The 56,695-nt window shown below is 61.7% G+C and carries 54 protein-coding genes, 1 tRNA gene and 2 pseudogenes (2 of these 57 cut by a window edge); 23 read left to right on the forward strand and 34 right to left on the reverse strand.

Going from position 1 to position 56,695, the window contains the following annotated elements; all coding sequences use genetic code 11:
• From WI754_RS19120 to WI754_RS19190, 15 genes and pseudogenes are all read left to right on the forward strand, one after another.
• On the forward strand, positions 1-801 hold the 3' portion of the coding sequence (locus WI754_RS19120; RefSeq protein ID WP_349435017.1) for an ABC transporter substrate-binding protein. The gene continues 432 nt to the left of window position 1, outside the view; the window shows 801 of its 1,233 coding nt (coding positions 433-1,233); the start codon falls outside the window, past its left edge; it ends in the stop codon at positions 799-801.
• A 102-nt stretch (positions 802-903) separates the two neighbouring features.
• A complete protein-coding gene (locus WI754_RS19125; RefSeq protein WP_349435018.1) occupies positions 904-1,791 on the forward strand; it encodes a sugar ABC transporter permease in 888 nt (295 codons plus the stop codon).
• Positions 1,791-2,675, forward strand: a complete 885-nt coding sequence (locus WI754_RS19130) for a carbohydrate ABC transporter permease (RefSeq protein WP_349435019.1) — start codon at positions 1,791-1,793, stop codon at positions 2,673-2,675. Before WI754_RS19125 ends, WI754_RS19130 begins: the two co-directional genes overlap by 1 nt.
• A gap of 7 nt (positions 2,676-2,682) precedes the next feature.
• Entirely contained in the window at positions 2,683-3,765 is a 1,083-nt protein-coding gene (locus WI754_RS19135; protein WP_349435020.1) for an ATP-binding cassette domain-containing protein, read from the forward strand.
• An 84-nt stretch (positions 3,766-3,849) separates the two neighbouring features.
• The gene (locus tag WI754_RS19140) at positions 3,850-5,502 is read left to right on the forward strand and encodes a GMC family oxidoreductase (RefSeq protein WP_349435021.1); all 1,653 of its coding nucleotides are present in this window, start codon (positions 3,850-3,852) and stop codon (positions 5,500-5,502) included.
• A gap of 290 nt (positions 5,503-5,792) precedes the next feature.
• Entirely contained in the window at positions 5,793-6,062 is a 270-nt protein-coding gene (locus WI754_RS19145; RefSeq protein ID WP_349435022.1) for an acylphosphatase, read from the forward strand.
• Between the two features lie 167 nt (positions 6,063-6,229).
• The gene (locus WI754_RS19150; RefSeq protein WP_349435023.1) at positions 6,230-6,883 is read left to right on the forward strand and encodes a Rieske 2Fe-2S domain-containing protein; all 654 of its coding nucleotides are present in this window, start codon (positions 6,230-6,232) and stop codon (positions 6,881-6,883) included.
• Positions 6,880-7,719, forward strand: a complete 840-nt coding sequence (locus WI754_RS19155; protein WP_349435024.1) for an aromatic ring-hydroxylating dioxygenase subunit alpha — start codon at positions 6,880-6,882, stop codon at positions 7,717-7,719. The genes WI754_RS19150 and WI754_RS19155 overlap by 4 nt, the downstream gene beginning before the upstream one ends.
• A complete protein-coding gene (locus WI754_RS19160) occupies positions 7,716-8,375 on the forward strand; it encodes a glutathione S-transferase family protein (protein WP_349435025.1) in 660 nt (219 codons plus the stop codon). Before WI754_RS19155 ends, WI754_RS19160 begins: the two co-directional genes overlap by 4 nt.
• A gap of 1 nt (position 8,376) precedes the next feature.
• Positions 8,377-9,756, forward strand: a complete 1,380-nt coding sequence (locus tag WI754_RS19165) for an amidohydrolase (RefSeq protein ID WP_349435026.1) — start codon at positions 8,377-8,379, stop codon at positions 9,754-9,756.
• Between the two features lie 25 nt (positions 9,757-9,781).
• Positions 9,782-10,879, forward strand: a complete 1,098-nt coding sequence (locus tag WI754_RS19170; RefSeq protein ID WP_349435027.1) for a BMP family ABC transporter substrate-binding protein — start codon at positions 9,782-9,784, stop codon at positions 10,877-10,879.
• Positions 10,880-10,882: 3 nt separating this feature from the next.
• On the forward strand, positions 10,883-12,406 hold the full coding sequence (locus WI754_RS19175; protein WP_349435028.1) for an ABC transporter ATP-binding protein: 1,524 nt from the start codon (positions 10,883-10,885) through the stop codon (positions 12,404-12,406).
• On the forward strand, positions 12,403-13,503 hold the full coding sequence (locus WI754_RS19180; RefSeq protein WP_349435029.1) for an ABC transporter permease: 1,101 nt from the start codon (positions 12,403-12,405) through the stop codon (positions 13,501-13,503). The genes WI754_RS19175 and WI754_RS19180 overlap by 4 nt, the downstream gene beginning before the upstream one ends.
• On the forward strand, positions 13,500-14,411 hold the full coding sequence (locus tag WI754_RS19185) for an ABC transporter permease (RefSeq protein ID WP_349435030.1): 912 nt from the start codon (positions 13,500-13,502) through the stop codon (positions 14,409-14,411). The genes WI754_RS19180 and WI754_RS19185 overlap by 4 nt, the downstream gene beginning before the upstream one ends.
• Before the next feature lie 155 nt (positions 14,412-14,566).
• Positions 14,567-14,816 (forward strand): annotated as a pseudogene (locus WI754_RS19190) (DoxX family protein); the annotation flags it as partial.
• A gap of 135 nt (positions 14,817-14,951) precedes the next feature.
• Here WI754_RS19190 and WI754_RS19195 read toward each other — a convergent pair.
• From WI754_RS19195 to WI754_RS19210, 4 genes and pseudogenes are all read right to left on the reverse strand, one after another.
• Positions 14,952-15,977 carry an ABC transporter permease gene (locus WI754_RS19195; protein ID WP_349435031.1) on the reverse strand — a complete coding sequence of 342 codons (1,026 nt, stop codon included), beginning with the start codon at positions 15,975-15,977 and terminating at the stop codon, positions 14,952-14,954.
• Between the two features lie 36 nt (positions 15,978-16,013).
• Positions 16,014-17,555 (reverse strand): sugar ABC transporter ATP-binding protein, encoded by a 1,542-nt coding sequence (locus tag WI754_RS19200; RefSeq protein WP_349435032.1) that lies wholly within the window; start codon positions 17,553-17,555, stop codon positions 16,014-16,016.
• Between the two features lie 986 nt (positions 17,556-18,541).
• Positions 18,542-19,068: pseudogene (locus WI754_RS19205) on the reverse strand (transposase); the annotation flags it as partial.
• 72 nt (positions 19,069-19,140) lie between these two features.
• Positions 19,141-20,085 (reverse strand): sugar ABC transporter substrate-binding protein, encoded by a 945-nt coding sequence (locus tag WI754_RS19210; protein WP_349435033.1) that lies wholly within the window; start codon positions 20,083-20,085, stop codon positions 19,141-19,143.
• A 337-nt stretch (positions 20,086-20,422) separates the two neighbouring features.
• On the opposite strand from WI754_RS19210, the gene WI754_RS19215 reads away from it, so the two are divergent.
• Positions 20,423-21,457 (forward strand): LacI family DNA-binding transcriptional regulator, encoded by a 1,035-nt coding sequence (locus tag WI754_RS19215; RefSeq protein WP_349435034.1) that lies wholly within the window; start codon positions 20,423-20,425, stop codon positions 21,455-21,457.
• 251 nt (positions 21,458-21,708) lie between these two features.
• Here WI754_RS19215 and WI754_RS19220 read toward each other — a convergent pair whose 3' ends face one another.
• The 4 genes from WI754_RS19220 to WI754_RS19235 all read right to left on the reverse strand — a co-directional run bounded on the left by WI754_RS19220 (position 21,709) and on the right by WI754_RS19235 (position 26,164).
• Complete coding sequence (locus WI754_RS19220) at positions 21,709-23,583, reverse strand: diguanylate cyclase (protein ID WP_349435035.1); 1,875 nt, start codon at positions 23,581-23,583, stop codon at positions 21,709-21,711.
• Positions 23,584-24,209: 626 nt separating this feature from the next.
• Positions 24,210-25,124 (reverse strand): nucleotidyl transferase AbiEii/AbiGii toxin family protein, encoded by a 915-nt coding sequence (locus WI754_RS19225; protein WP_349435036.1) that lies wholly within the window; start codon positions 25,122-25,124, stop codon positions 24,210-24,212.
• A complete protein-coding gene (locus tag WI754_RS19230; protein ID WP_349435037.1) occupies positions 25,111-25,908 on the reverse strand; it encodes a type IV toxin-antitoxin system AbiEi family antitoxin domain-containing protein in 798 nt (265 codons plus the stop codon). Before WI754_RS19230 ends, WI754_RS19225 begins: the two co-directional genes overlap by 14 nt.
• A gap of 180 nt (positions 25,909-26,088) precedes the next feature.
• Positions 26,089-26,164 (reverse strand) — tRNA-Ile (locus WI754_RS19235).
• A 158-nt stretch (positions 26,165-26,322) separates the two neighbouring features.
• Between WI754_RS19235 and WI754_RS19240 the strand changes: the two genes are divergently transcribed.
• Positions 26,323-27,066, forward strand: coding sequence for an SIMPL domain-containing protein (locus tag WI754_RS19240; protein WP_349435038.1), 744 nt, complete (start codon positions 26,323-26,325; stop codon positions 27,064-27,066).
• A gap of 359 nt (positions 27,067-27,425) precedes the next feature.
• On the opposite strand, the gene WI754_RS19245 is transcribed toward WI754_RS19240, so the two are convergent.
• The 9 genes from WI754_RS19245 to WI754_RS19285 all read right to left on the reverse strand — a co-directional run bounded on the left by WI754_RS19245 (position 27,426) and on the right by WI754_RS19285 (position 33,673).
• A complete protein-coding gene (locus tag WI754_RS19245) occupies positions 27,426-27,824 on the reverse strand; it encodes a hypothetical protein (RefSeq protein ID WP_349435039.1) in 399 nt (132 codons plus the stop codon).
• Between the two features lie 347 nt (positions 27,825-28,171).
• Complete coding sequence (locus tag WI754_RS19250; protein WP_349435040.1) at positions 28,172-28,576, reverse strand: ketosteroid isomerase-related protein; 405 nt, start codon at positions 28,574-28,576, stop codon at positions 28,172-28,174.
• 155 nt (positions 28,577-28,731) lie between these two features.
• Positions 28,732-29,151, reverse strand: coding sequence for a secondary thiamine-phosphate synthase enzyme YjbQ (locus tag WI754_RS19255; protein ID WP_349435041.1), 420 nt, complete (start codon positions 29,149-29,151; stop codon positions 28,732-28,734).
• 69 nt (positions 29,152-29,220) lie between these two features.
• Positions 29,221-29,574 (reverse strand): DUF1428 family protein, encoded by a 354-nt coding sequence (locus WI754_RS19260; protein WP_349435042.1) that lies wholly within the window; start codon positions 29,572-29,574, stop codon positions 29,221-29,223.
• Between the two features lie 57 nt (positions 29,575-29,631).
• Positions 29,632-30,090: a hypothetical protein gene (locus WI754_RS19265; RefSeq protein WP_349435043.1), complete on the reverse strand. Its 459-nt coding sequence runs from the start codon at positions 30,088-30,090 to the stop codon at positions 29,632-29,634.
• 529 nt (positions 30,091-30,619) lie between these two features.
• The gene (locus WI754_RS19270) at positions 30,620-31,063 is read right to left on the reverse strand and encodes a DUF1801 domain-containing protein (protein WP_349435044.1); all 444 of its coding nucleotides are present in this window, start codon (positions 31,061-31,063) and stop codon (positions 30,620-30,622) included.
• Between the two features lie 44 nt (positions 31,064-31,107).
• A complete protein-coding gene (locus WI754_RS19275) occupies positions 31,108-31,566 on the reverse strand; it encodes a DUF1801 domain-containing protein (RefSeq protein ID WP_349435045.1) in 459 nt (152 codons plus the stop codon).
• 620 nt (positions 31,567-32,186) lie between these two features.
• Positions 32,187-33,002: a siderophore-interacting protein gene (locus WI754_RS19280; RefSeq protein ID WP_349435046.1), complete on the reverse strand. Its 816-nt coding sequence runs from the start codon at positions 33,000-33,002 to the stop codon at positions 32,187-32,189.
• A 26-nt stretch (positions 33,003-33,028) separates the two neighbouring features.
• Positions 33,029-33,673 (reverse strand): PadR family transcriptional regulator, encoded by a 645-nt coding sequence (locus tag WI754_RS19285; protein WP_349435047.1) that lies wholly within the window; start codon positions 33,671-33,673, stop codon positions 33,029-33,031.
• Between the two features lie 195 nt (positions 33,674-33,868).
• Between WI754_RS19285 and WI754_RS19290 the strand changes: the two genes are divergently transcribed.
• Positions 33,869-34,324: a VOC family protein gene (locus WI754_RS19290; protein WP_349435048.1), complete on the forward strand. Its 456-nt coding sequence runs from the start codon at positions 33,869-33,871 to the stop codon at positions 34,322-34,324.
• A gap of 6 nt (positions 34,325-34,330) precedes the next feature.
• Here the strand turns inward: WI754_RS19290 and WI754_RS19295 are convergent, their stop codons facing one another.
• Positions 34,331-34,654 carry a metalloregulator ArsR/SmtB family transcription factor gene (locus WI754_RS19295; RefSeq protein WP_349435049.1) on the reverse strand — a complete coding sequence of 108 codons (324 nt, stop codon included), beginning with the start codon at positions 34,652-34,654 and terminating at the stop codon, positions 34,331-34,333.
• A gap of 68 nt (positions 34,655-34,722) precedes the next feature.
• On the opposite strand from WI754_RS19295, the gene WI754_RS19300 reads away from it, so the two are divergent.
• On the forward strand, positions 34,723-35,196 hold the full coding sequence (locus WI754_RS19300) for an SRPBCC domain-containing protein (protein WP_349435050.1): 474 nt from the start codon (positions 34,723-34,725) through the stop codon (positions 35,194-35,196).
• 21 nt (positions 35,197-35,217) lie between these two features.
• Here WI754_RS19300 and WI754_RS19305 read toward each other — a convergent pair whose 3' ends face one another.
• The 7 genes from WI754_RS19305 to WI754_RS19335 all read right to left on the reverse strand — a co-directional run bounded on the left by WI754_RS19305 (position 35,218) and on the right by WI754_RS19335 (position 42,828).
• Positions 35,218-36,345 (reverse strand): DUF930 domain-containing protein, encoded by a 1,128-nt coding sequence (locus WI754_RS19305; protein ID WP_349435051.1) that lies wholly within the window; start codon positions 36,343-36,345, stop codon positions 35,218-35,220.
• A gap of 164 nt (positions 36,346-36,509) precedes the next feature.
• Positions 36,510-36,887, reverse strand: coding sequence for a DUF427 domain-containing protein (locus WI754_RS19310; protein ID WP_349435052.1), 378 nt, complete (start codon positions 36,885-36,887; stop codon positions 36,510-36,512).
• A gap of 67 nt (positions 36,888-36,954) precedes the next feature.
• On the reverse strand, positions 36,955-37,248 hold the full coding sequence (locus tag WI754_RS19315) for a GYD domain-containing protein (protein WP_349435053.1): 294 nt from the start codon (positions 37,246-37,248) through the stop codon (positions 36,955-36,957).
• A 394-nt stretch (positions 37,249-37,642) separates the two neighbouring features.
• The gene (rpoD, locus tag WI754_RS19320) at positions 37,643-39,694 is read right to left on the reverse strand and encodes an RNA polymerase sigma factor RpoD (RefSeq protein ID WP_349435054.1); all 2,052 of its coding nucleotides are present in this window, start codon (positions 39,692-39,694) and stop codon (positions 37,643-37,645) included.
• Positions 39,695-40,154: 460 nt separating this feature from the next.
• A complete protein-coding gene (locus WI754_RS19325) occupies positions 40,155-40,499 on the reverse strand; it encodes a GFA family protein (protein WP_349435055.1) in 345 nt (114 codons plus the stop codon).
• A gap of 59 nt (positions 40,500-40,558) precedes the next feature.
• Positions 40,559-41,593 (reverse strand): L-threonine 3-dehydrogenase, encoded by a 1,035-nt coding sequence (gene tdh, locus WI754_RS19330; RefSeq protein WP_113004218.1) that lies wholly within the window; start codon positions 41,591-41,593, stop codon positions 40,559-40,561.
• Between the two features lie 47 nt (positions 41,594-41,640).
• Entirely contained in the window at positions 41,641-42,828 is a 1,188-nt protein-coding gene (locus tag WI754_RS19335; protein WP_349435056.1) for a glycine C-acetyltransferase, read from the reverse strand.
• 244 nt (positions 42,829-43,072) lie between these two features.
• On the opposite strand from WI754_RS19335, the gene WI754_RS19340 reads away from it, so the two are divergent.
• The gene (locus tag WI754_RS19340) at positions 43,073-43,843 is read left to right on the forward strand and encodes an SDR family oxidoreductase (protein ID WP_349435057.1); all 771 of its coding nucleotides are present in this window, start codon (positions 43,073-43,075) and stop codon (positions 43,841-43,843) included.
• 8 nt (positions 43,844-43,851) lie between these two features.
• Here WI754_RS19340 and recQ read toward each other — a convergent pair whose 3' ends face one another.
• The 4 genes from recQ to dnaG all read right to left on the reverse strand — a co-directional run bounded on the left by recQ (position 43,852) and on the right by dnaG (position 49,124).
• Positions 43,852-45,711, reverse strand: a complete 1,860-nt coding sequence (gene recQ / locus WI754_RS19345; RefSeq protein WP_349435058.1) for a DNA helicase RecQ — start codon at positions 45,709-45,711, stop codon at positions 43,852-43,854.
• 92 nt (positions 45,712-45,803) lie between these two features.
• The gene (locus WI754_RS19350; protein ID WP_349435059.1) at positions 45,804-46,439 is read right to left on the reverse strand and encodes a LysE family translocator; all 636 of its coding nucleotides are present in this window, start codon (positions 46,437-46,439) and stop codon (positions 45,804-45,806) included.
• A 131-nt stretch (positions 46,440-46,570) separates the two neighbouring features.
• Positions 46,571-47,086 carry an AAA family ATPase gene (locus WI754_RS19355; RefSeq protein ID WP_349435060.1) on the reverse strand — a complete coding sequence of 172 codons (516 nt, stop codon included), beginning with the start codon at positions 47,084-47,086 and terminating at the stop codon, positions 46,571-46,573.
• A 40-nt stretch (positions 47,087-47,126) separates the two neighbouring features.
• Positions 47,127-49,124 (reverse strand): DNA primase, encoded by a 1,998-nt coding sequence (dnaG, locus tag WI754_RS19360; RefSeq protein ID WP_349435061.1) that lies wholly within the window; start codon positions 49,122-49,124, stop codon positions 47,127-47,129.
• 190 nt (positions 49,125-49,314) lie between these two features.
• Here dnaG and WI754_RS19365 point away from each other — a divergent pair, with 190 nt between their 5' ends.
• The gene (locus tag WI754_RS19365; RefSeq protein ID WP_349435062.1) at positions 49,315-50,202 is read left to right on the forward strand and encodes a hypothetical protein; all 888 of its coding nucleotides are present in this window, start codon (positions 49,315-49,317) and stop codon (positions 50,200-50,202) included.
• Here the strand turns inward: WI754_RS19365 and WI754_RS19370 are convergent.
• A complete protein-coding gene (locus tag WI754_RS19370) occupies positions 50,177-50,635 on the reverse strand; it encodes a GatB/YqeY domain-containing protein (RefSeq protein ID WP_349435063.1) in 459 nt (152 codons plus the stop codon). The two genes, WI754_RS19365 and WI754_RS19370, sit on opposite strands and share 26 nt — an antisense overlap.
• A gap of 281 nt (positions 50,636-50,916) precedes the next feature.
• Here WI754_RS19370 and carA point away from each other — a divergent pair, with 281 nt between their 5' ends.
• The gene (gene carA / locus WI754_RS19375) at positions 50,917-52,122 is read left to right on the forward strand and encodes a glutamine-hydrolyzing carbamoyl-phosphate synthase small subunit (RefSeq protein ID WP_349435064.1); all 1,206 of its coding nucleotides are present in this window, start codon (positions 50,917-50,919) and stop codon (positions 52,120-52,122) included.
• Positions 52,123-52,191: 69 nt separating this feature from the next.
• Here carA and WI754_RS19380 read toward each other — a convergent pair whose 3' ends face one another.
• The 4 genes from WI754_RS19380 to WI754_RS19395 all read right to left on the reverse strand — a co-directional run bounded on the left by WI754_RS19380 (position 52,192) and on the right by WI754_RS19395 (position 56,567).
• Positions 52,192-52,575, reverse strand: coding sequence for a VOC family protein (locus WI754_RS19380; protein WP_349435065.1), 384 nt, complete (start codon positions 52,573-52,575; stop codon positions 52,192-52,194).
• Positions 52,576-52,674: 99 nt separating this feature from the next.
• Positions 52,675-54,081, reverse strand: a complete 1,407-nt coding sequence (locus WI754_RS19385; RefSeq protein WP_349437877.1) for an MATE family efflux transporter — start codon at positions 54,079-54,081, stop codon at positions 52,675-52,677.
• 169 nt (positions 54,082-54,250) lie between these two features.
• Positions 54,251-55,507 carry a TCR/Tet family MFS transporter gene (locus WI754_RS19390; RefSeq protein WP_349435066.1) on the reverse strand — a complete coding sequence of 419 codons (1,257 nt, stop codon included), beginning with the start codon at positions 55,505-55,507 and terminating at the stop codon, positions 54,251-54,253.
• A gap of 160 nt (positions 55,508-55,667) precedes the next feature.
• Positions 55,668-56,567, reverse strand: coding sequence for a LysR substrate-binding domain-containing protein (locus WI754_RS19395; protein WP_349435067.1), 900 nt, complete (start codon positions 56,565-56,567; stop codon positions 55,668-55,670).
• A gap of 117 nt (positions 56,568-56,684) precedes the next feature.
• Here WI754_RS19395 and WI754_RS19400 point away from each other — a divergent pair, with 117 nt between their 5' ends.
• Positions 56,685-56,695 carry the 5' end (the start) of an aldo/keto reductase gene (locus WI754_RS19400; protein WP_349435068.1) on the forward strand. Its footprint extends 985 nt past the window's final position, so only the first 11 of its 996 coding nucleotides appear in the window; its start codon is at positions 56,685-56,687; its stop codon lies off the right edge, out of view.

A 56,695-nucleotide genomic window follows, 5' to 3' on the forward strand; every position in this document is an offset into this window, starting at 1 on the left:
TGGGTGTTCTATTCGAAGGAAGCCTTCGAAAAGGCCGGTATCGCAGAGGAGCCAAAGACCTGGGACGAATTCTTCTCCGGCCTCGACAAGCTGAAGGCCGCCGGTATCGTCCCCGTCGCCTGGGGCGGCCAGCCCTGGCAGCAGACCAAGGTCTTCAACATGATCCTTCTCTCCCAGGTCGGGATCGACGGCTTCCTGAAGATCTATGTCGACAAGGACAAGAGCGAGGCCTCCATCGAAGGCGTCAAGAAGGCCCTAGATATCCTTGGCAAGCTGCGCGGCTATGTCGATGACGGCGCGGCCGGCCGCAACTGGAACGACGCGACCGCCATGCTGATCACCGCCAAGGCCGGCGTGCAGTTCATGGGCGACTGGGCGAAGGGCGAATTCACGGTCGCCGGCAAGGAAGCGGGCAAGGACTATGGCTGCATGATCGTTCCGGAATCGCCGGGCATGGTCTATATCGCAGACTCCCTCTGGTTCCCCAAGACCGGCAACGCCGGGACCAACAAGGCCCAGAAGCTACTGGCCGAAGTCGTCATGGACCCGGCTGTCCAGGTCGAGTTCTCTCTCAGGAAGGGCTCGGTTCCGATGCGCGCCGACGTCGACAAGTCGAAGCTGGACGTCTGCGCCCAGAAGGGCCTCGAGCTGATGAGCGCCGGCAATATCGTACCGGATCAGGCGATCGTGCTGACGCCCCAACAGGTCGGCCTGCTCGATGACTTCGTCGACGAATACTGGAGCGGCGGCTCGAACGAGACGGCCTCCGCGGCCGAAAACTTCTTCGCCATCTTCGAGTAAGATTGCGCCCGTGGCGCTGGCCTGATCGCTACGCCACGGCTGCCGGCCGCCGCCTTGCGCGGCGGCACGCGCTCCGCTTTCCATCCGTCAAAGAGCTGGCCGATGCCAATGAAACGAAAACCCCACCTTTCCGCGACCTTCGCTCTGCTGCCGACATGGTTCGTCGCGGTCGTGGTCTTCATCGGCACCATGGGCTGGTCGATCCGCCTGTCCTTCACCAATTCAACGCTGTTCCCATCGTCGACCTATGTCGGCTTCGCCCAATATGCGAAGCTCTTCTCCTCCGCCAAATGGCTCGCTTCGTTGCAAAATGTGCTGATCTTCGGCGTCCTTTACGTCGGCGGCTGCCTGCTGCTCGGTTTCCTGCTGGCGGCGGCCCTCGACCGCAAGATCCGCTTCGAAAGCGCCTTCAGGACCATCTTCCTCTATCCCTATGCCATGTCCTTCGTGGTGACGGGCCTGATCTGGCAGTGGATGCTCAATCCGACGCTCGGCATCCAGGCGAGCGTGCGGTCGCTCGGCTGGGAAACCTTCGTCCTCGACTGGGTGGTCAATCGGGACATGGCGATCTATGCGCTGGTGCTGGCAGGCGTATGGCAGGGCGCCGGTCTCGTCATGGTCATTGCACTCGCCGGCATGCGCGGCATCGAGGCCGAGCAGTGGAAGGCGGCGCGAATAGACGGCATCCCTGTCTGGCGGATCTATGTCTCGATCATTCTGCCGCAGCTTGGGCCGGCGCTCGCCGCTGCCGGCATGCTGCTCGCCATGGGCGTGATCAAGACCTACGACATCGTCGTTGCCATGACCAATGGCGGCCCCGGCAATGCGACAGAGGTGCCTGCGAAATTCATCATGGACAACCTGTTCGGGCGCCAGAACCTCGGCCTCGCCACGGCCGGCGCCACGGTGCTCGTCCTCGGCGTGATCATTGCAGTCGCTCCGTTCCGTTACGCGATGCACGTGCGCAGCAAAGCCAAGGGAGCTCGTTGATGGCCCGACCCCACCCAAGTGGCCCGAAGCCGACACAGATCACCGCTGGCCGCATCGGCCTCTATGCCTTCCTTTTCGTCGCGGCGCTCTTCTTCCTGCTGCCGCTCTACACCATGGTCGTCACCTCCCTGAAAACGATGGACGAAATCCGGCTCGGGCGCATCTTCGCCCTGCCAGAAACGCTTGACCTCTCCGCGTGGATCACCGCCTGGTCAGGGGCCTGCATGGGAACCACCTGCGTCGGTATCCGCACCGGCTTCTGGAATTCGGTGGCGATCACCGTTCCCTCGGTCGCGCTCTCGGTCTTCGTCGGCGCCGTCAACGGCTACGCGTTGTCGCTCTGGCGGCCGCGCGGGGCAAACGTGCTCTTCGGTCTGCTGATGGCCGGAGGCCTCATCCCCTACCAGATCTTCCTTTATCCGATGGTCCGGGCGATGGCGAATGTCGGCCTCTACAATTCACTCGCCGGTATCATTCTCGTCCATGTCATCTTCGGCCTGCCGCTGGTGACGCTGCTCTTCCGCAACTACTTCGTCAGCGTGCCGGAAGAGCTATGCAAGGCTGCGCGCGTCGATGGCGCCGGCTTCTGGCGCATCTTTTTCGAGATCATGCTGCCGATTGCCGTGCCGATGGTCGTCGTGGTCTCCATGCTCCAGTTCACCGGCATCTGGAACGATTTTCTGCTCGGTCTCGTCTTCGCCGGGCGCGACAACCTGCCGATGACCGTTCAGCTCAACAACATCGTCAACACCACCATGGGCGAGCGCAATTACAACGTGAACATGGCGGCGACGATCCTGACCGCCATCGTTCCGCTCGCCATCTATTTCCTGTCCGGCCGCTGGTTCGTGCGCGGCATCGCCGCCGGCGCAGTCAAGGGGTAACGCTTCCATGCAATCCGCCGTTTCCATCAAGGATCTGAAAATCGCCTATGGCAATCATTCGGTGATCGAGAAGATGTCGATCGACATCGCGCCCCGGGAATTCCTGGTCCTGCTCGGCCCGTCCGGCTGCGGCAAGTCCACACTTCTGAACGCTATCGCCGGCCTTCAGGACATCACCGCCGGCGAGATCTGGATCTCCGGCAAGAACGTCAGCTGGGAGGAGCCGAAGGACCGCGGCATCGGCATGGTCTTCCAGTCCTACGCGCTCTATCCGCGCATGTCGGTCCGCAAGAACCTCTCCTTCGGTCTCCGCGTCGCGGGCCTGCCGAAGGCCGAGATCGAGGCGCGTGTCGCGCGCACAGCCGCCCTTCTCCACCTCGATAAGCTGCTCAACCGGCGGCCTGCAGAACTGTCGGGCGGCCAGCGCCAGCGCGTCGCCATCGGCCGGGCGCTGGTTCGCGAAGTGGACGTCTTCCTCTTCGACGAGCCGCTGTCTAACCTCGACGCCAAGCTACGCAACGAATTGCGCGTCGAGATTAAGAAGCTGCACCAGAGCCTCGGCAACACCATGATCTACGTGACCCACGATCAGGTCGAGGCCCTGACGCTCGCCGACCGCATCGCCATCATGCGCGATGGCGTGATCCAGCAGCTTGCCTCGCCAGCAGAGATCTATCATCGCCCGGCCAATCTGTTCGTCGCAGGCTTCATCGGTGCTCCGTCCATGAATTTCGTCGAGGGCCGGATTGAGCGTGGCAACGGGTCGCCTGTCTTCCTGAGCAACGGACTTGCGGTCGATCTCTCCGGCTATTCCTTCCAGGCGGCAGCGTCGGATGGACCGGCAACGCTCGGTTTCCGCCCGGACCACCTGGTGCTCGACGGCGAGGCAAGTCGCCTCCCCACCCTTCCTGGTCGCGTCTCCGTTGTCGAACCGATGGGGTCGGAGGCAGTCCTCTGGTTCGACTGGGCCGGCCAAAGTCTCTCGCTCCGGCTTATGGGCGAGGTCACCCTGCAGCCCGGCGACGCCACGGCTCCCGGGATCGATATTGCCAAGGCGTCGCTCTTCGGCGCCGACGGATCGCGGCTGTGATGCACGATCCCTTTGTTTTCTCGCAGTTCCGGACGCGCTTCGCGCGTCTTTGAGGAATAGCTCCAGAACAGGAATTGGAAAGACATGTCTCAGATCGTCTATGATGCGCTGGTGATCGGCTCCGGCGCGGCGGGTTCCTTCGCGGTAAAGGAACTGACGGCGCAAGGCCTGTCGGTGCTGCTTCTCGAGGCCGGTCCCGCCGTCGGGCCGAAGGATTTCGATCCCGCCCGCAAGAAGGCGCCTGCAAGCAGCATCAATATCTGGGAGCGCGCACGAGCCACCGTCAAAGGCCAGCCTATCCAGGCGCGTGCGGCCTTTTTCACCGAGCGTTTCAGCCACTTCTTTGTCAATGACCGCAAGAACCCCTACACGGCACCGAAGGACGCGCCTTTCCTTTGGATCCGTGGCCGTCAGGGCGGCGGGCGCCTCCACAGTTTCGGCCGGGTGCTGCTGCGCTGGACCGACGAGGACTTCAAGATCCGCTCGCGAACCGGCAAAGGCGTGGACTGGCCAATCTCCTATGACGAGCTCGCGCCTCTCTACGACGAGGTGGAGGCCTACCTGGGACTCTACGGAAACAAGGACAATGTGCCGACCCTGCCGGACGGCGTCTATGCAAGGCCCGCGAGCCTAACGCCCGCGGAACAAGTCTTCAAGGAGGCGGTCGAAAGCCGTTGGCCGGACAGGCACGTGGTGTCCTGGCGCTATATTTCCCCGGACGCCGAACGCGTGCCGCGGCCGCTCAGGGAGGCTCAGGCCAGCGGCCGGCTAACAGTCCAGTATGACGCAGTCGTTCGCCGCATCACCACGGACGATAAAACCGGCCACGCTACCGGCGCGGAATTCCTTGACCGCAACACGGGCAAGGTGTCGACAGTCCGCGCCGCGACAGTGGTGCTTTGCGCCTCTCCGATCGAAAGCGTGCGGCTCCTTTTGAACTCGGCGTCGACGAACCATCCGGGCGGGCTCGGCAACAGGTCCGGCGCGCTGGGGCGCTATTTCATGGACCAGCTTCCGTGCCTTGCCTTCGGTTCCTTCTCGAAAGCAAAAGGCTGGGCGCTCGATGAATCCGCACCAACGGACCCGTTCTACAACCCGTCGGGCGGGATTTTTATTCCCCGTTTCGGAGAGGACGATGCCGCTCGCGGTGACTTCGACTACCAGGGCAGCGTCGGCCGCGCCCCCGTGCCCGACGGCACCGACGCGCGCCTGGCCTTCTTCGGCTTCGGTCGCATGCTGCCCTACGCTGACAACCGCATCACGCTTGATTCCCGGCGCAAGGATGCCTGGAGCATTCCCGTGCCGCATATCCGCTGCGTCATGCATGAGGAGGAGCTTGCGCTGCTCCGCAGGCAGGAGGAAACCCTGATCGGAATGATCAAGGAAATCGGCGGCGACCTGGAGTTCATCGGCTCGCCCACCGGCCTTAAGGAGATGGGCAAGGGCGCCTTCCCCGAAGCCGACGTCTTCAGCCGGTTTATGTTCCGAAAATGGTTCCGCAAGACCATGTGCATGGGCGCGGCGATCCATGAGACAGGTGGTGCGCGGATGGGTGAAACCCCGAAGGCTTCGGTGCTCAATCCCTATAACCAGGTGTGGGACGCGCCGAATCTCATCGTCACAGACGCCAGCGCCTTCCCGGGCAGCGGCGTAGCCGGCACGACGCTCACCGTCATGGCCCTGACGATCCGCGCCTGCCGGAACCTCGTCGACCAGTATCGAGCGGGACAGCTGTAAGCACGTTTCGATGGCTCCAAAGACCCGACATCAAGCATAGTCAACGCGCGCTTGTTACTACAGATGGCACCAAAACCGCACAGCCTTTTTATCGCGTAGTCTGCTCGTTCGGGCAAATGCACTGTCTGCTGCCAAATGCCCCTTCCTACAACGGCGGGCTCCGCGGAGTGACGAACAAAGAAAAAACCTACGGCCGCGCACGGCGCGACATCCTCGCTTTGACAATCCCCCTTCCGCAAGTTCATTCAGGCGCTATGCTGTGTACCGAGAAACCAAGCGTGAGATCTTTCATGACGGAGCAACATCAGAGCCACTTCCGCGAACGGATGACAATTCTCGGCGATCTTGATGCTGCCTCCTTCGTCCCCTGGATCCAGCGCCATGCCGCCAAGCTCGGGCTCTCCCAGGCCATATCCCACACCAGCCCCGCCCGGATCGAACTCGAAATCGCGGGACCGGAAGAACTGATCGACATGATGGAGATGGGGTGTTCTCTGGGGCCCATCGACGTCTGGGTGGAGACGATAGAACGCACGCCGATCGACGACCAAACCGACTAGGGCCACGATGGCTCTTTTCGCCGCCCGTACATCTTTTGCCCCTTATTTAACCAATATTGCCATTGCGAAATAATTATGCAAACGTGAGGGCGCTGGGCTGCAGACCATCGGTGACGACTTCGGAGCCATAGCCAGCAAGACACTGATATTATGCAGAAAGTTGAGTCATGCTATCCGATACGACCGGCTCCTGGACGCCAGTCGCCCTTTCCGCGGATTTGCCGGCGGGAACCGTGATGCCGGCACGGACGCCAGCCGGATCAATTGCCCTCTGGCGAAGCGATTCGGGGCGCACTGCGGCATCGGCGGATCGCTGTCCCCATCGCGGGATGCGCTTGTCTCACGGCTTCGTGCGCGGCGAAGCGCTTTCCTGCATCTATCACGGCTGGAGTTATGCCCGGGCAGGAAACTGTCTGCGCATTCCAGCCCATCCGGGGCTGACGCCGCCAGAAACGATACGGGTGGCAACGCAGCAGGTCGAAGAGTCCGACGGGCTCATCTGGGTTGCCGTTGGAGAACCCGCAGCCCAGCCCCCGCGGTTTGAAGGCCTCGTCCCCCTGCGCTCCCTGCTGGCACATGCCAGCGTTGCGGCGCTCGAAGCTGCGGCCGGCGCGAAGGCCGGCCCCGAGGGTATTGTCTGGAAGGTACAGGCTTCGCAGACGATCCAGTTGCTGCTCGCCCCGCAGGAGGACGATCAGACGCTGATCCATGTTCTACTGAGCGACAACAGCAATCCGGCCCAGCGCATCGCCGCGTCACGTGCCGCCGAGACCCTGCGGCGAGCGGCCGAAGCTCTCCAGGCCAAAGGGATCGCGCCATGACGCACAATGCGATGATCGACGAGTGGTATCCGGTCGGCCTTTTCAGCGACCTCGACGCCGCGGGACGCAGGACGGCCCTGATGGGCGAGCCGATCGACGTCGCGCGCGACGCCGAAGGCAATGCGAAAGTGACGGGCGGAAATGGACGCCCCTTACCCGTATGCGTCCGCTACGGCCACGTCTGGTCGTCCATCGGCACCCCGCAGAAGGCGCTTTTCGCGATCCCCGAGGCTGACCAGGCCGGCCGCCGGTTTGTCGATGTCGGCGTGGTTCGCGTGCGCTGCTCGCCGCTGCGTGCGGTGGAGAACTTTCTCGACATTGCGCATTTTCCCTTCGTGCACACCGACATCCTGGGTGCGGAGCCACACACGGAGGTCCAGAACTACAAGGTCGAAATCCGGGAAGACGAGGTCTGGGCTACGCAGGTGAAATTCTACCAGCCGCAGGCTGCCAAATCGGCAAGCGGCGGCATTACGACGGAGTATATGTACCGCGTGCCAGCGCCGACCTGCGCCGTTCTCTACAAGACCTGCCCGCCGCGCCCGAGCGAATGGGACGTCATCACGCTTTTCGTCCAACCGCTTGCCGAGGATCTGTGCGACGTCTGGCCGTGGATGGCACTCTTCGACGATGTCACACCGATGACCGATCTGATCCACTTTCAGCAGACGATCTTCCTGCAAGACCGGTCGATCCTCGAAAACCAGATCCCCCGGCTCCTGCCGCTCGATCCGGGCATGGAAATTCCGACGCGGGCCGACCTGACCTCGGTCGCCTACAGACGCTGGCTGAAACGCCACGACTACACATACGGCGCACAGCTGGTGGCGCAATGAAGCTCTACGATTACATCCTCTCGCCCAGCTGCTACAAAGTGCGCCTGATGGCGGCGCTGACCGGCGTGAAACTCGATATCCGCCCGGTGGATTTCCACCCCGGCGCCGAGCATCGCGGCCCGGAACTCATGGCGCTCAATCCGGCAGGCTCGATCCCGATCCTCGAGGACGGAGACCTGATCTTGACCGAATCCTCGGCCATGCTCGTCTACCTTGCCGCAAGGGCGGCACCCGATTGGCTGGGCAGCGCTGCCGCGGAGGAAACGGCGCGCGTCCAGCAGTGGCTCTCCTTCTCCAACCGGCTGACCGCGAGCCTCGGAGGCGCGCGGCTTCATGAAATGCTCCTGCGTCCGGGTGACATCACAGCACTCCAGGCTCAGGGCATCGCGGCGCTCCGCGAGCTGGAAGCAGGCCTGGTCGAGCAGGGTCTTCGCGGCATGCGGTTCCTCGCATCGGATCGGCCGACGGTCGCCGATATTGCCTGCTTCCCTTACGTGGCGCTCGCGCCGGACGGCGGCGTCTCGCTTGACCCCTACCCGGCGATCCGCCTCTGGTCCCGCTCGCTGCGCAGCCTTGAAAACTTCATCGAGATGCCAGGCATCCACCGGCTGCATGAATTGAAGCCCGACCCCCATATCGAACCGGGCGAGGCGTGACATGGCAGGCCTCCTTCTGAAGAATTGCGCGGCAGTCATTGTCGACGAGGGCAAGGGTCCGACCGTCCATCGCAACGTCGATCTCCTGACGAACGGCCCGGCGATCCAGGCAATTGGCGAAAATCTCGGGGCAGATGAGCTGCCCGCCGGCACGATCACGCAGGACGCCACCGGCTGGTTCGTCTATCCCGGGCTCGTCAATACGCACCACCATTTCTTCCAGTGCTTCGTGCGTAACCGCGCAGACCTCGACTGGACGAAGCTGTCGGTCATCGAATGGCTAGACCGCATCTATCCGATCTTTTCGCAACTCAACGAGGAATGCTTTTACCACTCCTCGGTCACGGCCATGGCCGAGATGATCAAGCATGGCTGCACAACGGCCTTTGACCACCAGTATAATTTTCCCCGGCATGCCGGAAAGCGGCTGATCGACCGCCAGTTCGAGGCGGCCGATCTCTTCGGCATGCGCTTCCATGCTGGACGCGGCGGCAACACGCTGCCGAAGTCGGAAGGCTCCACTATCCCGGACGCCATGCTGGAGACGACCGACGAGTTCATTGCCGATTGTGCCCGCCTCATCGACACCTATCACGACAAGAGCCCCTTCAGCATGCGGCAGGTCGTCGTCGCGCCCTGCCAGCCGGTCAACTGCTACCGCGAGACCTTCGTGGAATCGGTGGCGCTGGCGCGTGACCGCGGCGTGCAGATGCACACGCACGTGGGCGAAGGTGAAAGCCCGGTCATTCAGGCCCGTCATGGCATGCGCACGGTGGACTACTGCGAGGAGCTCGGCTTTGCCGGCCCCGATGCCTTCTACGCCCATTGCTGGGAGCTGACCCATGACGAGCTGCGGACGATGGCTGCAAGCGGCACCGGTGTCTCCCACTGCCCGGAGCCGGTCTATCTGGTCGGCGCCGAGGTCACGGATATTCCGGCGATGTCGGCCTTCGGCCTGCGCGTCGGTCTCGGCTGCGACGGAGCGGCGTCGAACGACAATTCGAACCTGATGCACTGCATCCACTCCGCCTACATGCTGCAGTGCCTGACCGCATCGTCGCGCGCTCATCCCGTCCCGCCCCCGGTCGACTTCCTGAGCTATGCCACGACCGGCGGCGCAAGCCTTCTCGGCCGCCGCGACATCGGCCGGCTCGCCCCCGGCATGGCCGCCGACTTTTTTGCGATCGACACGCAGCGCATGGACTACGTCGGCACGCGACATGATCCGCTGAGCCTGATTGCCAAGGTGGGCATCGGCATGCCGACCGACATGACCATGATCAATGGCCGCATCGTCTGGCAGAAGGGCGAGTTCGTCGGGCTCGACGAGGCCAAGCTGTTTGCCGATGCCGAGGCTGCACTCGCCACCGTGGAATTTTAAAAAACCAAAAGAGGGAACTGACATCATGACCAAACTGACCCGCAGAAACCTGATGAAGGCTGCTGCCGCCACCGGCCTCGCCGGCACACTCGGCAGCCGCCTTGCCCTCGCGGCCGATGAGCCGCTCGGCATCACGCTCGTGCTTCCGTCGCCCGTCGGCGACGTCGGCTGGGGCCACGCGCTTGCCGCCGGCCTCGAACCGGTCAAGGCCGCTTACGGCGACAAGGTGAAGGTGACCGTTCTGGAGAACATCGCGGAAGGTCCGGATGCCGACCGCATCATGAACAAGACGATCGCCGACGGGAGCAAGTTCCTGATCGCCGGTTCCTTCGGCTACCAGAACGGCGCCCTGCAGATCGCCCGCCGCGATCCGAGCGTCACTGTGTTGCATGCCTCCGGCTTCCAGGTGGCTCCGAACTTCTCGCCCTTCGCAGCCAAGTATTTCCAGGGCACCTACCTGCTCGGCATGGCTGCCGCCGCGCTCTCCAAGACCGGCAAGCTCGGCTCGGTCTCCGCCTTCGCGATTCCCGAGCTGATCACCTCCATCAACGCCTTTACGCTGGGCGCGCAGACGGTAAAGCCCGACATCGAGGTGTCGGTCGTCTGGGTGAACTCCTGGTTCGACCCGGCCAAGGAGCAGGAAGCCGCGAAGGCCCTGATCGCCCAGAACTGCGACGTGATCTTCTCCAACGCGCAGGACACGCCGTCTGTCATCGCGGCCTGCGAGGAAGCGGGCGTCTATGCCTTCAACCTCAACTCGTCGATGAAGAAATACGCCCCGAAAACCTATCTCGGCTGCGTCGCGACGGACTGGTCGCCCTTCTTCAAGGCGTCGGTCGACGCCCATTTCGCCGGCTCGTTCAAGGGCGCCAATACCTTCCTCGGTGTCACCGACAAGGTCGTCGAAGTGGTTGACTGGAACCCGGACATTCCGGCTGACATGATGACGAAGATCAAGCAGATCGAGGCGAAGATCGCAGATGGCAGCTTCTCGCCGTTCACCGGGCCGATCACCAAGGCCGACGGCAGCGAAGGGGTGGCCGCCGGTGCGACGCTCGCCGATGGCGAGATCGTCGCGATGGATTGGCACGTCAAGGGCGTCGCCACGCCGCTGCCGAAGTAATCCATGACCAACCCGCTCCTGTCGCTCCGCGGCATTTCGAAAAGCTACGGCCAGATCCATGCCAATCAGGGTATTGACCTGGACGTGGCCCCGCAGTCGATCCATGCGATCCTCGGAGAAAACGGGGCGGGCAAGTCGACCTTGATGAAGCTGATCTACGGCGTCGAGCAGCCCGACGACGGAACCGCCATCTGGGAAGGCGAGCCTCTCAGCCTTGCCTCCCCCGCGGAGGCAAGGCGCAAGGGGATCGGCATGGTCTTCCAGCACTTCTCGCTTTTCGAGACCCTGACGGTCGTGGAGAACATTCACCTGGTCGTCAAAGGCGGCAAAGCCGACCTCACCGAACGCATCCGCACGCTTGGTCGCGACTTCGGCCTCGAAGTCGATCCGCTCGCCCATGTACACGCCCTTTCCGTCGGCGAGAGGCAGCGGGTGGAGATCATCCGATGCCTGATGACCAATCCAAAGTTGCTGATCCTTGACGAACCGACCTCGGTGCTGCCACCGCAATCGGTGGACAAGCTCTTCGACACCTTGCGCCGCCTGCGCGACGGTGGAGTTGCCATCCTGTTCATCTCCCACAAGCTGGAGGAAATTCGGGCGATCTGCGATCACGCGACGATCCTGCGCGGCGGGCGCGTCACCGGCAATGTGGACCCGCGCGACCACGATGCCCACGACCTTGCCCGCATGATGATCGGCCGCGACATGCCGGAGCCCATGCCGGCGCTTCCCCTGTCTGGCGGTGAAAAGCGGCTCGAGATCATCGGCCTCGACCATCAGCCCGCTGATCCCTTTGCCGTCCCGCTCTCCAACATCAGCCTGGCTGTGCGCGCCGGCGAAATCCTCGGGATCGCCGGGATTTCGGGCAACGGGCAAAGCGAGCTTGCCTCTCTGATCTCCGGCGAGGCGGTGCTGCCGCGAGAGCAGCGCGACCGGATCTATATGATGGGAAAGGACGTGGGCACGCTCGATGCCGCTGCCCGCCGGCAGCTTGGCTTTGCCTTCGTTCCCGAAGACCGGCTCGGACGCGGCGCGGTCCCCGAAATGTCGCTTGTCCTCAACAGCTTGCTGACGGCGCACCAGCTCAACCTTCTACGGCACGGTCTTGTCGACAGGGCAAGTGCGCGGGCGTTCGCCAATGAGTGCATCCGCCAATACGATGTCCGCACGCCCGGCCCCGACGCGGAAGCCGGCGCGCTCTCCGGCGGCAATTTGCAGAAGTTCATCGTCGGCCGTGAGATCATGCTGTCTCCAAAACTTCTGTTCGCGGCGCAGCCGACCTGGGGCGTGGATATCGGCGCCGCAACCGCCATTCGCAGGCGCCTGATCACGCTGCGCAATGAAGGCATGGCCATCCTCGTGATTTCCGAGGAGCTCGAGGAACTTTTCGAACTCTGCGATTCCATCCAGGTGCTGCACCACGGCAGGCTGAGCCCGCCACTCGCCACGCGCGACACGCGACCCGAGGAGATCGGCCGGTATATGATCGGCGCACATTCGTCCCCCGAAAAGGCTCTCGCATGAGCGCTTTGCCCGCGACCTTCCTTCCCACCCTTGTCCGCCGAGAGCGCGCCTCGCTGGCTGCAACCCTGCTTGCGCCGCCCGTCGCGCTGGCGGTGGCCACTATTCTCAATCTCGGGCTTTACGTGCTGATGGGCCGCGATCCGGTCGCCGTCGTCTACGCGATGCTTCTCGAGCCCTTCCTTTCCTGGGCGTCGTTCTCGGAGGTGCTGCTGAAGGCCGGTCCTCTCCTCCTCATCGCGCAGGGCCTGGCGATCGGCTTTCGCGCCAAGGTCTTCAACATCGGTGCCGAGGGCCAGTTCATTCTCGGCGCAATATTCGCCTCCGCCATCCCGGTATGGTTTCCGCAGGCAACGGGCCAGTGGATCTGGCCCCTGATGCTGCTGCTTGGCGCCATCGGTGGCGCCCTGTGGGCTTCGCTGACCGCCTTCTGGCGCGTCAGGCTCAATGCGAACGAAATCCTCGTTTCCCTGATGCTGAGCCTCGTTGCCGCACAGCTCCTCAACTACCTGCTGCTCGGTCCCTGGAAGGACCCGAACGGCTTCAACTTTCCCCAATCCGTGATGTTCCAATATGACGCGATGGTGCCTATCCTGATCTCCGGCACTCGTGTCAATGTCTCGCTGCCCCTGACGCTCGCCCTGTCGATGGCGGCGTGGGTCTTCATGCAGAAGAGCTTCATCGGCTACAAGCTGCAGGTCGGTGGGCTTGCGCCGCGCGCTGCCGGCTATGCCGGTTTCAACGAAGCGTGGGCGATCTGGCTTTCCCTCCTCATCGGCGGCTGCGCGGCCGGCCTGGCCGGCGCAGCCGAGGTTGCCGGTCCCCTCGGCCAATTGCAGCGCTCGATTTCAACCGGTTACGGCTATGCCGCGATCATCGTCGCCTATCTCGGTGGCCTGCACCCGATCGGCATCGTTTTCTCGGCACTGTTCATGGCCATCCTCTACATTGGGGGGGACAATGCCATGGTATCGGCAAACTTGCCGATCGCCGCGGTCCGCGTCTTCCAGGGCAGCCTCCTGCTTGCCTACCTCATCGCCGCGGCCTTCGTGCGGTATCGTCTCGAATGGCCCCGTGCCGCCTACCGGAGCCAACCATGAACGCCATCGAGTTCATTCTTGCCGGCATGCTCGCGGCGGCGACGCCATTTCTCCTTGCGGCCCTCGGCGAACTGGTGGCCGAGCGCGCCGGAGTTCTCAACCTCGGGGTGGAGGGATTGATGGCGTTTGGCGCAGTGCTCGCCTTCATCATCGTCTATCACGGCGGGGGGCACTTTCTGGGTTTCCTCGCTGCGGGCCTCGGCAGCGCCGCCCTTTCGCTGATTTTCGCCATTGTGGCGTTGGGATTTCGGGCGAACCAGGTGGCGACAGGCCTTGCGATCGGCATCCTCGGCCAGGGTCTCTCGGCGCTTTTCGGCAAGACCTATGAAAGCCTGACGGTCAAGGGGCTTCCAAAGCTTGCAATTCCAGGGCTTTCCGAAATCCCGGTCGTCGGCGGCCTCTTCGTCCAGGATATCGTCGTGTGGCTTTCCCTCGTCGCGACCTTGGCAATCTGGACAATGTTTGCCTACACGAAGGTTGGTCTCGTCGTCCGGGCCGTCGGCGAGAACCCCAAGGCTGCGCACGCCATCGGCTATTCGGTCATCTCAGTCCGCGTCTTAGCCATCGCATTCGGCGGAGCGATGGCCGGTTTTGCCGGCGCCTATGCAGCAGTAGTCTACACACCGCTCTGGGCCGACGGGATGATCGCCGGGCGTGGCTGGATCGCCATCGCACTCGTCGTCTTCGGCACATGGCTTACCGGCCGGATCTTCCTCGGGGCCTGCCTCTTCGGCGCCGTCTCCCTGATGGGGCTTGCAGCCCAGGCGACCGGGCTGGACGTTCCCTCACAACTGCTTTCTAGCCTGCCCTATCTCGTCACCATCATTGTGCTCGGCATCATTTCTGCCGACCGCCGCCTGCTCAAGCTGAACGGTGTCGCCTCGCTCGGTGAACCCTTCGAACGCTAGGTGGGATGATCGCAACGAGATCCAATGGAAAACCCTGTCAGTGACGGCGGCCCGTCGTAGCAGTCTCCTGGAGACCATCGCTTGTCCGCCGATATCTGCGCCAATAGGCTGACGGCAAACACGCGCATTTATCGCCTCACTGTCATATCTGCGTCATCCGTCTCATGGACGTTACAGACATTGCGGGCGGGCTCGGTGTGTTGTTGCCCCGCCCTGACCCGTATTCAGCCGCGGCTGATCGTCCTCGCCGCGCTCGGCTGCGTGCTACTGCAAATCGCTGCGATGATCTTTCATCTGTCACGCGGTGAAGCTCCAGCCGTACCGCTCAACATCATCCTGCTTGCTCTTTCTGTGTTCATCCTGTGGGGCCGCGGCAAGAGGGCGCCCATCTCGCCGCGCGGATAAAGGGCGCTCCCCGTGCGGGAGCATTCTCCCGTTCAATGCATGATCGCAACTATTCCTCGGTATTTCCGAAAACGAAAAAACCGGGGTGGATTTTAAACACCCCGGCCAACTCACTTCTGGGTTTTTCGTTCGTTCTTAGGTCTTCTTGCGCCCCTTCTGTCGATAGACGTCGACGACGACGGCGGCGATGATGATGAGGCCCTTGACGATTTCCTGGTAGTAGGCGTCGACGCGCAGGAAGGTGAAGCCGGAGGTCATGACGCCGAGGATCACCGTTCCGATCACCGTGCCGGTGATGCGGCCGACGCCGCCGGTCAGCGAGGTGCCGCCGATGACGGTGGCGGCGATCGCATCGAGTTCGTACATCACGCCCATGCCGGCCTGCGCCGTCTGGGCGCGGGCCGCCGTCACGACGCCGGCCAGCCCCGCCAGCATGCCGGCGATCGCATAGACCTTGATCAGATGCGCCTCGACATTGATGCCCGAGACCCGGGCCGCCTGGACGTTGGCGCCGATCGCATAGGTGAACTTGCCGTAGCGGGTATAGCGCAGGGCGATGTGGAAGATCAGCGCGACGACAAGGAAGACGACGACCGGCCAGATACCGGTGCCGATGAAGTTGAACTGGTCGGTGAGGCCCGACACCGGCTGGCCCTTGGTGTACCACTTCGACAGGCCGCGGGCCGAGACCATCATACCGAGCGTGGCGATGAAGGGCGGGATCTTGGTGCGGGCGATCAACTGGCCATTGATGACGCCGGCCAACAGGCCGATGCCGAGGCCAAGGCCGATCGGCACGATCGCCGGCAGGTCGGTCAGCGACGGATACAGCGCCCGCGGCCAGGTCGAGGCCTGCGCGACGCTGGCGGCGATCATCGCCGTCATGCCGACCACCGAGCCGGAGGACAGATCGATGCCGCCGGTGATGATCACCTGGGTGACGCCGACGGCGATGATGCCGATCACCGCCACCTGCAGGATCATGATCGTCAGGCGCTGTGGGTTCATCAGGAAGCTCTGGCCGACGAAGATCCAGCCGAGCACCTCGTAGACCAGCGCGATGCCGATCAGCACCAGGAAAATGTTGAATTCCGGCGGGATGCGCCGTCTGGATTTGGCAAGCGGCGGGCTCGTGCCCTGTGCGGCGACATTGGTATCCATTAGTCTTTCCTCCCTGTGGTTGACGTTTCGTGGCCTTCAGCGTGCGGCGAGTTCCATCACCTTGATCTGGCTGGCTTCGGCCCGATTAAGGAACCCGGTGACCCGGCCTTCGTGCATGACCATGATGCGGTCGCTCATGCCGAGCACCTCGGGCATTTCCGACGAGATCATGATGACGGCGACGCCGTCGCGGGCCAGCTCCGTCACCAGCCGGTGGATTTCCGCCTTGGCGCCGACGTCGATGCCGCGGGTCGGCTCGTCAAGGATCAGGATGCGCGGATTGGTCAGCAGCCAGCGGCCGATCAGCGCCTTCTGCTGGTTGCCGCCGGAGAGGTTCTCGATGCGCTCCTCAAGGTTCGGCGTCTTCACCCGCAGCTTGCGGGCCATCTCCTCGCATTGCGCCGAGACGCCCTTCTCGTCGACAAAGCCCATCGTCACGAACTTGTCCTGCAGCACGGCGATCTGCATGTTTTCCAGAATGTTGAGGATCAAAAGGCAGCCGGTGTCCTTGCGGTCCTCGGTCAGGAACGCCATGCGGTGTTTGATCGCTTGCGTCGGCGAGGCGATCGCCACCGGCTTGCCGTTGATCCGGACCGAGCCGGAGGTGGCCGGCGTCACGCCGAACAGCGTTTCGGCGACATTCGAGCGGCCGGAACCGACCAGACCGGCAACACCGAGGATTTCGCCGGCGCGCACCTCGAACGAGACATCGTGGAAGACATCCTTCAGGCACAGGTCCTTGACCGACAAGACGACGTCGCCGATCGGCACCTCCTCCTTCGGGAACATCTGGGTGATCTCGCGGCCGACCATCATGCGGATGATGTCGTCGCGCGTCACATCGCTCGAGGCATGCGTGCCGATATACTTGCCGTCGCGGAACACCGAGAACTCGTCGGCGATCTCGAACAGCTCGTTCATCTTGTGGGTGATGTAGACGATGCCGATGCCCTGGCTGCGCAGGTCGCGGATGATCTCAAACAGATGCGCGACCTCGCGCTCGGTCAGCGCCGAGGTCGGCTCGTCCATGATCAGAACGTCGGACTCGTACGACACCGCCTTGGCGATCTCGACCATCTGGCGGTTGGCGATCGACAGGTCGCGCACCTCGGACTGCGGATCGAGCGCGATGTTCAGCCGCGTAAACAGCGCCGCCGTCATCCGGTTCATCTCGCGGTGATCGACGAAGCCGAGACGGGTCAACGGTTCGCGGCGGATCCAGATGTTTTCCGCGACCGTCATGAACGGCATCAGGTTGAGCTCCTGATGGATCATCGCGATGCCGTTTTCCAGCGCATCCAGCGGCGATTTCAGCTGGATGTCGACGCCCTTGAACCTCACCTCGCCCCGGTCGGGCGTGTAGATGCCGGCGAGAATCTTCATCAGCGTCGATTTGCCGGCGCCATTCTCGCCCATCAGCGCATGCACCGTGCCGCGCTTCAGCCGGAACGACACATCGTCGAGCGCCACCACGCCCGGAAACTCCTTGCGCACGCCTTCAACGGCAAGCAGATATTCCGCATTCGGCACCGCCCCACTCGCACGCACCGCCGCCATCGTTGTCGGACTGACTGTCATTTTATTGCCTCCCTATGTTGTGATAAGGGCCGACCCCGCACTCGCGATCGGCAAACGTGGCTTTCTCCGCCATTCAGCAGAAGCGGAATCTGGAGCTGCGGCACTTGCTCCTCGACAATTGCCTGCGAACTCCTCTTCGCATTCCATCAATGCTCAACGCTATTGTATTGATTGCGTTTTAATGATCGGCGCCCTCCCCCCGTTTATCAGCAGACCATTCACTCTCTTCCCGACAAGCAAACAGCCGGGACGTAAGCGGTCCGCACTTTCGCAGCGGCCGCCTCCCGCTTCGCTGGGCGCCCCGGATGGCAACGACGATGCGCTCCGAGTGGAGGCTATGCTGGGAAATCTATCGAGCCGATGTTCATCTAAGCCGAAGTCGGCGACCTTCGACGAAACCGAGACGCCTCCCTCAATCACTCTTAGCGAGTGCAGCCTGTTCCTGCGGTCGGGGACGGGCTTCTCCTCGGGAGCGAGCCAGAAGAGAAAGAGTACCGCACCAAAATATCCGATCTGGAGCAGTATTGCGGAAATCAGAGATGCAACGAGCGTGGCCCGGATGGAGTGTGTGGCCAGATACGTTCCAACCGAAACGATGCACAAGACGAGTGTCATCCTGCAAAGCAGTATTCGAAATTTTTGCATACAGGCCTCCTCCCCGCCGCCCTGCTAGCAGTTACGCTAATGGCCGACTCAATGGAATGTACGTTCCAGTCTACAGATTTATGGAATGGATTACACTAAAATACTGATTGTTTTCAATCACTTACGGCTTTTTCGTGCGCTGAGTGGTACGAAAATTCCAATTACGGGAATGACGGAATGAATATTAGGCGAGCTTACATGTTCCCGCGAGTGTAGATCCTGAAGGGTAAGCTGGTCTTGAGTTGCAAGCTTGACCACGACCCCTCCACCCCCAAGCGCTCAAGAACGATCTTAAACGCGAGCCGAGCCTGATTTTCAGGATCTTGGTCGATGGCGAGTGCAGTATGTACAATGATATCGCCACTGCCTGTATCGAGTGCCAGATGCAGCTTTCGCCATCCCCTGCGGGACTTGGCGCCCTTGTCGTCAAGGTATCGGACCGCGCCATTGATCTTCAGGCCGGTACTGTTGACCACCACATGAAGTGGACCGCCCGACACAGGCTGACGATCATCATTATGTCCGCAGACGGTTTCCAGGTCCGTGCCCGTCGCTCAGTGTCGTGTGATCGGGCGCGGGCAGATCCAATCCCATCAGCGCAAGCACCGAACCGAGCAATCCTTCGGTCTGGCGCAGCCGCAGTCCGAACCTCATGCCGAGGGTCGGCGCAGTCTCAATTGCCAACTCGGAGTAACGTGGCTGGCCGCCTGGTGTCTTTCTCCGCAGGGCCTGCCATCCGACCAGCGCCTCCGGCGAGATCCACAGGGCAAGGCTGCCGCGCTGGCGAAGACCCGCCTCGCCAGCTCGTCACCTTGAACTTCGTCTTGCCTCTGCGATGTCGGCGACTGGCATTATGTTTGTGCGGCATGCTCGAGATCACAATATGGTTGCGGTCTCAAATGCTTACGTCCAACCATTGAATGATCCGTGCACCAACGCCTCAGTTGGCGCCTTTGTACTGAGTGATATTCGCGTGCGTTACGAGTTCAAACGGTACGTAGACTTTCTTCTCCACGGTTTCTCCGCGACGCAGTTTCAAGGCGGCATCCACCGAGCCCTGGCCTTGTGCAGCAGCGTTTTGGAACACTGTCACGTCCAGATCGCCCGCTTCCATTGCCGCAAGCGCGTCAGCAGTAGCGTCAATGCCGGCGACCACGACTTTCGACTTGTCAATGCCCACAGCTTTCATAGCCTGGATCGCACCGATGGCCATTTCGTCATTGTTCGCAATGACCGCATCGAACTCAACACCAGCAGAAAGCCAATTCGCCATAAGGTCTACGGCCTGGGTGCGTTGCCAATTTGCCGACTGCTCTTCGACGATAGACATGAATTTGCAGCCGTCGGTAGCAATGACATCTTTTATGTCTTTTGTCCGAATGCGCGCAGCCTGATGCTGTAGCTCACCCATAATCACGAGGACTTTTGCGCCGTCACCCTTGCCCATCTCTTTGAGCTGCCGACATGTGTCCTGCGTTTGCAACGTACCTGATTCTACTTCGTTCGACGCGACGAACGCCTGCTTGTCCGGAAGGTTATCGACGTTGGCCGGTTCGTAATTCACATACACCAGCGGAACTCCTGCTTTGGAAGCAGCTTCCGACATGGCGATGGTGGCATCGGTATCGACCGCATTCACGATGATCGCGTCCGCGCCAGATGCGATAAAGTTCTGAACTTGACTGAGCTGTCGCGACATATCTCCTTGAGCATCCTCAATCTGAAGCGTCACTCCGTCGAGACCGACCGCATATTTGGTCATCCCCTCGCGCAAGACCGTCAGGAAGTTGTCGTCAAACTTCGAGATGGATACGCCGATGGTTTCAGCGTGTACCGTAGCGGCCATCAGAGCCATGACGGCAGCTGTCAATCCAATTCTTTTCATCTCTGCTCCTCCATTTTAGCGGTGTCCGATCACACCGAACAATCCCAACTCTCCACAGGCCGGCCCGCGTGGGCTGCACCGGAAAATTCAAAAAATAATCTGAGATGAAATCACTCACGGCATAATACAAATTAGATCACGTGATATGCCGTTAATGACAGCCAGAATGTCAGCCTTTTGGCTCCACTCGGGTGGTTACCTCCCAAACACCTTGGTCCTCCTCGGGACATCCGCGTCATACCAAGCTTACAATCAAGCGAGAAGTTTTAACTTCAGCCGTGGAACAAAATGTGTCACATTGCGTCATATCACCGTGACACAAATGTTAGGATTTTCTGTGCGTCGCGCAACCATCGCCGATCTTTCAAAAGTCTCCGGAGTCAGTACATCGACCATCAATCGGCTTCTGGGCGGCAGGGCGAAAGTCCGCCCTGAGACAATCCAGCGGGTAAGGAACGCAGCCGAAGAGATCGGTTTCTATGGGCTGGGAACACTGCTCGAACGGGAGAAAGACGCTCTGCCGCATTATCGGCTCGGGGTCTTGCTCCAGCAATCCAATCGACAAATCTATCAGCTTTTCGGGTCGAGCATCGTCGACGCAGCGCGCATGCGGAAGGATGCCCGGATCGAGACCACGGTCAATTTCGTCGATGAATTATCACCGGACTCGATTTCTAAGGCACTCTTCCGCCTAGGCGAGCGCGTCAATGCGATTGCTGTCGTTTGTGCTGATCATCCGCAGATAAGCCAGACGATCAATGTGCTGCGTGAACGCGGCGTGCCAACGATAGCCTACATCACCGATCTTTCGGCCCCCAACCGGGCAGGCTACGTCGGCACAGACAATTGGAAACTGGGGCGCACGGCCGCGTATATTGTCGCCAACATGGTGAAGCGCCAAGGAAAAATCGCGACTTTCATCGGCAACCATCGGTATCAGTGCCAAGACATATCAGATGCAAGTTTCCGATCGTACGTGCGTGAACACGCGCGTCACATGACGGTGATGGATGCATTTATGACCAATGAGGAATCCGATGTCGCCTATGACCTCGTTCGTGACTTGTTCGCAAAAGAACATGATCTGGTGGGACTCTATGTCATCGGCGGTGGGATCTCAGGCGTGCTGCGGGCAATTCGGGAGCTGCCGGAAGAACACAGGTCCGAGATTCGCGTCGTCTGCAGGGATGTCGGAACCGCCACGCGTACGGGATTAAACGAAGGGTTGATCACTGCTGCCTTATGCCATCCGTTGGGGCGCACGTCGAACGAGCTTATCAACACGATGATTGAGGCTATCGGGCAGGACAAGAATGCCGCGATCATTCAACGCACAGTGCCCTTCGAAATCCTCACGCCTGAAAACGTTTAGCGACGTTTGGAATTGCGCCGGTGTTGTTTCATCCGATCACACCGAAGCAAACTGGATCGGCTCCGGTTCGTCGCACAGCGCAGCGGCAAAAGGCGCTCTTCTCGCCTTGATGCCGCAGAATGATCAGCCGATATAGCTACCTACGTCAAGACATGCGTTGTTCGTCGAGAGTTGGTTCCGTACCCATGGTCTGAGCCCGTTTGGACTTGGCGAAGAAACACTGGTCGTCGTAGACCACAAGGCCACAGACATCACGCGGCTTGTGCTTGATCAGCCGCCATCCCGATGCAATCACGACCCTTGGTCTTGGCGTCGTACAGCGCCTGGTCCGCAGCCTCTATCAACGCGGCAGGAGCGCCAAATGTTGATGCAGTCGACATGCTTGCCACTCCGATGCTGACCGTCACGATCGACTGGCTGCTCGCTCTGTGCGGTATTGCGCGCCCATGCAACAACGCGCGCAGCCCCTCGGCAAGGCGCACTGCACCATCCCCGTCCGTTCCTGGGAGTAAGATTGCGAATTCTTCACCACCGAAGCGGGCAACGAGGTCGGAGGGCCGTCTGATGATCGATCGGAGAGTCTCGCCGATCGCCTTGAGGCAATTGTCTCCCTCTTGGTGACCATATGTATCGTTGAATGCCTTGAAGTGATCGACATCACAGAGCAGCAGACTAAGAGGCGAGCCGTTGCGACACGCCCGCGCGAACTCCTCTGAAATAGCCTGATCGAAAACTCTGCGATTTGCGATGCCGGTCAATGAGTCGGTGTAAGCCAGTCCTTTCATCTCCACTGCAAACTGTTTCAGTTCCTCCTCCGAACGCTTCATGGACGTGATGTCGGAAACGACCACCAGCGCGGATCCGTCTGAAGCTAGACGCGTTCGCAGACTGAGCCAGCGTCCGTCAAACAAAGGTATCTCGGTGTCCCGCGTAGCAAACAGCTGGGCCGCCGATTCCTGGATCCATTCTTCGCTGACGTCCGGGCCGACATCGGTCCTTTCCGCGTTGCGCACCACCGCGCGAACAATATCTGTGATGTGAGCGCCGGGCTGCCTGGCATAAGCCGAGCGAGGAAATGCGGCACGGTACTGGTCGTTGCAGAACACCAGCCTGCCCTCGGGATTGAACATGGCAAGCCCGTCCGACATTTCTCTCATAGCTTGTGAAAGCACGTTCCGGCTATCAAGGGCTTCCTGTACCAAGCGCTTTTTCTCGGTTACGTCACGGGTCACGCCCGCGAGCCCGATCAATGCGCCCTGACGATTTCGCAACGGCACCTTTGACGTCAGGAACCAGCGCTCTTGACCATCCTCTTCGTGAAAGGGTTCTTCGAAGTCTACCAGCGGCTGTCCGCTCGACATAATCGCCTGCTCGCGATCGAAAAAGGTTTGAGCCATTTCGCAGGGGTAGAGATCGAAGTCCGTGAGGCCAACCATCTCAGACGACTTCGTGCGGCCATGTTGATGCGCGACATTCAGATTGGTGACGACGAACTCACTCTTCTGGTTTTTGATATAGTGGAAGTCGGGAGCCTGTGTCAGCGCAGCCCGCAAGATGTCGCGTTCGATGGTGAAGGCGTGGAAGTAGGTAATGACGGAAGCTGCCAACAAGGTCGCGACGAACTTCACGGCGGTCATGACAAGACCGAGTGTTGCGATGTAGGAGCCACTGCTCTGGTAGGAAATGCTCATCGCCAATGAGACCGCTGCGACGGTGAGCGCCGAGGCCACTATTTTCTCGGCGGCGACCTGCCGCCGCCGAAGCAAAAAACGGACGCACAGGCCCAGCAGCGACACGAGTGCGATCGAGATCAAACCCGGCTCAAGCCCAGCGCCCCCCATGTAGATCCGACAGCTCAGAGTGAGGGTCCCCGTCACAACGGTGGCCAAGGGACCACCATAGACCGCCGATATCGCGAGCAGCGTTGAGCGAAGATCAAGATAGTAACCGCTATCGACCTCTACCGACAGCACCATGGAAAGCAGCGCTGCCAGCCCCATCATCAAGCCGAAACCAAGCTGGGCCTGCACTTCCGAAAGACGGTAGAATCGGTAGTGCAGATGCATCCAAACAGAAATGAGGAGCGAGACAGCGGCAACGTTGCCGGTCAGAAGTTGCCAGGCCATTACGAATTCCTTAGAATTTTAAGGAATTTATCGTGGATTCATTGAAGAATTCTAAAGTCTCACGCCACATCGCCGACGGCACGGCGAGGTCTGGAACGCCGCGCGCTGCGAGTGGGAGTGGGAGTGGCGGCAGATCTCACATCGGCTCCGACGTCGATCATTCGATCTATCCGTGCGTGTACGAATCGTGCGTGACCGCCTGTCCTGGTTCCGAGTTTTAGCGCATCGCGCTTGAGCAGTTTAATCCGTATTCTAATACAAAACCGCACCGCCCGCCGCCACCCCCGAACGACCGATAATGCCGGTCTATCGATTGTTTGTTCTCACTTTAAAAGCAGGTCCAAATACCGTTCGAAGTGGAATTATGATGCCACAGCAGCGATTTGGATATCGTAAAAACCGCCCGCCCTGCCCCTGCTGCTCGCTTGTGCCGGCGCGATAGATGATTGCGGCAACGCTCGCGCCGCCGGCATCGACGGGCACTAGAGTGGGCGCGCCTTTGCGGAAAGTGCTCGATCTCGCAAATTCCAGATTGAAGGGGTGTTCGTACGGCGCGGGTGGTGTCCTTGGTCGCGTCTTGGATTTCCCGACCGGGGTCTCCTTATAAACGACCCGTGCGCCATCGTTCATCTTAGGCGCTCTTCCAGTTTATCAATCAACCGCGCGCGAGCTTCGACAGTAAGTTTTCCCAGGTTCAACTGCTTCCATCGCACGGCAGGCAGGTCAGCCGCTCCCAGAACGCCGAGAAGCGACCAGTCCGGCTGACCGCGTTTAAATCCCCGGAGAAACTCCTTGTGCTCATTCGGCATGCCTCCCGCCATGGCGGCGATCAGTTCCTCACGCGCAGCAAGCAGCTCATCGAAAGGGACAGGCTCGGCGGTCATTCCGTCAAAGCCCTGCGCAAACTCCTGCGCGATGTCTTTGCGGCGCGGCACAAGCACCTCAGAGATCGGCCTGTCGTGGCTTATCAAATAGACGATAAAGGCGCGGCGCAGGTCATCGCTGATGCCTTCGTTCGCAAGCAAGTCACGAACGTCAAAGAGATCACGCGGGTGCTGGCGGTCAAGCGCGGCCATGATCTTGCCCGCGTACAGGTCGGCAAACGAAACAACCTGCATTTCCGCGAATCCAAAGGTGTCTTCCACACCCGGCGACACTGAACGCATCTCCGGCTCGAAAACGCAGCCGCGCAGAACCGGCGTAACCTCGATTTTGATCTGCGCATCGGGCCGCTGAACGGTCAGCTTGGTGATGATCTGCTCGCGGGCATTCAGGACTTCGGTGACGCGCAGGCCGCGCAATCCGGTTCGGATTTCCGCCGCCATGCGCTTCATGGCAGTATCGATCGCGGCAAGGGACTCCGGGCGTGGCGCCACCGGCAGGTAGGTCAGGTCGATATCGACCGACAGACGCGGCATGTCCCGCACAAAAAGGTTGATGGCGGTCCCGCCTTTCAGGGCGAAATCCTTCTCGGCGGCGACGAACGGGAGCACATCGATCAATAGCGCGACCTGGCGCCGATAACGTTCAGACAGGGGCACTGAGGTCCTCCGGGACAGTTATGAGGTAAGTTGGGTCGAGTTTGCCGCCCTTGACGAGCATACGTTTGCCGGTGCCGAGACTGATGGCGGCACGGTCTATTTGCTTTAGCCACGCTGGCCGATGGCGATCTGCAAACCAGAAGAAGAGCCGCTTGACCTTGACACTACGGCAGTCGGTGAGAAGAATCTGGAGCCGTCGCGGGCTCAAGGTCCGTAATCCTTCGACCAGCATATCGACCTGGTGAAAGCTCTCGCGGCCGGGCAGCCCGTCAAGCATTTCCAGCAGAGCGCGCTCCGGCGTCGAAGCTATGAGTGGCCAGTCGGACGGTCCTGGCAGTTCCCGCAGCGTGTGTGCCTGCAAAGCTTCTGCCGCCGCGAGAGTCTTGAACAGAACCTGCGACCGGTGAAACCGAAACGTTTCTTTCAGGGGAAGCTTGGCAAGCCAGCCCGGGGGCGACTCCGTCCCGTACAGGTGAATCATCGAGGGTCCGGATGCGGACAGGTAGTGGGTGAAGCCCTGCAGGTCGAGCGCGGTTCGCCCGCCGACCGCAAGGTTGCGCCCCATCACCTTCTGCAGCGAAACGACAGTCTTTTGCCAGTCCAGCTCGCCGAGCGGGCGCTTGTATGTGCCGCGTACCGGCTGAACCAGCCAACCGGCGGAAACATACTGGCTGCGCAGGCTCGTTGAATAGCCGTGCCGCTCCATCCATGCCGCATCAGCCAAAAGGCCCTCCGGCAGGGTTCGTTCGAGTTGGTTTAATTTTCCGCCAATTTGCTCAGTCATACTTAGTAAAATTGCATACTTTTAAACTTAATTCAAGGTTTGAAAGTATGCCACTTTACGCAGCCAAACTTAGTAAAAATTACCTCTGGCAAACCAAAGTTGGAGGCCGTCTTAGAACCGGAATTCCGGTGAGACAAATCGAGGAAAAAACGATGGAAAAACAACGTCCGAAGACGGAAATGGTGGGCCCGGAGGGACTCGAACCCCCAACCAAGCGGTTATGAGCCGCCGGCTCTAACCATTGAGCTACAGGCCCTGCCCCGGTTGTCCGGTATCCCGCAGACCAATGGCAGACCGCGGGTGGACTGGCTCTAGCGGAAAACGGGTTTTCCCACAAGACGTTGCCGCAATCCCTACACAATCAATGATCAAGAAGGGTGGCAGCGACGAAACACAACCGGAAAGAACCCACCCATGACCACAGCCTATTTCCCCCGCGGCCTCAGGGCCGTGGTTCTGGCGGCCGCCTTTGCGGGCATCGCAGGCACGGCTGCCTTCGCGCAGGACAACACGCCGCGCGAAGCGGTAATCACCGTTTTCGGCGAAGGCCACTCGGAAGTCGCCCCCGACATGGCGATCCTGTCGTTCAGCGTCGTCAAGGATGCCAAAACAGCCCGCGAGGCGCTCGACGCCAACAACAAGGCGATGGCCGACGTCCTCAACGCGCTGAAGAGCGGCGGCATCGCCGAAAACGACCTGCAGACCTCGGGCTTTGCGGTCAATCCGCAGTACCAGTATCCGGACAACAACGATGGCGGCAACCGCCCGCCGGTTCTGATCGGCTACCAGGTCGCCAATTCGCTGACCATCAAGGTGCGCGACCTTGCCAAGCTCGGCGAAATCATCGACCAGTCGGTGACGCTCGGCGTCAACCAGGGCGGTTCGATCCAATTCACCAATGACAAGCCGGAAGCGACGATCACCGAGGCTCGCAAGCAGGCCGTGGCCGATGCCGTATCAAAGGCCAAGGTGCTTTCAGAGGCCGCGGGCGTTTCGCTCGGACGCATCGTCGAGATTTCAGAGAACTCATCCCGGCCCGAACCGATGCCGATGATGCGCACGATGGCAAAAGAATACGCCGCCGATGCAGTGCCGATCGCAACCGGCGAAAACAGCTACAACGTCACCGTCAACGTCACCTTCGCGATCCAGCAATAATATCAGATCGCAGACGACTGTGGAAAAAAGGGACCCCGCTTCGGCGGGGTTTTGTTTTTGGTGCACGGCGTTTGGGGTGTGCGAAAGGCGGATCCATCCTTGTCTCCCCGCATGCCCGCCCTTGTGGCGGCTATCCAGTGCGTCCAAGTTCTTGGGTGCGGAAGGCTCTTTCACGCGATGGACATCGCGTGCCTCCGAAGAAAACGTCTCCAATGCCCGGCACCAAACAAAGACGCCCCCCGCAGTGAACCGCGAGGGGCGAGACTTTCCGCCGGCCGGGGGAGACAAGGCGGAAAGAATGGGATGCCGGCATCCCGGCCGGTTGATACCGGCCGCAAGCGTCGGGCGGCTGTTTTTCGTTAGCGGCCAATCACCGGGCAGCCGCGCACATTGGCGAACACGACGCGGCGATAATCGCCATGGCGGCGGCCTTCGACGACGACGCGGCGCCAGGAGACGTCCGCGACATAGGCGCGGCGCAGGCCGAAATAGCGCGCCTTGTCGACCGCAAGCCAGGGTGCGCAGCGGCCGCGGCGCTCACGATCCCAGCCGCCGCCCCAGCCCGGGCGATGGCGGCGGTCGCCATCCCAGTCGCGCTCGTCACGGTAACCGTCGCGATCGCGGTACTGGACGTCGACGACGCCGCCCGAATGGATGCCGAACGTCAGCGTGTCGGCGCTGGCAGGCGCGACCGTTGCGCCGAAACCCGTCAGACCGATGAAGCCGGCGAGCGCCAGTTTTGCGAGAATCTGTCTCATGAGTGTTTTCTCCGTGTTGGGTGCAAACTTCAGATGTCCGCCCGTTGTTTTGATCCGGGGCATTGAGGGAAAGGTAAGCCGGCGCGGCTGAACGGAACCAGAATCCGCCGTTCATCGGCGGTTCAGGCGGCCGGTTGAGGAGCGAATCGCGGGAATGGAACGATCGGTGCCCGAAGCGCGCCGCGTCAAAACGGCTTGTTGCGCCGTACTTCAGCTCTCTGTCTCGTGCATCTCGTTGTCCCAAACCGCTGCACGCTTTTGGGCGACATGCACGATCGCGATCGATTCTAATGAGCTAGAACGGGATGCGGGGCGGAGGACCGCGTCGCACTTTTCCTCATCCCGCTCTAGCGAGCGAGCGCTTTTTCGAAAACCCGGATGTTGCGGTAGTGGCTGAGCCGGGTGACGGCGCCGTTTTCGAATTCAAAGACGAAGACGCTGGGGATCGAATAGGATTGGCCGCTCGCCGCCGGGAAGCCGGGCATGGTTTCGCGGTAAACGCCGCGGGCGGTTGCGTCGATCGCGACGCGCTGGCCAAGCGCATCGTGCATCAGCACCATGTCGCTGAAGGTTTCATCGAAATGCCGGAAATAACTCATGACGCTCATGCGCAACGGATCGACACCGATGGTCCGCTGTCCCGTCATGGAATCGAGCGCCACATCCTCATCGAGGAAGGTGGCGAGCGTCTCGAAATCCCGCTCGTTCAAGGCTTCCATGAAGCGGCTGGCAATCGTCTGCGCGTCGGTCAATGAACTTCCCCCTTAATGTCGAACCGGGTGCGACCAAGCGCGACCGGCGGGAAATAACACCAAAGCCCTGATTTTGTTCCGGGAATGGAAAGCGAAACAGAAGCGGTGCCAAGACTGCACCGGGCGGTGCCCGCTTGTCCAGCGCAAAGCCGAGATCACCCGCCAAGATGAAGAACGATCTCGCGCCGGTGCGGTCGGTCGCGGTGTTCGAACAGGTAGAGCCCCTGCCAGGTGCCGAGCGTCAAGCGGCCGCCACTGACGGGAATGCCGATCGACACCTGCGTCAGTGCCGCCTTGATATGGGCCGGCATGTCGTCCGGTCCTTCCGCCGTGTGGATGATCCAGCGCATCGACGGATCGTCGGAGGGCGGCACCAGGCGCTTGAAGAACTGGTCGAGATCACGCCGCACGTCGGGGTCGGCATTCTCCTGGATGAGGAGCGAACAGGAGGTGTGGCGGACGAAGACGGTGAGCAGCCCCTCTTCCACGCTGTTGCGAACGAAGGCTTGCGCCTCGCCGGTGAACTCATAGAGGCCCGCGCCGCGCGTCGACAGGCTGATGATCGTCTGGGGCATGGTCTCCTTTCCGATCCTGCCCGCTGCGGCGGCAGGCAGGATTGTCTCCACATGTTCAAACCGCGGTGGTCATAGCTCCAGGAAGCTCTTGAAGCCACCATAGATCATGCGCTTGCCATCGAAGGGCATGGTCCATTTGTCGCTTGCAAGCCGCGGATCGGCCATGACCTTGGCGTTGATCGCATCGCGCTCCTCGCGCGAGGGATAGGTGATCCAGGAAAAGACCACCACCTCATCCTCCTTCGCCTGCACGGCGCGCGGAAAGGAGGTGAGCTCGCCATAGGGCACATCGTCGCCGATGCACTCGACATAGGAGAGCGCGCCATATTCCTTCCAGACGTCGCCGGCGGTGCGGGCCATGTCCTTATAGGCCTCCATATTGCCCTTCGGGACGGCGAGAACAAATCCATCGACATAGTGCATTTGGTGTTTCCTCCATGTTGAACCCTGCTGAGCCAAATGGCGCAGCAAGCCGGATCGTCAACGACGGCCGTCGGTCCAAAGCGTTTCGGGCGAACAATTATCGGCCGCCGGCCATTCCTCGCAGAGCGGCGGCTCTTCAGGCGCGGCCTGCAGCGGATAGATCGGGCGGTCGAAATATTCGTCGCGGCAGACGTACCAATAGGTGATGAAGGCATCGAGCCAGTCATCGTCGGCGTCGGCGATGCACAGCGGCAGCCAGGCGGTGAAACCCGGCTCGCCGGGGAGGGGATTTCGCGGTGCTTCAGCCTGCCCTCGCAGAAGCTCTTGCGGGCGCAGCGGCGCACACGGCAGAAGCGCGGGATCTCCATGCGGCCTGCGGTCACCCGCGACAGGCCGACGAACAGCTCGAACGGCATCGGTATTTCTTCGAACGGGGATTTTGGAACAGCTTCGTCCATCGTCAGGGCACACCTTCACCTTCACGCGGCGGCTTTTTCGCCCGTGGCTTGAAACCATCTTCAGTTCGCCGGCCTTCAAGCACGGCGGTATCGGCCGGGGCACATCGGGTGCCTCGGGTAAAATGAGTAGGGTGACACGCGATGTGCCCCGCTTCGGTGTCTTTTGCCGCGCTTCTCAGGTTCTTCTGCGCCTCTCCTTTTTTGAAGAAGAGACCTCCGATGCCCCGGCCCGGCCGCTTATCCGCCAGGCTTTTCAATGGGCGGGGCATGCCCTGGACCCCTCGACGGCAAAGCCGTCCAGCGTGGTGAACCGCCCGTGGTGGGGCATGCCCGGCACGCCCGGTTCATTTTCGAACCGGAGGAGAACCGCCTTTCACGCAGCCCCGGGGACTTCGCGCGCGTTTCGCCAAACCGTCTGGGCACCGGCCCCGCCTCGCCGGAAACGCAAACCGGTGTATCCGTGGCGGGACGGGAAGAGTATGGCACGGGGTTGTGGGGCGGGGACGAGCGGGAATGATTTTTCCCGAGGGAGGGTCGGATTGCAAGCGGCGGATTTTGCCCCATTGCAGACATTCTGACGACGCTCCTCAAGCGCTCTTTGGTTGCTTCTGAGAGCGGACGGGGCGAGTGGCAGCCCGCACCGAGGTATTCAGTGCCACGGCGGCGCAAATGAGAGCCTTCAACGCCTCTTCATCAATCCCGTCGCCCTCGTGGAGATCGATGGCACGCCTGGTGTTGCCTTCGAGGCTGGAGTTGAAGAGGCCCGAAGGGTCCTCCAACGAGGCGCCCTTGGCGAAGGTCATCTTCACGACATTCTTGTAGGTTTCACCGGTACAGATGATTCCGGCATGCGACCACACCGGAACCCCTCTCCACTTCCACTCCTCGACCACTTCGGAGTCGGCCTGCTTGATGAGACTTCGGACCCGAGCGAGCGTCTCGCCCCGCCAATCACTCAGCTCGTCGATTCTTGCATCTATCAGCTGGGAGGGAGAGGCTCCTGCTTTTTCTTCGTTCGAGTCGCTCTTCATGACTGTTGTCGCCTTCTTCCTGGTTGTTGTCGCTCGCCCGCCGCTCACATTCGTTCGCCGGGCAATTGGCTGGCTTGCGTCACCCAAGCGGCGAGCTGAGCTTCGTCGAGCTCGTCGTCCTCGTGGATGTCGAGGTAGCGCACTTCCTTCTGCTTGGACTCGCCGGGCGGAACGGGACGCAGCGACGCGCCGCGGAAGAAAGCCACTTTGACGTACTTCGTGAAGACATGGATGCCGAGGAACCAGCCCTGGCCCTCTATCCCGTATAGCGGCGAGTTCCATTTGACCGCCTTGTGCACGCCGGGGACAGTGCGCATAATGAGCGCGTCGAGACGGCGCCCGACATCGCTTTTCCAGCCCGGCATGGCCGCGATGTAGTCCTGCACGGGGGCGTCGCCATAGCCCTTCGTGATCTGAGGATTGCCGCCGGCAAGGAGGGTCGGTTGCGCGGCGACCGATTTTGCGGCGACCTTCGCCGGCGTCTTGGACGTTTGGTTGGCCATTGCGTTCACTCCGCTGATACACGGATAAAATCCAGGATGCCTGATTATTGGTGATGTCGACCTGTTCGGCATGGCAATCGGTTGGTCTGCAGCTCAGCATATTCTGCGTGGGGTGACAGGGACTTCTACCTACAACCAGCGCACGTGCCCAAGATATTAGCGTCTCACCCGCGGTATACAAGCTCCTGGTCAGATCAGGCCGGCGGTCCCTGGCTGCGCGGGCGATCTTCCTTGCGCGCTGAGCGACATACCATTGATCCCAACGCGTTCCCCCTTTTTCCGTAGAGACGAAACGGACCCGCTTGCGGCCATCGGCGGCACTGGCATCGTTGAGATCGCCACGAGCTGTTTAGGTCGTATATTCAGACTTTTCTGCTACTCAGCGTAACTCTTCTTGCGGCAAACCGTCGGAATCATCGCTTGAAGACCTGCTCAAAGATGCCGATGCCGCGCTCTATCACGCGAAGCGGAACGGCAGGAAGCCAGAGCGACGGCGCAGACAGCGCCTCCATGTTGCTGGCCAGCCGACGGCAAGTTCGTTTGGTCAAGGCGATTGCGGGCAAGCACTGAGAACAGCGGCCGCAGGATTTCCCCACGGCTGCCGTTCAAGGCAACGTCCCTCACCCCTCGTTATGGTTTTCGTGAAAACCGGCGCTGCCCTTGCGCCAGTAGCCGGCGGCCTTGATCCAGGTGCGGTTGTGGCCGCGCTCTTCGACGAGATGCTTGCGCAGGAGCTTGACCGTATCGTTTTCGCCGGCGATCCAGATGTAGCCGTCACCTTCCGGCAAGGTCAGGCCGGCGACGGCGGCAAGCAGTGTGGAAGGGTCGCTCGCCCTTTCGAGCGGGCGATGGACCCAATGGGTTTCAAGCGCGGTTTCGGTTTCGAAGGTCTGCTCCTCCTCGCTTCCGGCGACGGCGGCGATGACCATGGCGGGGACGCCGGGGCGCAGTTCCTCCAGCCGCCGGCCGATTGCCGGCAGCGCCGTCTCGTCGCCGATCAGGAGATACCAGTCGAAATCATCGGTGACGACGAAGGAGCCGCGCGGGCCGCCGACGCCAAGCCGGGAGCCGGGTCTTGCAGCGACGGCCCATTCGGTGGCGGGCCCGGCCTCGTGGAGGGCGAAGTCGAGCACCAGTTCGCCGCGCGCCGGATCATGGCGCCGCGGGGTGAAATCGCGCATCGGCGAGGCAACGGCTCCTTCGGGCAGAGCGGGCGCGTCCGGGCCGATGGCCGGCCAGATGGGCTGCTCCTGTCCGGCCAAGGGCAGGCACAGCTTGACGTGATCGTCATAGCCGGCGCTGACGAAACCGGCGAGGTCATCGCCGGTCAGGGTGATGCGGGCCATGTTGGGGGTGAGTCGCTCGGCCGTTTTCACGGTCAGGAGACGGCGGCGCAGTTCGTGGCGGACGCGCGCGACGGCGTGTCTTTCGGTCATGGGATATCCTTTAATCGGGTGCGGCGCTAACCGCGATTGATCTCTTCGACAGCCCGGCGAAGAATGTCCGCCAGCCGGGCTGCCTCTTGCGGCGAACAGCCCCGCTTGTGGAACAAAGCGGCCTTGATCGCCTGGCGGGCGATCTCCAGCGCATCATAGCCATGGGCTTCCGGATCCTCGCCAAAGGCCGGTCCCCGTCCCTCGATGACATCGCGCACCGCATCCATCTTGGCGCCGATGCGGCCCAAATCCTCCAGGATGCGGTCGGCCCCTGCCCGGTCGGCCTCGAGCGCGGCGCGGCCAGCATCGGTAATGCTGAAGAGCTTCTTGTTGCCGTCGGCCTGCGCCATCGCATGGCCGATTTCATCGAGGTAGGTGAGCGCCGGATAGATCATGCCCGGGCTCGGGACATAGAAGCCGCCGGACAGCTCCTCGATCGTGCGGATGAGTTCGTATCCATGTGCCGGCTGTCGGGCGAGAAGCGCCAGGATTAGCAGCTGCAGATCGGCGGAGGAGAGCTTGCGCCCGGCGCGAAAACCGCCCGGAGAGGCAAAGCCGCCTTCGAAGCGTCCATGGCCGTGGCGGCCGCGATCGTGAGCCGAGCGCTCAGGTCCCTGGCGATCATGCCCGTGATGTCCGCCGGGACCTCCTTGACCGTGTCGACCGCGCATGAGATTTCCTTTCATAAGACATAACGATAGATATATCTTGCGATATAACTTTTGATGCAGCAAGAGGCGAAACCGCCGTTTTTGACTGGCGTTTTCGAGTGAATGGGCGTTGACTGTGATGCTGAGACCATCCACCGGCGATTGCGCTGGTTCAACAAAGGCACGCCGGACAGAGTTCAAAGGGAGGGAAAGAGCATGCAGAAGATCACGCCGTTTCTCTGGTTCGACAACCGGCTCGACGAGGCACTGGAGTTCTACACGTCGATTTTCAAAAGTGCCAAGGTGACCTACCACCAGCGCGGGCCGGACGGCAAAACCTTTACCGCCGCCTTCGAACTGGAAGGCCAGGAATTCATGGGACTGAACGGCGGGCCGCATTATCATTTCACGCCCGCCGTCTCCTTCTTCGTCAAATGCGCCGACCAGGCGGAGGTGGACTATTACTGGGACCGGCTGCTGGAGGGCGGGCATGCGCAGCAATGCGGCTGGCTGACCGACCGCTTCGGCCTCAGCTGGCAGATCATTCCCGACGCGCTGATGCAACTGATGAGCGATCCGGACCACGCCCGGGCCGGGCGCGTGCGCGACGCGATGATGCGGATGGTGAAGATCGATGTCGCCGGATTGGAGAAGGCGGCAGCGGGTCGGTAACCGGCCTCACCCCTCAAGATCGCCTTTGAGCCGCCCGAGCAGATCCACCGCCTGAGCGGCATAGGGGCCGATCCAGCGGTCGTGGATCTGTTTGATCGGCAGCGGATTGAGATAGTTCCAGCGCTCGCGGCCCTCGCGGCGGACGATGACGAGGTCCGCCTCTTCCAGAACCTTCAGATGCTGCATCACCGTGCAGCGATCAAGGGCTGGAAACCGCGTGCACAATTCCCCCGTCGTTTGCGGATGATCCTTCAGCATATCGAGCATGCTGCGCCGGCTGGAGGCCGCCAAGGCCTTGAAGATTCTGTCGTTTTTATCATCGGTTGACATGTTATATTTTTATAACATAATGGGGCCGAGGACAAGCAGAAATCAGGCAGAAAACAGGAGGAAAGATCATGGAACTGAAGTTCAAGGTCGCCGGCCGGATCGCCAAGCCGGTCTCGGAGGTTTTCGAGGCGGTGATCGACCCCGCGCAATTATCGCGCTATTTCACCACCGGCGGCGCCAAGGGCCGGATCGAGACCGGCACCACCGTCACCTGGGACTTTCACGATTTTCCCGGTGCCTTCCCGGTGAAGGTGGTCGATGTCGTGAAGGACAAGAAGATCGTGCTGCAATGGGCCGCCAATGAAGCCAACCGGATGGAGGCCGACAACGCGGGCGCCGGCTACGACACGACGGTGACGATGACCTTCGAGCCGGTCGACGGAAACCGGACGCTGGTGACGATATCGGAGGAAGGCTGGCGCGAGACGGCGGGCGCCCTCGTGGCATCCTACGGCAATTGCGAAGGCTGGACGGGGGCTCTGTGCGCCATGAAGGTCTGGCTGGAGCACGGCATCAATCTGCGCGAGGGGTTCTATAAGTAGCGGACCGGAAGGCGCTGTCGGTCAATTGTCCGGCAGGCGGCGCGCCTTCCTCTCGCTCTCCGAAACGACCTTACCGATCGCGAAGCGGAACGACGTTACGCTACGAAACTCCTCGTCGACGGTACATTCGAACTCGATATCGTGCCAAACCCGACGGCTGACAAAGGCTCCGCCGGTGGCACGCAACACCTGACCGGAGATCAGGCCACCTCCATCGGAAAAGGCCACAATGCCTTCAGGCAGGGTTTCCGGCCGCGCATGGCGTATTTGCTCCAAGGTCTCAAACGTACAAATCTGTACGATCCGTCGGTTTGGCGGCAGTTTGCCGAGCGCCTGACGCGCCCGGGGGTTCGAGAGTGCGTCGGCAGTGAACAATTCCTTGGCCTTCGGCAGATCGGACGGCGGCAGCAGCGACCTCGCATCGACTGATTTATTGTCGGCTGACGCGGATTGTTCCCGGTTTGCCACCGTGACGTCGGTCGGCTTTTGCTCGGGTTTCGATACCGGCTTCGGCACCGTCCGTATGTCCAGCTCGCCTTCGTTCAGGGTCTGGCTGGCATTCGCAGTTTCGGGGAGATCGAGTTCTGGCGGTTTGGACGCCTTCGGCGTCTCATCGGAGGTGTCGTCCGGTTTTTGGACCGCCTCGTCAGCTCTCTCCGTCACCTTGCTCTCGACCGGCGGTGTGGCGCGGTCGGCGCGCGGCTCGCCCTCGGGCGTCAGCAGCGGCTCCGACGGTCTGGCGCCGCCCGCTTCCTTGCCGTCCTCTTTCGCGGCGGATTCGAAGGCCTGCGGCTGGCTCTTCTGCGGCTCGGCCTGCTTCTCGGCCGGGATTGCCGGCTTTTCCTCAACCTTCCGCGCCGGTTTTTCCATCGGCTTCATTTCGCCCTGCGGCTTCTGCTCCGGTTCTGGTTTCTGCTCCGGTTTCTTCTCGGGTTCGGGCTCTTTTTCCGGCTCCGGTTTCTTCTCAGGTTCCGGTTTCTTCTCAGGTTCCGGCACCATCTCGACCTTGACGGTCTCTTCCTTCTCGGGCTCCGGCGCGACCGGCGGCAGGCGGAAGAGGAGCAATGCGGCGATGGCGACATGCAGCGCGACGGAGGCGAAAAGCCCCGCGCCAAAACTCCTCCGCCGTTTTTCCAGTTTCTGCTGCATGAATTGGTGGATACGGCCGGATACTGACCGGAGCATGGCCGGCCGAAGATGGGAAAGACGAAATTCAGTCGGCCCGACTGGCCGGTGTGGTGTTCAGTAGCACACGGCTTCACACGTTCCTAGCGAGCGCGAAACGCATCCACGTGCACCGCCGCCCTGCATGCTCAAGCCTCGTGTTCGGATATCTCGAAACGGTCGGCATAGAAGGCCAGGTGATCCTTGATGGCGCTCATCGCATCGTACGGCGCCTCGTAGGACCAGACGGCGTTGGTCAGCCGGTCGCCGCCGGAGGGCACGCTGAAATAGGAGCAATCGCCTTTGTAGGGGCAATATGTGGCGTGATCGGTGCGCTCCAGCAGCGTCATATCGACATCGGCACGCGGAATATACTGCACCGGCGGATAGGAGGATTCCCGCAGCGTCAGGGCGTCACGGCTGGCGGCCAGGGTCTTTCCGCCCGCCTTCACCACCACGCGACCCGGGTTCCGTGTGATGGTGATCGGATGATCCGGGCCGGGGATTTTGATCGGTTTCGCGGACACATGGTTCTCCCCACCCGGCGAAGGCTTCGTCATCGTGGTCTTGTCCGGGCGGGATCCAGGCGACATCCTAACCCAGCGAATTGATGAGTTCGCGGTAAGCTGCTTCGGGGAAAGCCTTCAATGTGCGGGTGCGCACATTCCCGGCCGAACCGAGGGACAGAGCGAAACGGGCGGCAACCGCGTCGTCGGGCGCCTCGCAGACCGCCACCATGTCATGTTCGCCCATGGTCAGATAGAAATCCTTGAACGAGCCACCCATGTCACTCAGCAGTTTCTTCGCCGCGTCGAGGCGTTTCGGCGACTCGCGCACATTCTTGACACCTTGCTCCGTCCAGTTGATCAGCATGATATACATGGTCATAGCACACCTCCCTTACGGCACGACCTTCAAGGTGGCGCCGCGATTGACGCCTCCGCCTCCCGCCCCATCGGACAAACCATCCGACAAAGCGGACGGCCGATTTCACTGAACGCGTACGACTAAAGCTTCGAGGTTTTAGCAAGCGGAGAAGTATAGTCCTGTCGGCCTGAGCGAACAAGCAAGGGTAGAGGCAATCAAGAGGCGCAGCGAACTCAAAACCGAGCGCAAAGCCCATTGCATTTACAAGCCGCTGGCACGTCCGCCGGGACGCACGACGCACAATTACCGGACCACGAGGCGCGAACGGCGCGGCCCGGCAAGCTTGCCGGCCACAAAAAACCCGGCCAGCTTTCACTGACCGGGTTCCAATTTTTCAACCGGCGGATATGCCCGTTTAACTATCGAGGAAGCTTCTCAGCTTGCGCGACCGGCTCGGGTGCTTCAGCTTGCGCAGCGCCTTGGCTTCGATCTGGCGGATACGTTCGCGGGTGACCGAGAACTGCTGGCCGACTTCCTCGAGCGTGTGGTCGGTGTTCATGCCGATGCCGAAGCGCATGCGCAGCACGCGCTCTTCGCGCGGGGTGAGCGAAGCGAGCACGCGGGTCGTCGTCTCGCGCAGGTTCGCCTGGATGGCGGCGTCGATCGGCAGAAGCGCGTTCTTGTCCTCGATGAAATCGCCGAGGTGGCTGTCTTCTTCGTCGCCGACCGGCGTTTCGAGCGAGATCGGCTCCTTGGCGATCTTCAGGACCTTGCGGACCTTTTCGAGCGGCATGGCGAGCTTTTCGGCCAGTTCCTCCGGCGTCGGCTCGCGGCCGATCTCGTGCAGCATCTGGCGCGACGTGCGGACGATCTTGTTGATCGTCTCGATCATGTGCACCGGAATGCGGATCGTGCGTGCCTGGTCGGCGATCGAGCGGGTGATCGCCTGCCGGATCCACCAGGTGGCATAGGTCGAGAATTTGTAGCCACGACGGTACTCGAACTTGTCAACCGCCTTCATCAGGCCAATATTGCCTTCCTGGATCAGATCGAGGAACTGCAGGCCGCGGTTGGTGTACTTCTTGGCGATGGAGATGACGAGGCGCAGGTTGGCCTCGACCATTTCCTTCTTGGCGATGCGCGCTTCGCGCTCGCCCTTCTGCACCATGTGCACGATGCGGCGGAATTCCGAGATCGAGATGCCGGTTTCCGTGGCGAGATTCTGGATCTCGGCGCGGATGTTGCGGATCATCGTGTTCTCGTTCTTGGCAAATTCCTTCCAGCCCTTGGCGGCCAGATTGGCGATCGACTTCATCCAGTTCGGATCGAGTTCGGCACCGGAATACTGCTCGAGGAACGAATCGCGCTTGACGCCGTAGGATTCAGCCAGACGCAACAGGCGGCCTTCGTTCTGAACGAGGCGCTTGTTGATGTCGTAGAGCTGCTCGACGAGGCTGTCGACGCGGTTCTGGTTGAGCGACAGCGACTTGACCGCCGTGATCAGCTCGTCCTTCAGTTCCTTGTAGCGGCGCTCCTGGGCGGGCGACAGCGTGCCGGTGGCGGCAAGGCGGGCTTCCACCTGCTGGTCCTGCAGCTTGCGCAGCTTCTTGTAGGTCTCGGCGATGGTGTCGAGCGTTTCCATGACCTGCGGGCGCAGTTCCGCTTCCATGGCGGCGAGCGAGAGGTTCGATTCGTCGTCGTCCTCTTCCTCTTCCTCCGGCGGCAGGCCTTCGCCGCCGACATTGGTGATGTCGTCGTCGCCACCACGCGGCCTGCGGTTCTTTTCCTTCTCTTCGGCCGCCTTGCGGTCGGCCTCGATCTTTTCCGGGCTCTGGAACTGCGGCGCCGCCTTCGCTTCCGGACCGGAATAGGTGGTTTCGAGATCGATGATCTCGCGCAGCAGCGTGTTGCCTTCGTTGAGTTCGTCGCGCCAGATGATGATCGCCTGGAAGGTCAGCGGGCTCTCGCAGAGGCCCGCGATCATGGTTTCGCGGCCAGCCTCGATGCGCTTGGCAATGGCGATTTCGCCCTCGCGCGACAGAAGCTCGACCGAGCCCATTTCGCGCAGGTACATGCGGACCGGATCGTCGGTGCGATCGGTCGGTTCCTTCTTCTTCGCCGTCGCAACGGCCGTGCCGCCGGACGGAGCGAGTTCGCCGCCTTCGCTGTCACCGTCGGAATCGCCGTCCTCTTCCTCAGCGGCGGCGGTGCCCTCTTCGGTTTCCTCGTCCTCGACGACATTGATGCCCATCTCGTTGAGCATTGCCATGATGTCTTCGATCCGGTCAGGATCGACCTGATCGGAGGGCAGAACTTCATTCAGTTCGTCCATGGTGACGTAGCCGCGCTTCTTGGCGGCCTTGATCATCTTCTTGACCGCGTCATCCGAGAGATCGAGAAGCGGGCCGTCGGGTGCGCCTTCGCGTTCGCCTTCTGCTTCTTCGTTCTCTTTGACTTTGGTTGCCATGTATTCGTCGCTTTCCTTGGACAGCATTCAACGCGTGAGCGGTGCAAAACTTTTTCGAGGCTCGGGCGCGTCAATCGCTCCCACCGCGAATCATTACCCCTGACGTAACGGGATGATCTTTAATTCCTGCTTAACCACGATAGTCACACCGCGGTTAGACCGGCCAGCTGCGACAGCAGCGCCGGGTAGACATCATTTGCATGATGATCGTATCCGCCGTACCCATTTCACCTACTGTATTAGAAATGGTGATTCCCACAATTTTCGGTCCCGTCAAGCATTTCCGGCGAAAAACCGTTCAAAACGGCAAAAAAGGCTGAATCAAGCTCATCGCTTCAAAGATTCAGTTCACTGCCGGAAATGTAGGAACTGTTCCTAAAAAGACAAGGGTCCGGCGAATCTCTGCAGAGAGATAACCGGCCGGAGTGAACCAACGACGGCAGCCTTCGTATTGAGGACGTCAGAAGCGCTTGCCGTCAAATTTGGTAATCGTCAGGGCCTCAAGATCGACGTCCGGCAGACACCGGACATTGACCGCGGCCGTCGGACCATCCTTGCCCTCCCCTTCGCCAAAGGGGGCAATTCCACAGATGCCACAGAAATGGTGCTTGATGGCGTGCTTGTTGAATTCATAGGTCGACAGCGCCGACGCCGGTGTTTTCAATGCCAGCTTGTCGCGCGGCACGAAGGTCAGCAGCCCGCCGCGCCGGCGGCACATCGAGCAATTGCAATCCATCACCTCGGCGATCTCCGCCTCGACCTCAAAAGCGATCGCGCCGCAATGGCAGCTTCCGGAATAGATCATGAAACGCTCCCGACGTCTCCCACACAAGAAATGACCTAGCCGAGAGCGATTTCAAGGCCCTACCAGTCCATCACCACCTTGCCGGAATTGCCCGAGCGCATCGCCTCGAAACCATCGCGGAAATCGTCGATGCCGATGCGGTGGGTGATGATCGGCGAGAGGTCGAGCCCGCCCTGCACGAAGGCGATCATCTTGTACCAGGTCTCGAACATTTCGCGGCCGTAGATGCCCTTGAGGTTGAGCATCTTGAAGATGACCTTGTTCCAGTCGATCTCGAAACCGGTCGGCGCAATGCCGAGGATGGCGATCTTGCCGCCATTGTTCATCTTGTCGATCATGTCGCGGAAGGCGGGTGCCGCACCCGACATTTCGAGCCCGACGTCGAAACCCTCGGTCATGCCGATGCGGGTCATCACGTCGGCCAGGTTTTCCTTCGATGCATCGACGACATAATCGATGCCGACCTTTTCGGCGAGCGCCAGACGGACGGGGTTGATGTCGGTGATCACCACCTTGCGGGCGCCGGAGCGCTTGGCAACCATGGCGCCCATGATGCCGATCGGGCCGGCGCCGGTGACGAGCACATCCTCGCCGACGAGATCGAAGGAGAGCGCGGTGTGCACGGCGTTGCCGAAGGGATCGAAGATCGCGGCGACCTCGTCCGGCACTTCGTCGGGGATCGCCACGACATTGTATTCCGGGATGCAGACATATTCACCGAAGGAGCCGGGACGATGGACGCCGACGCCGAGCGTGTTGCGGCAGAGATGCCCCCTTCCCGCCCTGCAGTTGCGGCACTTGCCGCAGACGATATGGCCTTCGCCGGAAACGCGCTCTCCGACATGGTACTTGGTGACCGCCGAACCGATCTCGGCAATCTCGCCGACGAACTCGTGGCCGACGACCATCGGCACCGGAATGGTCTTCTGCGCCCACTGGTCCCAGTTCCAGATATGCACGTCCGTGCCGCAGATGGCGGATTTCTTCACCTTGATCAGCACGTCGTTGGGGCCGGGTTCGGGCACCGGCACATGCTCCATCCAGAGGCCGACTTCAGGTTTTGCTTTAACGAGCGCCTTCATCATGTTTGTCATGGAGAAATTCCTGCAACCGATTCAGATGATTCTGGAATCACGTTCTCTTAGATCACACTTAGTTCCTTGCCGACTTCCTCGAACACCGCGATCGCGCGGCGCACGTCGGCCTCGCTGTGGGCGGCCGACATCTGGGTGCGGATGCGGGCCTGGCCCTTGGGCACAACCGGGAAGGAGAAGCCGACGACGTAGACGCCTTTCTCCAGCATCCTTGCCGCCATTGCCTGTGCGAGCGCCGCATCGCCCAGCATCACCGGAATGATCGGGTGCCCTTCGCCGGCAAGCGTGAAGCCGAGCTTTCCCATTTCGGCGCGGAACAACGCGGCGTTGGCTTCGAGCCGGGCACGCAGGGCGTCGCCGTTGTCGATCAGGTCGAACACCTTGAGCGAGGCGGCCGCGATGACCGGGGCAAGCGTGTTGGAGAAGAGATAGGGGCGCGAGCGCTGGCGCAGCCAGTCGACGACTTGCCTCTTCGCCGAGGTATAGCCGCCCGAGGCGCCGCCGAGCGCCTTGCCGAGCGTGCCGGTGATGATATCGACCCTGCCCTCGACGCCGCAATATTCGGCCGAGCCGCGGCCATGCTTGCCGACGAAGCCGACGGCGTGGCTGTCATCGACCATGACCATGGCGCCGTATTTTTCGGCGAGATCGCACACGCCTCCCAGATTGGCGATGATGCCGTCCATCGAGAAGACGCCATCGGTGGCGACCAGCTTGAAGCGCGACCCCTCGGCCTTCTTCAACTCCTCCTCAAGGGCTGCCATATCGTTGTTGGCATAGCGGAAGCGCTTGGCCTTGGAGAGGCGCACGCCATCGATGATCGAGGCGTGGTTGAGCGCGTCGGAGATGATCGCGTCTTCCTCTGACAGCAGCGTTTCGAACAGGCCGCCATTGGCATCGAAGCAGGAGGAATAGAGGATCGTGTCTTCCATGCCGAGAAACGAGGAGATGCGCGCTTCGAGCTGCTTGTGCTCCTCCTGCGTGCCGCAGATGAAGCGGACGGAGGCCATGCCGTAGCCATAGCGATCAAGCGCCCGTTTGCCGGCTTTGGCGAGCTCCTCGTTGTTGGCGAGGCCGAGATAGTTGTTGGCGCAGAAGTTCAGGACCCTGGCACCCGAGGCGACCTCGATCTCGCCAGCCTGCTTGGAAGTGATGACCCGCTCGGACTTGTAGAGACCGGCGGCTTTCAGGCCTTCGAGTTCGGATGACAGATGATGGATGAAGGCTGATGTCATGGCTCCCGCTTTCCAGACTGAGATGGGTTGCGATGGAGACCTATCATATTCCCGCGCGGAAGAAAGCAGAAGACGGCGGCAGGGCGAGGCGTTGACGCGACAGCCGGCCGAAGGAACTTGTCCAGCCGCGACGCTGGCTGTTTCATAGGAGCGTGCCGGCCGAAGACACGCGCGGAAAAAACTAGTTGACTGAGTCAACTATTTCAGTGTCGATGGAGAAAGTATTCTATGCGACGAGGGAGCCATGACCATATTCGACAGATTTTCCTTGAAGGACCGGGTGGCGCTGGTGACCGGCGGCAGACGCGGGCTCGGGCTGGAGATCGCCCGGGCACTTGCAGAGGCCGGAGCCCATGTCGTCCTCAACGGCCGCACGGCGGAAACGCTTGAGGAAGCCGTAGGCCGGATCGCGGCCGCCGGCGGCAGCGCGGAAGCCGCGGCATTCGACATCGCCGACGGACAAGCGCAGCGCGCCGCCCTCGCCGATATCGAACACAACCATGGCCGGCTCGACATCCTCGTCAACAATGTCGGCGCCCGCGACCGGCGGCCGTTGGCAGAGTTCGACGACGAGGCGATCGTCGACCTGATCCGCACCGATCTCATCGCCGCCACGACGCTGTCGCGGGATGCGGCCGCGATCATGAAGCGGCAAAACCATGGCCGGCTGATCTCGATCACCTCGATCAACGGACACGTGGCGATGCCGGGCGACGGCATCTATCCTATCGCCAAACAGGGGCTGACCGGGCTGATGCGGTCAATGGCCGTCGAATTCGGACCTTACGGCATCACCAGCAATGCCATCGCGCCGGGCTGGTTTGCGACCGAAACCAATGCCGCAATGGCGGCCGACGAGGAACTCATGCCCTTCGTACGCCAGCGCATCCCGGTGCAGCGCTGGGGCCGGCCGGACGAGATCGCCGGGGCCGCGCTGTTTCTGGCGAGCGATGCCGCCTCCTTCGTCAACGGGCATGTGCTGACGGTGGATGGGGGAATGACGGTCAGGATGTAGACGTCGCCTCAGACGTCGTTGCGGATCGCTTCGAGGAAGATGTCGCCATAGCGCTCGCGCTTGGTTGCGCCGATGCCGGGGATTCCGAGAAGGTCGTCGCCCCTTGTCGGGCGTTCCTTGGCGAGCGCCATCAGCGTTGTATCGGGGAAGATGACGTAAGGCGGGACGTTCATCTCCTTGGCGATCGAGGCGCGCAACGTCCGCAGTTTCTGGAAGAGGCCATGGTCGCGTTCGGAGATGTCCGTTCGGGCAGCAGTGTTGCCCGCGGTTTTGCCGTTGCGCTGCGCCTTGCCCGTCGTCGGGCGGTCCTTGCGGAAGCGGACTTCGCGTTCGCGCTTGAAGACGGCGCGAGCCTCCGGCTGCAGTTTCAGCGCGCCGAAGGCCCCATGATCGACGCTGACGAACCCCGCGGCGAGCAATTGCCGATAGACCGACTGCCAGGTCTTCGACGGAATATCCTTGCCGGCGCCGAAGACCGGCATGTCGGCATGGCCGAAGCGCGTCGTCTTCTCGTTGATATTGCCGATGAGCACGTCGATCAGGTGGCCGGTGCCGAAGCGTTCGCCGGTGCGGTAGATGGCGGCCAGCGCCTTGATGGCGGCATCCGTGCCGTCCCAGGTCTCGACGGGTTTGATGCAGGTGTCGCAGTTGCCGCAATTGCCGCCGTGGGCCTCGCCGAAATGGGCAAGGATGGCTTGTCTTCGGCAGGTCGGTGTCTCGCAGATGGCGAGCAGCGCGTTGACCTTGGCGCGCTCGACCCGTTTGATATCGTCGGCCGAGCTGCCCTCGTCGATCATCCGGCCGCGCTGGATGACATCGGCCATGCCATAGGCCATCCAGACATCGGAGGCCAAGCCGTCGCGCCCGGCACGCCCGGTTTCCTGATAATAGGCTTCGACCGAACCCGGCAGATCGAGATGAGCGACGTAACGCACGTCTGGCTTGTCGATGCCCATGCCGAAGGCAACGGTGGCGACGAGGCAGAGGTCTTCCTCTTTCAGGAACGCATCCTGATTGGCATCGCGGACGGTACGGTCCATGCCGGCATGATAGGCAAGCGAGCGGATGCCCTGCCCGTTCAGCCATTCGGCCGTATCCTCGACCTTGGCGCGCGACAGGCAGTAGACGATGCCGCTCGAGCCCTTGTGGCGCGACAGGAACCGCAGCAATTGCTGGCGCGGCTGGTCGCGCTCGACGATCTCATAGGCGATGTTCGGGCGGTCGAACGAGGTGGTAAAGACTTCCGCCCCGCGCAGGCCGAGCCTGTCGATGATGTCTTCGCGGGTATGCGGATCGGCCGTTGCCGTCAGCGCCACGCGCGGCACGCCGGGATAATGCTCGGCCAGTTGCCCCAGTTCTCGGTATTCCGGGCGAAAATCATGGCCCCATTGGGAGACGCAGTGCGCTTCGTCGATGGCAAAGAGCGCGATCCTCGCAGTGCCGATCATCTCCTTGAAGGCCGGCGTGACGATGCGCTCGGGCGTGACATAGAGAAGATCGAGATCGCCGCCCGCGATCGCCCGGCGGACATCGAGGAATTCCTCGCGCGTCAGCGACGAGTTGAGCGCCGCCGCCCTGACGCCAAGCTGTTTCAGGGCTTCCACCTGATCGCGCATCAGGGCGATCAGCGGTGAGACGACGATGCCGACGCCATCGCGGCAGAGCGCCGGGATCTGGAAGCAGAGCGATTTTCCGGCACCGGTCGGAAAGAGCACGACGGCATCGCCGCCCGAGACGACCCTTTCGACGACGGCAGCCTGCTTGCCGCGAAAGGCCGAATAGCCGTAGACCCGCTTCAAGACGGAAAGCGGATTTTTCGCGCCTTTGGTGTCAAACAGGGGATCGATGCGGTCTTGGGTCTGCGGCATGGAATCGCTTTCGTGGGGAGAGCGGGACTATGACACAGGTGTGGTGGTGGGTGCGACCCTGTGCCCCCGGCTATCTGCAGATATGGTCGTCGTCAGGTGGTCGCGCGCCGATAGAACGCCAGCGATCCGGCGAGCGCCAGGAGAGCACCGCCGCAGAGGCGGTCGAGCCAGAGCGCGCCAGATGTCTTCAGCACCCGCACGGCCTGCGAGCCGAGCGCCGCATAACCGAACATGACAAGAAAATCGATAGTGGCGAAGACAAGGGCGAGAACGGCATATTGCGGGATCTGCGATTCGGCCGGCGCGATGAACTGCGGCAGGAACGCCGAGAAGAACAGGTAACCCTTGGGATTGGTGACCGCGACCAGGAAACTTTTGAGGAAGATCGAGCGTGGCGATCCCAAGCTGTTCTCCACCGTGCCGTGCAACGTCTCGTTTAACGAGCCATTCGAGCGCAGCAGCATGATGCCGAGAAAGGCGAGATAACCCGCACCGATCCATTTGACGACTGAGAACCAGAATTCGGAGGTGGCCAGCAGCGCGCCAAGGCCGAGGGCGACGGCACCGATCAGGACGAAATCGGACAGGACAGCGCCAATCATGCCGACCAAGGCGCGACGCACGCCGAAGCGGGAACCGTTGGTCAGCGCCAGAAGCACGGTCGGGCCGGGCGTGGCGATGCCGATGAACGAGACGAGTGCGAAAGCCAGAAAGGTGATTTCAGTCATGATTGCCTCCTCCGGGCCGGCGAATAATCATCGCCGGTTGTTGGCGGGATTTTTGCAATTGCCTGGCATACTGGCAAGGGGGCGGCTGCGGCGCTTTGCCGGTGGGTTTACCAAAGACGGCGGGCACGCATTCAGCCGCGCGAGCCTCGGCCGGCCAGTAGGTCGACAAGATCATCCACCGCCTGCTCCGCGCTGCCGATCGCGGTATCGATCCTGATCGGCGATCGGCTCCAGCTTTCGTAGTGACGGTCCACCACATCTTGCCAGGAAGGCTGCTGCAGGCCTTCGATATCGACTATCCGCGTTTCCACGCGGCGGCGATGCTCAGTCGTGTCGGAGCAGATGATTTCGACTTCCATGATATTGGTCGAAAGCGATTGTCCCACCGAAAGCCAGGCGTCCCGCGTGACGGCCAGCGGATTGACACAGTCGGCGACGACGATCCGGCAAAGACGCAGATTGTCCTCAGCGAGGCGATAGGCGACAATATATCCGGCCGGCCCGACATCCGCCTTGAGCATGCCGGAGGAACGCAAAGCCTGCTCGATCGTATCGACACGCAGATGAATCGCGTTCAATCTTTGCGCCAGCAAGCGCGCGATCGTGGTTTTGCCGGTACCAGGCAGCCCGCCCAGAACGATGAGCATCATTTCCTCCCGCCTGAGCACTGAGTCTCTTGCTGGCAAACTACTTCCCCGCCGGCCCCTTCACCCGTCCCGACAACACGCCGAAACCATCAATAATCGCCTCCTGGTTTTCCAGCCGCGTCACCTCCAGCTGGACCTCCTGCAGGTTGCGCAGGATCTGGCTGACGGTGTCGTCGTCGCCTTCTTCGGTGGCGTAGGCGAGTTCGCTTTCGAGTTCGCGGCGCTGCCAGAGCAGCGCCTTGGTGCGCTTGTGCAGGGACAGCGCCTGGATATAGCCTTCGCGCGCATCCTCGGGCGCGGCAGCGGTGGTCGCGGTCCAGAGGCGGGCGAAGCGGATCTGCTGGTCGAGCGACTTCAGGAGGTCGCCGAAGCCTTCGGCCTCCAACTGCTCGATGAGAATTTCGCGCGACAGACGCGGCCCTTTTGCCGCGGCGGCATTGAGCACGGACGACCAGAAGCGCTGCAAATCGCGATTGTCATAATCGATCGCGGAAATCTCGTCATATTCCTCGAACAGCAGCTGCGGATGGTTGACGATGGTCAGCGCCAGCACGCTTTCTCTGAGTGGCGGTAGAGCCTGATGGCCGCTGACGAGCGACGAGCGGGCCAGCCGGTCGGAGATGCCGCTTCGCTCGGAGGTGCGCCCGCCCTGCTGGCCGCCGCGCCCCTGCCCCCCATTTCGGTTTGCACCGCCTTGGCGCTGGTTGCGGTCGAAATTTCGCTGGCCGCCCTCACGGCGCGAGGCGCCTTGAAAGAACTGGTTGAGCCGGTCGCGGACATCCTGACCGTAGTGGCGGCGGACGTTTTCGTCGGCGATGACGGAGACCACCTGTTTCAACGTCGCTTCGAGCTGGGCACGCTGCTCCGGCGTATCGAAGGAGCCTGCCTGCGCCTCGCGCAGCCAGACCATTTCCGACAGCGAGCGGGCTGAGGCCATGACCTTGTCGAAGGGCGCGCGGCCCTCATGGCGGACGAGATCGTCCGGATCCTTGCCGTCCGGCAGCATGGCGAAGCGCACGGAAAAACCGGGCTTCAGATGCGGCAGCGCCAGATCGACCGCCCGGTTGGCGGCGCGGATGCCGGCGCCGTCGCCGTCAAAGCAGAGGACGGGCTGCTGCGTCAGCTTCCAGAGCAGCGCCATCTGATTTTCGGTGAGTGCTGTGCCGAGCGGTGCGACCGCATTTTCGATGCCGGCCTGATGCAGCGCGATCACGTCCATATAGCCTTCGACCGCGATGATCGTGCCCGCGCCATCAGCGCCGGACATCGCCCGACGCGCACGGGCGAAATTGTAGAGCACATTGCCCTTGTGGAAGAGCTCGGTCTCGTTGGAGTTGAGATACTTGGCCGGCGCGTCCGGCGACATGGCGCGGCCGCCAAACGCGATGACCTTTTCCCGCGACGACAGGATCGGGAACATGATGCGGTCGCGGAAGCGATCGTAGGAGACCGGGATGTCAGGCCCGTGCACGACAAGGCCGCAGGCCTCGATCTGATCCTTCGGCACACCCTTTCCGGCCAGATATTCCTTCAGCGCATTGCGGCTTTCCGGCGCATAGCCGAGCCGGAAGGTCTCGATCGTGCGTCCGGTCAGGCCGCGGTCGCGCAGATAGGCCCTCGCCTTGGCGCCATTGGCGGTCTGCAATTGACCTTCAAAGAATTGCGTCGCCATTTCCATGATGTCCTGCAGGCCGGTGCGCTGGCGGTCGCGCTTCTCGGCCTCGACATCCGGCTGCGGCATGGCGATGCCGGCAAGGTCGGCGATCTGCTGCACGGCTTCGGGAAACGCCATGCCGTCGAGATCGGTCAGGAAGCGGAAATGATCGCCTGACACCCCGCAGCCGAAGCAATGGTAACGGCCCTTGCGGTCCTCGCAGTGAAAGCTCGGGGATTTTTCACCGTGGAAGGGGCAGCAGGCCCAGTAATCACCGCGCGAGGCGTTGGTCTTCTTGCGATCCCAGGTGACGCGCTTGCCGATCACGTCCGATATCGGAACGCGGTCGCGGATCTCGTCGAGGAAGGAGTTGGAAAAACGCATGAATACCTCTGGGCTGGCTTCCCTATAGGCGGCAATCGCGGCGCGCGCCAGCAAGGCTGCGCATCATACCCGCAATTCACAGGTTGACGAGACGTCGAGACCCGCGAGGCGACATACGCCTAGAATAAAAAGTTGCTAGAAAACGTCAGGCAAGACATGAATTGTCAATCTTCCTCCCGGAACCCGCCTGATGACTTTCGCCGCCCGTGACCTTGCTAAAAGCAGCGCCTTTTTTATCGCCATGCGCCTGCTTGCCACCGAACTGACAGCGATGTTCGATGAAAATCCGCGGCTGATGTCGATCTTTGCCTCACATCAGCGCTGGCTGATGGCGCAGCTCGGGATATCGCTGCACTATCGGCGTGATCCCAACGACCCCGCCAAGGGGCTTTATGTCGGACGTTTCGTCGCGGCCGCGGTGGAACACGGCATTGCCAGCCGCAACACCGCCGCCGCCTTCATCCAGGAAATGCTCGCCTATCGCTTCGCCCGCCATAGCGACAACCCGCCTGACAATCGCATGCGGCCGCTTGAGCCGACGGATGTGGCCGTGCAATCCGTGGTGAAGTGGCTCTATGCCCATCTCGCTATTCTCGACCATCTGGATGGCGGCGCTAGAGTGGCCAAACTGGCTGCGGACCCAGCGCTTTTTGCCCGGCTTCAGCCCGCCATGGCGCAGGGAATTCTGGAAAGCCCGCAGGTCCGCAACCCCGGCGAGACGTTCAACCTGTTCACCTGGGCCAATTCCGGCGGCGTGGTCATGGATGGTTTCATCGCCATGATCGAAGATTTCGATCCGCAAGCGCCGCGAACCCTGGTCGGTCCGATTTCGTCGGCGGATATCTGCCAGCGCTACATGATTTCGCAGACGCATCTGAAGCGGCTGATGCGCAAGGCGGCGGCGATGGGCAGCCTGGGCTTCGAAACCGTTTCCGGCAGGAATGCGCTTTGGCTGTCGCAGGGCTTCGTCGAAGAATACCTGATCTACCAGGCCGAGAAATTCGCGATCATCGACGCGGTCTTCCATCGGGAGACCGCGTCAGTGCCGCCGGTCAGAGTGCTGACAGCAGTTCCTTGAGGACGGCGGACGCCTTGGCGAAATCCATCTGGCCGGCATAATGCTCCTTCAGCACCGCCATGACCTTGCCCATGTCCTTCGGGCCGCCTGCACCGGCTTCGGCGATCGCGGTGGCGACATTGGCCCGCACTTCGGCTTCCGACAGTTGCTTCGGCATGAAATCCTGTACAACCACGATCTCGGCACGCTCCTTGGCGGCGAGTTCGGGGCGGGCGTTCTCTTCGTAGATCTTCGCCGATTCCTCGCGCTGCTTGACCATCTTTGCCAGGATCTGCAGAATTTCGTCGTCGCTGGCGTCGCCCTTGCCGGTGCCACGGTTGGCGATGTCGCGGCTCTTGATCTCAGCCTGGACCAGGCGGATGGTGGAAAGCCGCTCGGCATTCTTCGATTTCATCGCATCCTTGAGGGCGGCGGCGAGTTGATCGCGCATCATTGTCCTTACTCCTGTTGAATGGCGCTACATAAACCAGCCGAACAGCCGCGAGCAAACGAATTGCGTAAATCACCGGTAAAAGCATCAGAAAAAGCCGGATGCGCCCGCCTTCAAGATTGACCTTGCCTGACGCGGCAGCTATTTACCGTCACCTGCACCAACATCGTGACCAGGCCTGACAGCGCGCGCCTATCGCCCGCATCTGCCCGCCTGCGAACCAAAACGGCCGGTCGGCGTTCCGTTGAACGTCTGCCACGCGCCGCCTGAACGGGATGAACACAATGACCGCGACCGCGCCCTGGACCACCGCAAAACCAACCGCCCTGCTCGTTCTGGCCGACGGCACCGTTATCGAAGGCAAGGGCATCGGCGCCACCGGCAAGGTGCAGGCCGAAGTGGTCTTCAACACCGCACTGACCGGCTACGAAGAGATCATGACCGACCCTTCCTATCTCGGCCAGATCGTCACCTTCACCTTCCCGCATATCGGCAATATCGGCGCCAATGACGAGGACATCGAGGACCTGACGCCGGCAGCCCGCCACGGCGCGGTCGGCGTCATCTTCAAGGCCGACATCACCGACCCGTCGAGCTACCGCGCCGCAAAACATCTCGACGCCTGGCTGAAGGCACGCGGCATCATCGGCCTCTGCGGCATCGACACGCGGGCGCTGACCGCCTGGATCCGCGAGAACGGCGCGCCGAACGCGGTGATCGCCCATGATCCGAACGGCGTCTTCAACCTCGACGAACTGAAGGCCGAAGCGAAAGCCTGGAGCGGGCTCGAAGGCCTCGACCTCGCCAAGGTCGCCTCCTCCGGCCAGTCGTCGCGCTGGAGCGAAAAGCCCTGGGTCTGGAACGAAGGTTACAGCGAGTTGGCGGAGACCGAGACGACGCACCATGTCGTGGCGCTCGATTTCGGCGTCAAGCGCAACATCCTGCGCCTTTTCGCAGGTCTCGGCTGCAAGGTCACCGTCATGCCGGCGACGACCAGCGCTGAGGAAGTCCTTGCCCAGAAGCCGGACGGCATCTTCCTGTCGAACGGCCCGGGTGATCCGGCGGCGACCGGCGAATACGCCGTCCCGGTGATCAAGGACCTCATCAAGAGCGATATCCCGCTGTTCGGCATCTGCCTCGGTCACCAGATGCTGGGCCTGGCGCTCGGCGCCAAGACCGAGAAGATGCACCAGGGCCACCACGGCGCCAACCATCCGGTCAAGGACCACACGACGGGCAAGGTCGAGATCGTCTCGATGAACCACGGCTTCGCAGTCGACTCCAAGTCGCTGCCGGAAGGCGTTGAGGAGACTCACGTTTCGTTGTTCGACGGCACCAATTGCGGCCTGCGCGTCACCGGCAAGCCGGTGTTTTCCGTGCAGCACCACCCGGAAGCCTCGCCCGGCCCGCAGGACAGCCACTACCTCTTCCGCCGCTTCATCAATCTGGTGCGCGAGAAGAAGGGCGAACCGGCGCTGGCCGAGCGCTGAGACTTTAAAGCCTTCAGAAAACTGCAAAGCCCCGGCCTATCCCAAAGGATGCGCCGGGGCTTTGTCCGTCTAGCCGTTGAAGACCACCGCGAGCTTGTTGCCGGCCGGATCGCGCATATAGGCGGAGTACCAGTTCGGGCCGTATTGCGGACGCGGACCGGGTGCGCCCTCGTCGGTGCCGCCGTTCGCCAGAGCCGTCGCGTAGAAGGCCTCGACCGCGGCGTGGGATTTCGCCATGAAGCCGACCATCGTACCATTGCCGGGCGCCGCCGGCTCACTGTTGAACGGTTCGCAGACCCAGAGGATAAAACCCTTCCCGGTGCCGCCTAAGGAGTAGCCACGCCAGCCCGGAAAATTCGCATGCACGCCCCAGCCGATCGTCGAAAGGGTCGCATCATAGAAGCTCGCCGATTTCGCATGATCCAGTGTTCCGACAGTCGCATAGGCGCTCATTTTACCCTCCGTTCGATCAGCAAGTGATACGGTAGAAAAAAGAACATATCAAGAACAAATATCACACGGCGGCACTGATGTTCTTCCAGCTCGCCGGTCCTATGCCGGCAAGGCCAGGGTCTTCCGTTCCTGCGACAGGAAGCGGAAGAAGCGCCAGGTGAGCGAGATGCTGGCGGCGGCAAGGCCGAGCACGAAGCCGTACCAGACGCCCACGCCGCCGAAACCGGCATGGAAGGCGAGCACATAGGCCGCGACGAAGCCGATCGCCCAATAGGAAACCAGCGCCAGGATCATCGGCACGGTCGTATCCTTGAGGCCGCGCAGCATGCCGGCCGCGAGCGCCTGCACGCCGTCGACGAGCTGGAAGGCGCCGGCGATCACGATGAGCGGTGCGGCATAGGCGAGAACCTCAGCCGCATCCGGCCGCCGCGTGTCGAGATAGAGGGCGGCCAATTCATGCGAGAAGAGCGCAAAGACGGTGCTGCCGATGAGGGCGAAGGCGCAGCCGAGCATCAGAACGGCGATCGCCGCCCGCTTGATGCCTGTCGCGTCGCGGCGGCCATGGGCGAGCCCGATCCTGACTGTCGCCACCTGCGCGAGGCCGAGCGGCACCATAAAGGCGATCGAGGCGAACTGCAGCGCGATGCCGTGGGCGGCGAGCTCGACGGTGCCGATCATGCCCATCAGCAGCGAGGCGACCGTAAACAGGCTGACCTCGGCGAGGATGGTGACCGCGATCGGCAGACCGAGCTTGACGACCTCCTTCAAGACCGGCCAGTCCGACCGCCAGAAGCGGACGAAAATGTCATAGGCGCGGGTCTCGGGAGTGAGCTGGATATAGGCATAGAGCAGCACGAAGCTCAGCGTATTGACCGCCAGCGCCGAAATGGCGGCGCCGACGATACCCAAGGCAGGCGCGCCGAAATGGCCGTAGATGAAGATGTAGCAGAGCGCCGCATTGGCAAGCAGAACGGCGATCGTGACATAAAGAATGATGCCGGCACGCTCGAGCGAACTCAGGAAGCCCCGCAGCACCATGAACAGGAGCGCCGGAAACATGCCCCAGAGGGCGACGCGCAGATAGCTGCCGGCAAGGGCGGCGACCGCGGGCTGCTGGCCCATTGCTCGGAGCACCGCCTCTGCATGCCACAACAGCGGCGTGGTCAGCACGCCATAGCCAAGCACGGCCCACATGCCCATGCGCACGGCGCGGCGGACGGCGATACGGTCGCCCCGCCCTTGCGCCTGCGCCACCATCGGGATGACGGCATTGGCAAAGCCGGAACCGAAGATGAAGACGGTGAAGAAGGTCTGCGCGGCAAGAACCATCGCGGCAAGCTCGGTCGTACCGAGCCGGCCGACCATCAGAACATCCGTGGCGTGGATTGCGAATTGTGCCAACTGGGCGCCGACGAAGGGCACGCCGAGCACGATGCTGGCGCGATAATGCGAAGACCATGAATTATCGGTGCGGACGCCCGTTTGGTTTTGGGTCGAAGTCAGCATGATGAGATTTGAGCCTTTGGCTTCGTCGCAGCCGGTATGGGCCGCATGACGGATGAAACCGAAATAGATCAACCACCGGTAAAGCACCAGCAACAAACACCAAAGTGCTTATTTTTTCATCTAAACATCACAAAAATTGATCGTTTTTCGCGCATTGCCGTTGAGCTGCTCAGACTGACTGGGCGGCTCGTTCACTGCCGTCCGCCGGAACCGACGCCGGCCGCACCCTCTGAAGATAGATCGCAACGGCTGCGGCGACGAAGACAGCCGCGAGGACATAGGGAGCGCCGGCGAAGACGACGGACGCTTGCGGCGCGGTGAAGACACTGAAGATGTGCGCGAAGATCAGCGGGCCGAGAATGGTGGTGAAGCTGGAAATGCTGGATAGCGCGCCCTGCAGTTCACCCTGCGCCGACGGCGGCACCCTGGCGGACGCGATGCTGCGCAGCGGGGGATCGGCGAGCGCTTCGAGGCAGGTGAGCAGGATGACGGCATAGATCATCCAGCCCTGGCTCGACAGCGCATAGCCGATGAGGCCGAGCCCGGTGAAAATCAGGCCGACCGCACCGGTCTTCCATTCGCCGAGCATCGGGATCGCCTTCGGCAGCACGAAGGCCATTACGAGCGCGCCGCAGATGCCGAAAATGCCGAGCGACAGGCCGATCTGCCCCTCGCTCCAGTTGTAGCGATAGGAGGCAACGAAGGACCAGACTGCGGGATAGACAGCATGCGCCTGCCAGAACAGGAAGAAGACGAGCAGCACCCAGCCAATGCCGGGATAGTTGCGCATCTGTTTCAGCGCGCCGAGCGGGTTGGCGCGCTTCCATTCGAAGCGGCGGCGGTTGTGGCTTTCCAGCGTCTCCGGCAGCAGGAACAGGGCAACCAGGAAATTGACGAAAGACAGCGCGGCGGCGCCGTAGAAGGGAATGCGCGGGCCGAATTCGCCAAGCAGGCCACCAAGCACGGGCCCGAGCGCGAAGCCGGTGCCGAAGGCGATGCCGATCAGGCCGAAATTCTTCGCCCGGTTGGTGTCGTCGCTGACATCGGCGATATAGGCGGCGGCCGTCGAGAAGCTGGCACCGCTGATGCCGGCCAGCACCCGGCCGACGAACAGCATCCAGTAGCTCACCGCCAGCGCGCAGATCAGGTTGTCGAGCGCGAACGTCAGCACGGAGGCTAGCAGGATCGGCCGGCGACCGAACCGGTCGGACAGGTTTCCAATCAGCGGCGCGAAGATGAACTGCATGCCGGAATAGACCAGCAGCAGCCAGCCGCCATCCACCGCCGCCTCGCTGACCGTATCGCCCGTCAGTTCCTTCAGATAGCTGGGCAGCACCGGCACGATGATGGCGATGCCCATGATATCGAGGAACAGGATGAGGAAGACGAGGGACAGGCCGCGCCGCGCAGATCTGGCATCGATCATCGAACAAACCTCTTCTGGTGGGGCTGCTGCAAACGGATACGGAACGCGAACGGAAACTGGCACACCGTCTTTATCGAAAATTTTCGACCGAAACAATCCGTGAACATTTCAATGTTCTTGATGGGTGATGCTGGAACATTGATGCCGATGCCGCAGCGCCTCAGCCGCGAGGCCGGCTCCTGAGGAAATCGACAAAGGCCCTGAGCGGCGGCGGCATATGTTTGCGGCCGGCATAATAGAGATAGGGGCCGGGGAAGTCCGGCGTCCAGTCCTCCAGGATAGGCACGAGCTCGCCGCGGGCGATCGCCGGCGCCAGGAACTCTTCGAAGGTGGCGATGATGCCAAGGCCGGCAATCGCGGCGCCGATCTGCAGTTCAAGGGTATTTGTCGTAATGCGGGCGGGCGGCGAGACGCGGATCACCTCCTCGCCCCTCTCGAACTCCCATGCGGGAACCGCGCCGCTGGCGAAACGGTGGCGGATGCACGCGTGATCGAGAACCTCGTGGGGATGACGGGGCTCTCCATGCGCCAGGAGATAGGCGGGAGACGCAGCGGTGACGAAACGCTGCCGGCGCGGGCCGATCGGCACCGCTATCATATCCTTTTCCAACCGCTCGTCATAACGCACCCCGGCATCGAAGCCGGCGGCAAGCACGTCGATGAAACTGTCATCGGCGCTGACCTCGAGCGTGATGCCGGGATAGGCCTTGAGGAAATCGGACATGATATCGGGCAGGACGGCGCGGGCAACGACGGTGGCGACGTTGAGGCGCAACGTTCCGGTCGCGCTGTCGCGAAAGCTGCCGATCTGGTCGAGCGCCGAGGCAACCTCGCCAAGCGCCGGCGACAGCCGTTCAATCAGTTGTTCGCCCGCCTCCGTCAGGGTGACGCTGCGGGTAGTGCGGTTAAGCAGGCGCACGCCGAGCCTCTGCTCCAGTCGTCTGAGCGCCTCGCTGAGCGAGGAGGCCGAGACGCCGCGCCGGCGAGCGGCGGCGCGAAAATTGCGCTCCCGTGCCACGGCGGTGAAGGCATCGAGATCGGCGAGCGGCAGATCGGTCATTGTACGATTTTCCAAACAGCTTGTGCACGTTGAGACGGATTATCGCACAAAGCGTTTGGCAGTAAAACCACCTCCCGAACACGACGCCGCTGCTGCGGCAGAAACAGGAGAAGCGACATGAAACATGT

Source organism: Pararhizobium sp. A13 (genome assembly GCF_040126305.1).
Classification (GTDB): Bacteria; Pseudomonadota; Alphaproteobacteria; order Rhizobiales; family Rhizobiaceae; genus Pararhizobium.

Coding starts and splice junctions, on each gene's coding strand:
- WI754_RS19370 (WP_349435063.1), bottom strand. CDS start 50,635: ATGATGCGCGATCAACTCGCCGCCGCCCTCAAGGATGCGATGAAATCG.
- WI754_RS19170 (WP_349435027.1), top strand. CDS start 9,782: ATGACCAAACTGACCCGCAGAAACCTGATGAAGGCTGCTGCCGCCACC.
- WI754_RS19240 (WP_349435038.1), top strand. CDS start 26,323: ATGACCACAGCCTATTTCCCCCGCGGCCTCAGGGCCGTGGTTCTGGCG.
- tdh (WP_113004218.1), bottom strand. CDS start 41,593: ATGACAAACATGATGAAGGCGCTCGTTAAAGCAAAACCTGAAGTCGGC.
- WI754_RS19260 (WP_349435042.1), bottom strand. CDS start 29,574: ATGCACTATGTCGATGGATTTGTTCTCGCCGTCCCGAAGGGCAATATG.
- WI754_RS19185 (WP_349435030.1), top strand. CDS start 13,500: ATGAACGCCATCGAGTTCATTCTTGCCGGCATGCTCGCGGCGGCGACG.
- WI754_RS19155 (WP_349435024.1), top strand. CDS start 6,880: ATGACGCACAATGCGATGATCGACGAGTGGTATCCGGTCGGCCTTTTC.
- recQ (WP_349435058.1), bottom strand. CDS start 45,711: ATGCCGCAGACCCAAGACCGCATCGATCCCCTGTTTGACACCAAAGGC.
- dnaG (WP_349435061.1), bottom strand. CDS start 49,124: ATGCGTTTTTCCAACTCCTTCCTCGACGAGATCCGCGACCGCGTTCCG.
- WI754_RS19300 (WP_349435050.1), top strand. CDS start 34,723: ATGGAACTGAAGTTCAAGGTCGCCGGCCGGATCGCCAAGCCGGTCTCG.
- WI754_RS19135 (WP_349435020.1), top strand. CDS start 2,683: ATGCAATCCGCCGTTTCCATCAAGGATCTGAAAATCGCCTATGGCAAT.
- WI754_RS19165 (WP_349435026.1), top strand. CDS start 8,377: ATGGCAGGCCTCCTTCTGAAGAATTGCGCGGCAGTCATTGTCGACGAG.
- WI754_RS19395 (WP_349435067.1), bottom strand. CDS start 56,567: ATGACCGATCTGCCGCTCGCCGATCTCGATGCCTTCACCGCCGTGGCA.
- WI754_RS19315 (WP_349435053.1), bottom strand. CDS start 37,248: ATGACCATGTATATCATGCTGATCAACTGGACGGAGCAAGGTGTCAAG.
- WI754_RS19180 (WP_349435029.1), top strand. CDS start 12,403: ATGAGCGCTTTGCCCGCGACCTTCCTTCCCACCCTTGTCCGCCGAGAG.
- WI754_RS19230 (WP_349435037.1), bottom strand. CDS start 25,908: ATGACTGAGCAAATTGGCGGAAAATTAAACCAACTCGAACGAACCCTG.
- WI754_RS19355 (WP_349435060.1), bottom strand. CDS start 47,086: ATGCTCATCGTTCTGGGCGGGCTGCCTGGTACCGGCAAAACCACGATC.
- carA (WP_349435064.1), top strand. CDS start 50,917: ATGACCGCGACCGCGCCCTGGACCACCGCAAAACCAACCGCCCTGCTC.
- WI754_RS19380 (WP_349435065.1), bottom strand. CDS start 52,575: ATGAGCGCCTATGCGACTGTCGGAACACTGGATCATGCGAAATCGGCG.
- WI754_RS19365 (WP_349435062.1), top strand. CDS start 49,315: ATGACTTTCGCCGCCCGTGACCTTGCTAAAAGCAGCGCCTTTTTTATC.
- WI754_RS19295 (WP_349435049.1), bottom strand. CDS start 34,654: ATGTCAACCGATGATAAAAACGACAGAATCTTCAAGGCCTTGGCGGCC.
- WI754_RS19385 (WP_349437877.1), bottom strand. CDS start 54,081: ATGCTGACTTCGACCCAAAACCAAACGGGCGTCCGCACCGATAATTCA.
- WI754_RS19290 (WP_349435048.1), top strand. CDS start 33,869: ATGCAGAAGATCACGCCGTTTCTCTGGTTCGACAACCGGCTCGACGAG.
- WI754_RS19350 (WP_349435059.1), bottom strand. CDS start 46,439: ATGACTGAAATCACCTTTCTGGCTTTCGCACTCGTCTCGTTCATCGGC.
- WI754_RS19285 (WP_349435047.1), bottom strand. CDS start 33,673: ATGCGCGGTCGACACGGTCAAGGAGGTCCCGGCGGACATCACGGGCAT.
- WI754_RS19200 (WP_349435032.1), bottom strand. CDS start 17,555: ATGACAGTCAGTCCGACAACGATGGCGGCGGTGCGTGCGAGTGGGGCG.
- WI754_RS19305 (WP_349435051.1), bottom strand. CDS start 36,345: ATGCAGCAGAAACTGGAAAAACGGCGGAGGAGTTTTGGCGCGGGGCTT.
- WI754_RS19270 (WP_349435044.1), bottom strand. CDS start 31,063: ATGAAGAGCGACTCGAACGAAGAAAAAGCAGGAGCCTCTCCCTCCCAG.
- WI754_RS19140 (WP_349435021.1), top strand. CDS start 3,850: ATGTCTCAGATCGTCTATGATGCGCTGGTGATCGGCTCCGGCGCGGCG.
- WI754_RS19390 (WP_349435066.1), bottom strand. CDS start 55,507: ATGATCGATGCCAGATCTGCGCGGCGCGGCCTGTCCCTCGTCTTCCTC.
- WI754_RS19255 (WP_349435041.1), bottom strand. CDS start 29,151: ATGCCCCAGACGATCATCAGCCTGTCGACGCGCGGCGCGGGCCTCTAT.
- WI754_RS19335 (WP_349435056.1), bottom strand. CDS start 42,828: ATGACATCAGCCTTCATCCATCATCTGTCATCCGAACTCGAAGGCCTG.
- rpoD (WP_349435054.1), bottom strand. CDS start 39,694: ATGGCAACCAAAGTCAAAGAGAACGAAGAAGCAGAAGGCGAACGCGAA.
- WI754_RS19245 (WP_349435039.1), bottom strand. CDS start 27,824: ATGAGACAGATTCTCGCAAAACTGGCGCTCGCCGGCTTCATCGGTCTG.
- WI754_RS19265 (WP_349435043.1), bottom strand. CDS start 30,090: ATGGTTTCAAGCCACGGGCGAAAAAGCCGCCGCGTGAAGGTGAAGGTG.
- WI754_RS19145 (WP_349435022.1), top strand. CDS start 5,793: ATGACGGAGCAACATCAGAGCCACTTCCGCGAACGGATGACAATTCTC.
- WI754_RS19210 (WP_349435033.1), bottom strand. CDS start 20,085: ATGAAAAGAATTGGATTGACAGCTGCCGTCATGGCTCTGATGGCCGCT.
- WI754_RS19195 (WP_349435031.1), bottom strand. CDS start 15,977: ATGGATACCAATGTCGCCGCACAGGGCACGAGCCCGCCGCTTGCCAAA.
- WI754_RS19160 (WP_349435025.1), top strand. CDS start 7,716: ATGAAGCTCTACGATTACATCCTCTCGCCCAGCTGCTACAAAGTGCGC.
- WI754_RS19280 (WP_349435046.1), bottom strand. CDS start 33,002: ATGACCGAAAGACACGCCGTCGCGCGCGTCCGCCACGAACTGCGCCGC.
- WI754_RS19175 (WP_349435028.1), top strand. CDS start 10,883: ATGACCAACCCGCTCCTGTCGCTCCGCGGCATTTCGAAAAGCTACGGC.
- WI754_RS19130 (WP_349435019.1), top strand. CDS start 1,791: ATGGCCCGACCCCACCCAAGTGGCCCGAAGCCGACACAGATCACCGCT.
- WI754_RS19220 (WP_349435035.1), bottom strand. CDS start 23,583: ATGGCCTGGCAACTTCTGACCGGCAACGTTGCCGCTGTCTCGCTCCTC.
- WI754_RS19340 (WP_349435057.1), top strand. CDS start 43,073: ATGACCATATTCGACAGATTTTCCTTGAAGGACCGGGTGGCGCTGGTG.
- WI754_RS19325 (WP_349435055.1), bottom strand. CDS start 40,499: ATGATCTATTCCGGAAGCTGCCATTGCGGCGCGATCGCTTTTGAGGTC.
- WI754_RS19150 (WP_349435023.1), top strand. CDS start 6,230: ATGCTATCCGATACGACCGGCTCCTGGACGCCAGTCGCCCTTTCCGCG.
- WI754_RS19125 (WP_349435018.1), top strand. CDS start 904: ATGCCAATGAAACGAAAACCCCACCTTTCCGCGACCTTCGCTCTGCTG.
- WI754_RS19275 (WP_349435045.1), bottom strand. CDS start 31,566: ATGGCCAACCAAACGTCCAAGACGCCGGCGAAGGTCGCCGCAAAATCG.